This window comes from Streptomyces hydrogenans (genome assembly GCF_014656075.1).
In the GTDB taxonomy this organism is placed as follows: domain Bacteria; phylum Actinomycetota; class Actinomycetes; order Streptomycetales; family Streptomycetaceae; genus Streptomyces; species Streptomyces hydrogenans.
The window spans coordinates 1-54,172 of the sequence record NZ_BNBS01000040.1; the positions used below are offsets into that span (position 1 = coordinate 1).

Here is a 54,172-nt window from a genome sequence, read left to right on the forward strand (position 1 = left end):
CGCCGATGGTACTGCAGGGGGGACCCTGTGGGAGAGTAGGACGCCGCCGAACAATCATTGTGGGAAAGCCCCGCACCATCTGGTGCGGGGCTTTTCTGCGTTCCCGGGGCATTCCGCAGCCCCAGGGCATTCCGTGGAGGGCCGGCGGCACCCGGTGCCGGGAGGGGGTCGGGGCGAGAGGTAAGGTCAGGGGTCAACGTCAGTACCGTTCCCAGCAGGAGGCCCCCGGGTGGAGGTCCAGGAGACCGAGGTCCAGACAGACCGGGTCCTCACCATCCCCAACATTCTCAGCATGGCGCGTCTTCTCGGCGTGCCGCTGTTCCTGTGGCTCATCCTCCGGCCGGAGTTCGGCGGGCCCAACAGTGACGTCTGGGCACTGGTCGTCCTGATGCTCAGCGGCGTCAGCGATTACCTCGACGGCAAGCTCGCGCGGAAGTGGAACCAGATCAGCAGCCTCGGCCGGCTGCTGGATCCCGCGGCCGACCGGCTGTACATCCTGTCCACGCTCGTCGGACTCACCTGGCGCGAGATCCTGCCACTGTGGCTGACCGCCGTTCTGCTGGCGCGCGAACTCATGCTGCTGGTCATGGTGGGAATCCTCCGCCGGCACGGTTACCCGCCGCCGCAGGTGAACTTCCTCGGGAAAGCTGCGACATTCAACCTGATGTACGCCTTCCCCTTGCTGCTTCTCAGTGACGGAACCGGCTGGCTGGCGTCACTCGCTGAAGTTTTCGGATGGGCTTTCGCCGGATGGGGTACAACTCTGTATTGGTGGGCAGGGATCCTCTACGTGGTCCAGGTCCGCCGACTCGTGAAGGCGGATACCGCGGCCGATTGAGCCCTTCCGTCCCGCGCCGTGCAGCGTCGCCGGCAGGAACGAGGACGTCCGAAGGTCAGTGACCGGACAGGGTCGGTCGGCAGGACCGTCGTCTCTTCAAGGAGGACGCTTCCGACATGAAGGCCGTCGTGATGGCCGGTGGCGAAGGAACCCGACTTCGCCCCATGACCTCGAGCATGCCCAAGCCTCTGCTGCCGGTGGTGAACCGGCCGATCATGGAGCACGTCTTGCGACTGCTCAAGAGGCACGGTCTCAACGAGACCGTCGTGACCGTACAGTTTCTCGCCTCACTCGTCAGGAACTACTTCGGCGACGGCGAGGAGCTCGGGATGGAGCTCACGTATGCCAATGAGGAGAAGCCTCTCGGCACAGCGGGCAGTGTGAAGAACGCCGAGGAAGCGTTGAAGGACGACGCCTTCCTCGTGATCTCGGGGGATGCCCTCACCGATTTCGACCTCACCGACCTGATCCGTTTCCACAAGGAGAAGGGCGCCCTCGTCACGGTCTGTCTGACGCGTGTGCCGAATCCCCTGGAATTCGGCATCACCATCGTCGACGAAGAGGGGAAGGTCGAGCGGTTCCTGGAGAAGCCGACCTGGGGACAGGTCTTCTCCGACACCGTGAACACGGGCATCTACGTGATGGAGCCCGAGGTGTTCGACTACGTCGCGGCCGACGTTTCGGTCGACTGGTCCGGTGACGTCTTCCCTCAGCTCATGAAGGAGGGCAAGCCGATCTACGGCTATGTCGCCGAGGGCTACTGGGAGGACGTCGGCACCCACGAGAGCTACGTCAAGGCACAGGCCGACGTGCTCGAGGGCAAGGTCCAGGTCGACGTCGACGGATTCGAGATCTCGCCCGGCGTCTGGGTCGCCGAAGGAGCGGAGGTCCACCCCGACGCGGTGCTGCGCGGGCCGCTGTACATCGGGGACTACGCCAAGGTCGAGGCCGGCGCCGAGATCCGCGAGCACACCGTCATCGGCTCCAACGTGGTGGTCAAGTCCGGGGCCTTCCTGCACAAGGCGGTCGTCCACGACAACGTCTACATCGGACAGCACAGCAACCTCCGCGGCTGTGTCATCGGCAAGAACACCGACGTCATGCGGGCGGCCCGGATCGAGGACGGGGCCGTCATCGGCGACGAGTGCATGATCGGCGAGGAGTCGATCGTGCAGGGCAACGTCCGGGTCTACCCCTTCAAGACCATCGAGGCCGGCGCCTTCGTCAACACCTCGGTCATCTGGGAGTCCCGCGGACAGGCCCACCTCTTCGGAGCACGCGGAGTGTCCGGGATCCTCAACGTCGAGATCACGCCCGAGCTGGCCGTGCGGCTCGCCGGCGCGTACGCGACGACGCTGAAGAAGGGCGCCACCGTCACCACCGCCCGTGACCACTCGCGTGGTGCGCGGGCGCTCAAGCGGGCCGTGATCTCCGCGCTCCAGGCCAGCGCCATCGACGTGAGGGACCTGGAGAACGTGCCCCTGCCGGTCGCCCGGCAGCAGACCGCGCGGGGGAGCGCCGGCGGGATCATGGTGCGTACCTCCCCCGGCGTGCCGGACTCGGTCGACATCATGTTCTTCGACGAGCGGGGCGCCGACCTGTCGCAGGCCCGGCAGCGGAAGCTGGACCGGGTCTACGCGCGGCAGGAGTACCGGCGGGCCTTCCCCGGGGAGATCGGGGACCTGTCCTTCCCGGCGAGCGTCTTCGACTCGTACACCGGCTCGCTGCTGCGGAACGTCGACACCACCGGGATCGCGGAGGCCGGGCTCAAGGTCGTCGTCGACGCGTCCAACGGAAGCGCGGGGCTCGTCCTGCCCAGCCTGCTGGGCCGGCTCCAGGTGGACTCGCTGACCATCAACCCGGGGCTCGACGAGTCGCGGCCGACGGAGTCCGCCGAGCGCAGGCGGGCCGGGCTGGTGCGGCTCGGGGAGATCGTGGCGTCGGCGCGGGCCGCGTTCGGAGTGCGGTTCGACCCGGTGGGCGAGCGGCTGTCGCTCGTCGACGAGCGGGGCCGGATCATCGAGGACGACCGGGCGCTGCTGGTGATGCTCGACCTGGTGGCGGCCGAGCGCCGGTCCGGGCGGGTCGCGCTGCCGGTCACCACGACCCGTATCGCCGAGCAGGTGGCGGCGTACCACGGCACCCAGGTCGAGTGGACGACCACGTCGCCCGACGACCTCACCCGGGTCGGCCGGCAGGAGTCGACGATCTTCGGTGGGGACGGGCGCGGCGGGTTCATCGTGCCCGAGTTCAGCAGCGTCTTCGACGGGGCCGCGGCCTTCGTGCGGCTGATCGGTCTGGTGGCGCGGACGCAGCTCACGCTGAGCCAGATCGACGCCCGGATCCCGCGGGCGCACGTGATCAAGCGGGACATCCCGACGCCGTGGGCGGTGAAGGGGCTCGTGATGCGGCGGGTGGTGGAGGCGGCCGGCAGCAGGTCGGTGGACACCACCGACGGCGTGCGGGTCGTGGAGGCCGACGGCCGGTGGGTGATGGTGCTGCCGGACCCCGCCGAGGCCGTCACCCATCTGTGGGCCGAGGGGCCCGACGACACCTCGGCGCAGGCGCTGCTCGACGAGTGGGCGCAGGTGGTCGAGAGCGCAGGTCGCTGACCGGATGAGGAGCGGAGGCCGGGCGGCGGCGGGACGGAGCCGCCCGGCCTTTCGTGGGGCCATTCGGCGGTAGGGCGCGCGACGTGCGACGATGTGCGGCATGTCGCAGCAGCCCCCCGTTCGGAGCACCGGTTCTCCGCCCCCGCGCCCGGACGCGTCGATGTCGCTGCTGAACAACGTCATCGACCACGCGCTGGACGACGGGTACGCGGAGGCGACCGCCCGGCGCGCGGCCGAGGGCGGTGCGCTGCCGAAGCCGCTGCGCGCCAAGCTCGGCCTGGCGGCCGGTCTCGTGCTGGCCGCGGCCGTGGTGACGGTGGGCGCGGCCGAGGCCCGGGTCTCGGCCCCCGTCGTCGCCAAGGAGCGGCAGGAGCTGATCGACCGGATCGAGGGCGAGAACACGACGGCCGACGAGCTGGAGCGGGACGTCGAGCGGATCCGCACCGAGGTCGGCGAGCGGCAGCGGGTCGCGCTGGAGGAGCACGGCGGCGACCAGACGGAGCTGGTCGCGCTGCTGTCGGGTGCCACACCCGTGCGCGGGCCCGGCGTGAAGCTCGTGGTCGACGACGCCAAGGACTCCGAGAGCGGGGGAGGCGGGCCGCGTGAGAGCGCCGGCTTCTCCGACACCGGGCGGGTGCGCGACCGCGACATGCAGCGGGTGGTCAACGGGCTGTGGGAGTCGGGCGCGGAGGCCGTGTCGATCAACGGGCAGCGGCTGACGTCGCTCTCCGCGATCCGGGCCGCCGGTGACGCCATACTCGTCGACAACCGGCCGCTCGTGCCGCCGTACACCGTGCTGGCGGTGGGGGACGGGCAGCGGCTGAGCACCGCCTTCCAGGACAGCGCCGACGGGCAGTACCTGCACGCGCTGGTGGAGAACTTCGGGATCCGCAGCGGCATCTCGGTCGAGGGCGAGCTGAGCCTGCCGGCCGCGCCGAGCCTGATCGTACGTACAGCTGAGCCGAGGGGGGCCGGGGCGGCGACGCCGTCCGGCCGGGCCACGGCCGACAAGGGGAAGGCAACACCGTGATCGCCGTACTGGGCCTGATCGTCGGAGTCGTGGCGGGACTGCTGGTCCGGCCCGAGATCCCGGCGGTCGTCGAGCCCTATCTCCCCATCGCCGTGGTCGCCGCCCTCGACGCGGTCTTCGGCGGCCTGCGGGCCATGCTCGACGGGATCTTCGTCGACAAGGTCTTCGTCGTGTCCTTCCTGTCGAACGTGGTCGTGGCCGCGCTGATCGTCTTCCTCGGCGACAAGCTCGGCGTGGGCGCGCAGCTGTCCACCGGTGTCGTCGTCGTGCTCGGCATCCGGATCTTCTCCAACGCGGCCGCGATCCGCCGCCATGTCTTCCGGGCGTGAGGCCGATGAGTGTGAATCCGAACGAGAAGCCCGAGCCGGGCGACGAGCGGGCGGAGCGTCCGGAGCCGGCGGGGAAGCCGGTGGCCGGAACGGCGCCCGGGGTGCCGGAGGCTTCCAAGGCGTCCGAGGCGTCCGAGGCGTCCGAGGCGCGGCCGGCGGCCGGTCCCGCGGAGCCGGAGGCGCGTCCCTCGGAGGGCGCTGAGAGCGCTCCCGAGGGCGCTGTGCCGTCCCCGGGAGCCGGGGCGGGCGCGGGGGCCGCGCCGGACGGGCGGCGGCGCCTCGCGGACGCCCTGTGGCCGCCGCGGGTGACGCGGGCGCAGCTCATCGTGGCGCTGCTGCTGGCCTGCCTGGGCTTCGGTCTCGCCATCCAGGTCTCCTCGACGAGCGAGGGCAGCGCGCTGCGCGGGGCCCGGCAGGAGGATCTCGTACGGATCCTGGACGAGCTCGACGACCGGACCCAGCGGCTGGAGGACGAGAAGACGCGGCTGGAGAAGCAGCGGACGGAGCTGGAGTCCAGCTCCGACCAGGCGGAGGAGGCCCGTCGGCAGACGGCGGAGAAGGAGCGGCAGCTCGGGATCCTGGCGGGCACGGTGGCCGCCGAGGGGCCGGGCATCACGCTGACCGTCTCGGACCCGGTCGGCGCGGTCGAGTCCGACATGCTCCTCGACGCCATCCAGGAGCTGCGGGCTGCCGGTGCCGAGGCGATCCAGGTCGACGGGGTGCGGGTGGTCGCGAACAGTTATTTCACAGGTGGCGGTGATGACATGCGGATCGATGGAACGCAGGTGACCGCTCCGTACGTCTTCAAGGTCATCGGCAAGCCCGAGGATCTCGAGCCCGCGCTCAACATCCCCGGTGGAGTCGTCCAGACCCTCGAGAAGGAGCAGGCCACGGCCACGGTGGAGCGGTCGGCGAAGATCGTCGTCGATGCCTTGCGACCCGCGAAGCGGCCTGACTACGCTCGGTCGTCCTCCCCGTGAGAGAGGGGGCGAGGGGTCCCGCGACATGGGCTGGAGCGTTGCGGGGGGTCGGCGCACCACAACGGTGGTGCGTGGTGGAAACTGTCCGGAGGATACGGACGTTGTGAAGGTGTCCGGGTCGGCAGGTGTGATGGATCTCGGTTCGTCCTGCCCCACGGGCGGGTCTGTTTCGGTCAAGGGGAATCGCCCGTGAAGTTGTTTGCGAAGTTGTTCGGCAAGAGCGCACGCGAGGACGGCGGCAACGCCAGGCACCGCGCGCCGCGCCACGCCCAGAGCGAGGAGCAGGGCGGCGAGCGTCCGCTCTTCCGCGACGAGGTCGGCGGCCAGGGTGGTGACATTCCGGGCGGACAGGGCGCGTCGTCTGTTGACCCCGCCGGGGCCGCGCGCATAGGTTTCGGTGAACCATCAACCTCAGGTACGGGTGGAGGGTTTACCCCCGATCCGTACGCGACCCAGACCTCCGCGGGGCAGCCGCGGCAGGAGGACGCGTCCATGCCGGTGTGCACGAGGTGCGGTCACCGCAATACGCCGGACAGCCGGTTCTGTTCCCACTGCGGCACGCCGCTGCGGGGCGGGGTCGCCGCCGAGCGTCCCTCCGAGACGACGTCGACGATCTCGATCTCGGGCCTGGAGGCGTACGACGCGGAGACCACCGGCCAGATCGCGATGCCGGCGCTGTCCCCCGAGGCCCTCGCGGCCGTCGAGGCGCTGCCGCCGGGTTCCGCGCTCCTGGTGGTGCGCCGCGGTCCGAACTCGGGCAGCCGCTTCCTCCTGGACGGCGAGCTGACGACGGCCGGCCGGCATCCGCAGAGCGACATCTTCCTGGACGACTTCACGGTCTCCCGGAGGCACGTCGAGTTCCGCAGGCGTCAGGACGGCAGCTTCACGGTCGCCGACGTGGGCAGCCTCAACGGCACCTACCTCAACCGTGAGCCGATCGATTCGGACATCGTGCTGAACAACGGCGACGAGGTGCAGATCGGCAAGTACCGGCTGGTCTTCTACGCGAGCCAGCGAGGCGTCTGACACGCCTGGCGGAGATCCTTCAGGAAAGGTCCATGGTGCGAACACCGACGGGCGGTGCCGGATCCGGCACCGCCACCGCGGGCGACCGGCTGGTGAGTATCGGCACCGTGCTGAACCAGCTGCGGGACGAGTTTCCCGAAGTGACGATCTCCAAGATCCGCTTCCTGGAGGCCGAGGGGCTCGTCGAGCCCCGGCGTACGGCCTCCGGGTACCGGAAGTTCAGCCCGGAGGACGTGGAGCGGCTCGCCGCGGTCCTGCGGATGCAGCGGGACCACTATCTTCCGCTGAAGGTCATCCGGGAGCACCTCGACGCCCTCGCCCGCGGCGAGCAGGTGAAGCTCCCGGCGCCCGGCCGGCGGCGTGATCTGCTGGACGGGCTGCTCGACGGCCCGGCGGACGACGAGGGCGACGAGCGGCCGACCGCCGCGCGGCTGGGCCGTGCCGAGCTGGTGGCCGCGGCCGGGGTGACCGAGGCCGAGCTGGTGGAGTGGGAGTCGTACGGCCTGATCTGCGAGAGCGAGGGCGGCGGCTACGACGCGGAGAGCGTCAACGTGGCGCGGATCGTGGCCGATCTCGGGCGGTTCGGGCTGGAGCCCCGGCACCTGCGGGCCGTGAAGGCGTCGGCGGACCGGGAGGCCGGTCTGATCGAGCAGGTCGTCGCGCCGCTGAGGCGGCACCGCAACCCGCAGACCAGGGCGCATGCCGAGGAGACGGCCGCCGATCTGGCGCAGCTGTCGGTGCGGCTGCACGCCGCGCTGGTGCAGACGGCGCTCGGCGTACGGCTCCAGTGACCGGTGCGGAGGGCTTCGGGCGCGGGGTCGCGGAGGCGCTGAGCGGGGGCCCGACTATCCAAACCGGTCGGGCACGTCCTAGGGTTGCTGTGTGAACGAGCTCGACGTTGTGGGTGTCCGGGTGGAAATGCCCTCCAACCAGCCGATCGTGCTCCTGCGCGAAGTGGGAGGCGACCGGTACCTTCCCATCTGGATCGGACCCGGCGAGGCGACCGCGATCGCCTTCGCCCAGCAGGGCATGGCGCCGCCCAGGCCGCTGACGCACGACCTGTTCAAGGACGTGCTGGAGGCGGTGGGGCAGGAGCTGACCCAGGTGCGCATCACCGACCTGCGGGACGGGGTCTTCTACGCCGAGCTGGTCTTCGCCAGCGGCGTGGAGGTGAGTGCGCGGCCGTCCGACGCGATAGCCCTGGCGCTGCGGACCGGTTCGCCGATCTTCGGCAGCGACGGCGTCCTCGACGACGCCGGGATCGCGATCCCCGACGAGCAGGAGGACGAGGTGGAGAAGTTCCGCGAGTTCCTCGATCAGATCTCGCCGGAGGACTTCGGGAGTCAGTGACGGGAGGGCTCCCGCGTGCCGCCGCGGCGGTGCGTGCGAGGGGCGACCGAGGAGCGCTGTCGGCGCATTCGAGTAGCCTTTCCCCGGAGTGGGATACGTGAAACCACTCTCTGGGTGATTATCACTCGGCGTGCCGAGTGTGGCGATCGTTGACGCACCCCTAGCGACTGCCTACCTTCGAGTGGGCAGGTCAAGGACGGAGGGTCGGCGTGATGAGCAGCGCGGACGGTACGGCAGGGAGCTCGCTCGGACGTCCGTCCGGGGAGAGCGCCGCGTATCCGCTTCACGGCAGTGTGGGCGACTTCGGCGCGGAGCGGGACGCCGGGGTGGCGGACGAGGCGATCGGGTACCGCGGTCCCACGGCCTGCGCGGCCGCCGGCATCACCTACCGCCAACTGGACTACTGGGCGCGCACCGGGCTCGTCGAGCCGAGCGTGCGGCCCGCGTACGGCTCCGGGACGCAGCGGCTGTACAGCTTCCGTGACGTCGTCGTCCTGAAGATCGTGAAGCGGTTCCTCGACACGGGGGTCGCGCTGCAGAACATCCGGGCCGCCGTGCAGCACCTGCGCGCCCGGGGTTTCCGCGATCTGGAGCGGATGACGCTGATGAGCGACGGGGCGACCGTCTACGAGTGCTCCTCGCCGGACGAGGTGGTCTCGCTGCTCCAGGGTGGGCAGGGGGTCTTCGGCATCGCGGTGGGCGTCGTCTGGCGGGACGTCGAGGCGGCGCTCTCGCAGCTGCACGGGGAGCGTGTGGACACCGGCGAGACGCTGGTGGGGCACAACCCGCAGGACGAGCTGGCGCGGCGCCGGCGCGACCGGGCCGTCTGAGGTTCTTCCGGGAGCCGGTGCGGGCGGGGCCCGTACCGGCGATTGTCAGTGGCGTGAGGCAGCATCGGAGACGTGAGAGCCGCCCCCACGATCCTGCATCTGGACATGGATGCCTTCTTCGCCGCCGCCGAGCAGGCGTCGAAGCCGAGTCTGCGCGGCAAGCCGGTGGTCGTGGGCGGTCTCGGGCCGCGTGGTGTGGTGGCGACGGCGTCGTACGAGGCGCGGCGCTTCGGGGTGCATTCGGCGATGCCGATGGGGCAGGCGCGGCGGCTCGCGCCCAACGCCGCGTATCTGGTGCCGCGCTTCGCGTTCTACCGGGCGATCAGCGGGCAGGTGATGGAGCTCCTCGGGCGGTTGTCGCCGCTGGTGGAGCCGCTGAGCCTGGACGAGGCGTTCGTGGATCTGGAGGCCGGGGGGCTGGCGGACGACAGCGCGGGCGCGCGGGCGGTGGGGGAGCGGCTGCGGGCGGAGATCCTGGCGACGACCGGGCTGACCGGGTCGGTGGGGCTCGCGGGGTCCAAGATGCTGGCGAAGATCGCGTCGGAGGAGGCGAAGCCGGACGGACTGGTGCTGATCGAGCCGGGGACGGAGCGGGCACTGCTGGCGCCCCGTTCGGTGCGGATCATCCCGGGGGTGGGGCCGGCCACCGGTGACCATCTGCGGCGGGCCGGGATCACGACGGTCGCCGAGGTGGTGGAGGCGGGCGAGGACGAGCTCGTACGGATCCTGGGGCGGTCGCACGGGGCCTCGCTGTACCGGATGGCGCGGGGGCACGACGACCGGCCCGTGGTGGCCGAGCGGGACGCGAAGTCGGTCTCGGTGGAGGACACCTTCGACATCGACCTGCACGACCGGCTGCGGATCCGGCTGGAGGTCGAGCGGCTGGCGGAGCGGTGCGTGACGAGGCTGCGGGGCTCGGGGCACTCGGGGCGGACGATCGTGCTGAAGGTGCGGCGGTACGACTTCTCGACGCTGACGCGGTCGGAGACGCTGCGGGGGCCCACGGACGATCCGCTGGTGGTGCGGGAGGCGGCGGAGCGGCTGCTGGAGCTGGTGGACACGACGGGCGGGGTGCGGCTGCTGGGCGTCGGAGTGAGCGGGCTGGCCGATTACACGCAGGAGGACCTGTTCGCGCAGGCCGGGGCGGAGGCGGGGACGTCGGCGGGTGGGGAGGCGGCGGAGGCCGTCGTCGCCGAGGAGCCGGCCGAGCGTCCGGCCGTGGCTCCGGCCGCGGTGCCGCCGGCGGCCGGGACCGCGTCGCGGCGGTGGGCCCCGGGGCACGACGTGCGGCACGCGGTGCTCGGGGCGGGCTGGGTGCAGGGCAGCGGGCTCGGCCGGGTCACCGTCCGTTTCGAGGAGCCGGGGAGTACGGCTCCGGGGCGGGTGCGGACCTTCACGGTGGACGATCCGGAGCTGGAGCCGGCCGATCCGCTGCCGCTGGTGCCGGGCGGGGTGACGGGGGCGGAGGGGGCCGCCCCGGTCGTCCGCGCGGGTGAGTGAGCCCGTTCCGGGCGGGCCGGACGGGCTCCGTACGGGATCCTCGGGGCCGCGTCCGCTACGCGGCGTCGTCCTGGCCGGCGAGCCGTCCGAAATCGGGGATCCGGTCCGGCGGGGGCGGCAGCGTCAGCTCGTAATGGCGGTAGAGCTGGAGCTCCTGCTCGGGGGAGAGGTGGCGGCCCACGCCGAAGTCCGGCGCGTCCTTGATCAGGGAGCGCTCGAAGGGGATGTGGAGGCCGTCGTCGGCCAGCTCGCTCGGCTCCAGCGGGACGAAGGCGTCCCTGCTGAACAGGCCGGTGCGGACGGCCGCCCACTCGGGGATGCCGGTCGCGTCGTCCAGGTACACCTCGTCCACGGTTCCGATCTTGTGTCCGTTCCGGTCGAACGCCTTGCGGCCGATCAGGCTGCGCGGATCGATGTCGGTCTGCACGGTCCCTCCAACTGGTCGCAACTGCTCTACACCCCTACGAAAGTGCACAACTGGGATGTCGGCCACTTGAGCGATGAGGGCGACAACGGCGCTGGTAGGCTGGCTGTGGCTGTCGACACCGTGCGGGAGAGTCCATCGGAGAAGGTTTCCGGTGGCGCCGAAGGAGCAAATCCTCCCCGGAATCTCTCAGGCACCCGGTACCGCGCGGGCGAGGTCACTCTGGAAAGCAGGGCGGGAGTCCGACGGCATCCGCTCTCACCGACGGTGAAAGCCGGCGTGCCCACGGGCATGCCGGTGAAGCTCTCAGGTTGAGATGACAGAGGGGGAGGCCGTCCGGGCACCCGCGCCGTGGTGCCCCTCGCAGGTCGTGACGACCAGGAGGCCCCCGCATCATGACCGCCAACCGCACCCCGCTCTCCGAGCTCGAGCAGGGCATCCCCTTCGAGCAGCGGCACATCGGACCCGACGCCGAGGCGCGGGCCAAGATGCTCGCCCAGGTCGGCTACGGCTCCCTCGACGAGCTGACGGCCGCCGCGGTGCCGGACGTCATCAAGAACGCCGAGGCGCTGGACCTGCCCGGCGCCCGCACCGAGGCCCAGGTCCTCGCCGAGCTGCGCACCCTCGCCGGCCGCAACGAGGTCCTCGCCCCGATGATCGGCCTGGGCTACTACGGCACCTTCACGCCGCCGGTCATCCTCCGCAACGTCATGGAGAACCCGGCCTGGTACACGGCGTACACGCCCTACCAGCCGGAGATCTCGCAGGGCCGCCTGGAGGCGCTGCTCAACTTCCAGACGATGGTCGCGGACCTCACCGGTCTGCCGACCTCCGGCGCCTCCCTGCTCGACGAGGGCACCGCCGCCGCCGAGGCCATGTCGCTCGCGCGCCGCGTCGGCAAGGTGAAGAACGGCGTCTTCCTCGTCGACGCCGACGCCCTGCCGCAGACCATCGCCGTCATCGAGACCCGCGCCGAGCCGACGGGCGTCGAGGTCGTCGTCGCCGACCTCTCCGAGGGCATCCCGGCCGAGATCGCCGAGCGCGGCGTCTTCGGCGTGCTGATCCAGTACCCCGGTGCCTCCGGTGGCGTCCGCGACATCAAGCCGCTGATCGACGCCGCCCACGAGCTCGGCGCGATCGTGACCGTCGCCGCCGACCTGCTCGCGCTCACCCTGCTCGTCTCGCCCGGCTCGCTCGGCGCCGACATCGCCGTCGGCACCACCCAGCGCTTCGGCGTCCCGATGGGCTTCGGCGGCCCGCACGCCGGCTACATGGCCGTCCAGGACAAGCACGCCCGCTCGCTGCCCGGCCGCCTCGTCGGCGTCTCCGTCGACGCCGACGGCAACAAGGCGTACCGCCTCGCCCTGCAGACCCGCGAGCAGCACATCCGCCGCGAGAAGGCCACCAGCAACATCTGCACCGCGCAGGTGCTCCTCGCCGTCATGGCCGGCATGTACGCCGTCTACCACGGCCCGGACGGCCTGAAGCAGATCGCGCAGCGCACCCACCGGTACGCGGCGGTCCTGGCCGCCGGTCTGACCGCCGGGGGCGTCGAGCTCACCCAGGGCGCCTTCTTCGACACGCTCACCGCCCGGGTGCCGGGCCGTGCCGACGCCGTCGTCGCCGCCGCCCGCGAGGCCGGCGTCAACGTGTACCGCGTCGACGCCGACCAGGTCTCGATCTCCTGCGACGAGACCACCGGCCGCGAGCAGCTCGCCGCCGTCTGGGCCGCCTTCGGCGTGACCGGCGACGTCGAGGCGCTGGACGCCGCCACCGAGGACGGCATCCCGGCCGGCCTGCTGCGCTCCGACGCGTACCTGACCCACCCGGTCTTCCACGCGCACCGCTCCGAGACCGCGATGCTGCGCTACCTGCGCCGCCTCTCCGACCGCGACTACGCGCTCGACCGCGGCATGATCCCGCTCGGCTCCTGCACCATGAAGCTGAACGCGACCACCGAGATGGAGCCGGTGACCTGGCCCGAGTTCGGCCAGATCCACCCCTTCGCGCCGATCGACCAGGCCCAGGGCTACGTCACGCTCATCACCGAGCTGGAGGAGCGCCTGGCCGAGGTCACCGGCTACGACAAGGTCTCGATCCAGCCGAACGCCGGTTCGCAGGGCGAGCTGGCCGGTCTCCTCGCGGTCCGCGCCTACCACCGCGCCAACGGCGACGAGCAGCGCACCATCTGTCTCATCCCGTCCTCCGCGCACGGCACCAACGCCGCCTCCGCGGTGATGGCCGGCATGAAGGTCGTCGTCGTGAAGACCGCCGAGGACGGCGAGGTCGACGTCGAGGACCTGCGCGCCAAGATCGCGCAGTACCGCGACGAGCTCTCCGTGCTGATGATCACCTACCCGTCGACGCACGGCGTCTTCGAGGAGCACGTCGCCGACATCTGCGCCGAGGTCCACGAGGCCGGCGGCCAGGTGTACGTCGACGGCGCCAACCTCAACGCCCTGGTCGGCCTCGCCAAGCCGGGCCACTTCGGCGGCGACGTCTCGCACCTCAACCTGCACAAGACCTTCTGCATCCCGCACGGCGGCGGCGGCCCCGGCGTCGGCCCGGTCGGCGTCCGCGCCCACCTCGCGCCGTACCTGCCGAACCACCCGCTCCAGCCCACCGCGGGCCCGGAGACCGGTGTCGGCCCGATCTCGGCCGCCCCGTGGGGCTCGGCCGGCATCCTGCCGATCTCGTGGACGTACGTCCGCCTGATGGGCGGCGAGGGCCTCAAGCGCGCCACCCAGGTCGCCGTCCTCGCGGCGAACTACATCGCCAAGCGCCTGGAGCCGCACTACCCGGTGCTGTACACGGGCCCCGCCGGGCTCGTCGCCCACGAGTGCATCGTCGACCTGCGGCCGCTGACCAAGGCGACCGGCGTCACCGTCGACGACATCGCCAAGCGCCTGATCGACTACGGCTTCCACGCGCCGACCATGTCCTTCCCGGTCGCCGGCACGCTGATGATCGAGCCGACCGAGTCCGAGGACCTGGCCGAGCTGGACCGCTTCTGCGACACGATGATCGCGATCCGCGCCGAGATCGAGAAGGTCGGCTCCGGCGAGTGGCCCGCCGAGGACAACCCGCTGCGCAACGCCCCGCACACCGCGGCCGCGCTCGGCGGCGAGTGGGCGCACGCCTACGACCGTGACGTGGCGGTCTTCCCGGCCGGCGTCTCGGCCGCCGACAAGTACTGGCCGCCGGTCCGCCGCATCGACGGCGCCTTCGGCGACCGGAACCTGGTCTGCTCCTGCCCGCCGCTGGACGAGTACGACCACTGACCGCCGGCGTGACAGAGGGCCGGTCCGGAGTCTCCTCCGGGCCGGCCCTCGGCGCTGCCCGCGCCGTGCCTCAGGCGGCCGTCGTCACCCGGCCCGTCGTGAGCGGCCGGTGCGGCGCGATGATCTGCCCGTCCGGCAGCAGTTCGCCGGTGTCCTCGAAGAGCAGGACACCGTTGCACAGCAGGCTCCACCCCTGCTCCGGGTGGCACGCCACCGGGGCGGCGGCCTCACGGTCGGCGGAGTCGGCGGTGGGACAGGCAGGCTGGTGCTGGCACATGGGTGGGTTCTTTCGCTGCGTCGTGGTGGATGTCCTGCGGCTGTTCGCGCTCATGGCCGCCCCCGTCGGTCGGTTCGGTTCCGGTCCCAGTCTTGCCGCACGGACGGCCTTCCGTAGGGATTTCGCGTCAGCTCGTCCTCTCCCGGGAAGACGCATCACCCGCAGGGGCGGTTCAGGTCAACGCCCCCGTCCTTTCGGGTGGTTCGGGGTGGCCCGAGCGGGCTAGTCCGTCCGGGAGGGGTGTTCGGGGTGGGTGTTCGGACGGTGGGTCCGGGCGTGCGAGGGATGGGGGAGCACCTGTTCCGGACAGGGGTGCGCCCCGTGACCCGGGTGGGTCACGGGGCGCGGGGCGCGGGCCGGATCAGGCGGACGCCGCGGATCCGAGGAGCGGCGGCGGTGCGAGGCGGGTGCTGAGCACGGGCAGCAGATCGGCCACCCGGTAGGGGCGGTTGGCGGCGATGCCGGGCGGCGCGGGGGCGAGCGGCACCAGCACGTCGGCGGACTCCGCGCCCGGCTCCGTACCGTCCGGGTCCTGCTCCGCGTGCAGCCACAGCGTGAGCATGTACAGCTCCGGCACCGAGAGCAGCCGCGGCTGGTACGTGCCCGGCAGCGCCTCGGCCTGGACCAGTGCCCGCTCCGTGGCGGCCACGTACGGTCCCTCGAAGAAGTGCGAGAAGGACCAGCCGTCCGGTGTGAGCATGGTGTCCGCGGCGGCGACGGCCCGGTCCCCGCTCCGGATCAGGAACCGCCAGCCGACGAGCCGGGTGCCCGGCTCGTGCCCGGGGGCCTCGGAGATCCTCAGCACGTGGACGGGCAGCGGGAGTTCGGGACACAGCGGTCCGGAAGCGGCCCGCAGGGCCGGGGTGCGGGCCTCTCGGACGGCCGTGGGCGAGCCGAGTGCCGCGAGGACACTGCGGAGGGCCGGCGCGGGGGCCGGGGAGGGTCGGAGCATCGTGTGGGTCGCCTCTCGCTCAGGAGACACGGGGATACGGGTACAGGTGCGGGTCCTGGTAAGGGCCTTGGTACGGGTCCTGGTAAGGGTCTTCTTGCGGGTCCTGGTACGGGGACGCGGCTGCGGCCGGGTACGACGGCGCTGTCGGCGGCGGGGGCGGAGCGGGGGGCCACGGGTCGTGGCCGGTCGCCGGCGCTCTGCCTCGTCCGCGGAGTTTATACGACACGTGTTCAGTGATTGTTTCCGCTAGACCGCGCCGATATTCCTGACAAGGTGTCATCCGGTCGTATCCGGCCGGTCGTCGGGCGCAATCGGAGCGAGGACAGGATCTCCGTCCTCACATTCCCCGGCAAGCCGGACGTAGGAATTCCGAAAGCCGCGCCGCCCGTACCGGGGAGGCAATATGACATTGGTATATGTCGACGACCCGTTCCGGAGGTGAGGGTTCGCGCGCGCGGCGACAGGTTCGTACCAGACTATCCGTGGAGCGGCCGGAAACGCAGGCGTTGTCGATCAGTGGCGTGGGCATCATCGTCCGTACGCGCGGCCCCGCCCGGTGGCCGCCCACGCGGGAGGGACGCCTCGATGGGGGAGAAGGTCGTGACGGACGGGTTCGGCCCGGCCGACCGGCAGCGCTACCGGCGCAAGCTCCAGCAGTGTCTGGCGGGGCTGGCCCGGCTCCTCGCGGAGCAGCGGTTCGACCGCCCGCGCAACCTCATGGGCGTCGAGATCGAACTCAATCTCGCGGGCTCCGACGGACTCCCCCGGATGCTGAACGGCGCCGTCCTCGAAAAGATCGCCAGCACCGATTTCCAGACCGAACTCGGAATGTTCAACCTGGAAGTGAACATCGCCCCGCGCCGGCTCGGCGGCCACGTTTTCGACCGGCTCGCGGAAGAGCTGAGAACCGGACTGGGATATGCCGACCGGCAGGCCGCCGAACTCGACGCCGGCATCCTCATGATCGGCATACTCCCGACCCTCTCCCAGCGCGATCTGGTCTTCGAGAACCTTTCCTCCGCGGACCGCTACGCGCTGCTCAACGACCAGATCCTCGTCGCCCGCGGAGAACGGATCACGCTCGACATCCAGGGCGTCGAAACGCTCCGGCACACCTCCGAGTCGATCATCGCGGAGGCCGCCTGCACCTCGGTGCAGCTCCACCTCCAGGTCACGCCGGCCCGCTTCTCCTCCGTCTGGAACGCCGCCCAGGCCGTCGCCGGGGTGCAGATAGCCCTCGGCGCCAACTCGCCGTTCGTCTTCGGCCGCGAGGTGTGGCGCGAGTCCCGCCCGCCGCTCTTCACCCAGGCCACCGACACCCGTCCGCCCGAACTCCAGTCCCAGGGCGTCCGGCCGCGCACCTGGTTCGGGGAGCGGTGGGTGGACTCGGTCTACGACCTCTTCGAGGAGAACGTGCGGTACTTCCCCTCCCTGCTGCCGCTGTGCGACGAGGAGGACCCGCTGCGGGTGCTCGACGACGGCGGGGTGCCGCAGCTCAAGGAGCTCGTCCTGCACAACGGCACGGTGTACCGCTGGAACCGGCCGGTCTACGGCTGGGTCGACGGCGTCCCGCACCTGAGGGTGGAGAACCGCGTCCTGCCCGCCGGGCCCACGGTCACCGACGTCCTCGCCAACGCCGCCTTCTACTACGGGCTCGTCCGCTCCCTCGCCGACGACCCGCGCCCGCTGTGGAAGCGGATGGCCTTCGAGGACGCGGAGGCCAACTTCGACGCGGCCTGCCGGCACGGCATCGAGGCGGAGCTGCGCTGGCCCCGGGCCGGACGCGCGGGCGGGACGGCGACCCAGCCCGCCGTGCGCCTCGTCCTCGACGAGCTGCTGCCGCTGGCCGCGGCGGGGCTCGACGCCTGGCACATCGACCCGGCGGACCGCGACTTCTACCTGGGCGTCATCGAGCAGCGGTGCCGCCGCCGGGTGAACGGCGCGTCCTGGCAGGCCGACACCTTCCACCAGGCCCTGGACTCCGGCCTCGACCGCGAGGCGGCACTGGCCGCGACCACCCGGCGGTACCGCGAGCTGATGCTGGAGGGCGAACCGGTGCACACGTGGAAGGTGGGGATCGCGGGGGGCTGAGCGGGCGGGGGCCGGGCCGCGTTGGCGTCGGGCGAGTCGGCGGGGTGGACGGAGGCGCTGTCCTGGGGCGGGGGCCGGTGCCGGACGCGTTCTCGGGCGGGACGGCGCTTCGGATGTCTTCCGGGCGTGGACGCGCGCCCGGGGCGTGCCTCTCGGCCGGATGGGGTCCCGGGTGCGTTCCGGGCCCTGGATGGCGTTCCGGGGGTGCCGTCGCGCATGATCGTCGTGAGGGGGGCCGCGGGCCGGTCCCCGCCGGTGGTCGTGCGGGACGGGAACGGGAGACGGTGTGGTGTCGGAACAACGGGTCGTGGACGCCGGCCCGCCGCCGGGCGGTCTGTCGCGGCGGGTGCTGCGCTCCGAGACCCTCATCGTGCTGGCGCTCTCGCTCGGCGCGAGCGCGGTCTCCTCGCTCATCAGCTTCATCGGCTCGCTGACCAGGCCCGGCGCGCTCAAGGAACAGGCGGCCACCCTCAACGGCTCGTACGCCCCCGGGCGTCCCTGGCTCGACCTCACCTGGCAGCTCTTCGGCATCGCCACGGCCCTCGTGCCGGTCGTCCTCGTCGCCCACCTGCTGATGCGGGAGGGGTCCGGGATGCGGGCCATCGGCTTCGACCGGACCCGGCCCTGGCCCGACCTCGGGCGCGGGACGCTCGTGGCCGCCGGCATCGGCAGCGCGGGCCTCGCCTTCTACCTCGCGGCGCGCGCCTCCGGCTTCAACCTCACGGTGGTTCCCGAGTCGCTGCCCGACGTGTGGTGGAAGTACCCCGTCCTGATCCTCTCGGCGATCCAGAACTCCGTCCTGGAGGAGGTCATCGTCGTCGGCTACCTGCTGCGGCGGCTGGACCAGCTGGGATGGTCGCCGAAGGGCGCGCTGGTCGCGAGCGCGGTGCTGCGCGGCTCGTACCACCTCTACCAGGGCATCGGCGGCTTCATCGGCAACATGGTCATGGGCGTCGTCTTCGTGCTGCTCTACCGGCGCTGGGGCCGGGTGGGCCCGCTGGTGGTCGCCCACGCGCTGCTCGACATCGTGGCCTTCGTCGGCTACGGGCTGCTGGCGGGGAAGGTGGACTGGCTGCCCACCGTGTGAGCGGGACGAGGCCGGAGCGGCGGAGGGCCGGTCCCGGAGGTCGCGGGGCGGAGGCCGGAGGTCGGAGTGCGGAGGGGCGTGCGGCGGTGGAGCCGTACGCCCCTCCGGTGCGTCCGGGACCGGGTCAGGCGTGCAGCTCGCCGTCGATGACCGTCACGGCGCGGCCGGTGAGCAGGGTGCGGTCGCCGCGCAGGCGGGTGCGGACCAGGCCCGTGCGGGCGCCGCCCTGGAAGCCGGTGAGGTCGTCGCGGCCGAGGCGGGCCGACCAGTACGGGGCGAGCGCGGTGTGGGCGCTGCCGGTGACGGGGTCCTCGTCGATGCCGACGGACGGGAAGAAGCCGCGCGAGACGAAGTCGTAGCCGGCCCGCGGGTCGGCGGCGCGCGCGGTGGTGATCACGCCGCGTGCCGAGTGGGCCCTGAGCGCCGCGTGGTCGGGGGTCAGGCCGCGGACGGCGGCCTCGTCGCGCAGCTCGACCACGAGGTCGCCGACGTGCGCGGCCGTGTCGTGGACGGCGACGACCTCCGCCCCGAGCGCCTCCGCCAGGCCCGCCGGGACCGGCGCGGGGGCGAGCGAGGAGGTCGGGAAGTCCAGGGTGATGTCGCCGTCCGCCCCGGTGACGGCGCCGAGGACGCCCGAGCGGGTCGCGAAGCGGACCGGGCCGGACGCCACGCCGGTGGTGTGCAGGACGTGGGCGGTGGCGAGGGTGGCGTGCCCGCACATGTCGACCTCGGTGGTCGGGGTGAACCAGCGCAGCGCCCAGTCGGCCTCGCCGCCCGCGGGCAGCGGGTGCGCGAAGGCGGTCTCGGAGAGGTTGACCTCGGCGGCCACCTTCTGGAGCCAGGAGTCGTCCGGGAAGGCGGCGGGGGAGCCGGACGAACCGGGGGAGTCGGAGGTGTCGAGGAGGACGACTCCGGCGGGGTTGCCGGAGAAGGGCCGGTCGGTGAAGGCGTCGACGATTCGGATGCGCATGGTGCGGACGGTACCGGGGGGCCGGAGGAGCGGGCCAAGGCCAATCCGGGGTGTCTGGCCTCGATGGGCCGGTTTCGGGTGGTGGGTTGTTCGGTTGCTTGCTCGCCGAACAGTTCCGATATATCGTTGAGGCATCGCGACAGTTCAACGATGACTCTCACGGAAGGAGCGTTGCGATGCGTTCACATGGACACGACCACGGACACGAATTCGGTCACGGCCACGGTGCCGGGCGCGGGAACTGCGGGCCCGGACCGCGGGGTGACTTCGAGGGACGGCGTGCCGCCTTCGGGCCCTTCGGCCCCGGCTTCGGAGGCGGGCCCGGTTTCGGCGGCGGCCCCTTCGGGCGCGGCCGGGGCGGCGGACGGGGGCGGGCGCGGCGCGGTGACGTGCGCGCCTCGATCCTGGCGCTGCTCAAGGACCGGCCGATGCACGGCTACGAGATGATCCAGGAGATCGGCGAGCGCAGTGGCGGGGCCTGGAAGCCCAGCCCCGGATCGGTCTATCCGACCCTCCAGATGCTGGAGGACGAGGGGCTGATCGTCAGCGCGAGCGAGGGCGGCAAGAAGCTCTTCTCGCTCACCGACGCCGGGCGCGAGGAGGCCGAGGCCGCGCCGGACGCCCCCTGGGAGGAGGCCGGCCGCGGGGTCGACTGGGAGGCCGTCAACGAGATCCGGCAGGCCGGCTTCGGTCTGATGGAGGCGTTCGGCCAGGTCTGGAAGACCGGCAGCACCGAGCAGCGGCAGAAGGCCGTCGAGGTCATCAACGAGGCCCGGAAGAAGCTGTACCTGATCCTCGCCGACGAGCACTGAGGCGGGATCCGTTCGAGGAAGGCCCCCGTGCGGCGTGTGCCGCGCGGGGGCCTTTCGTGTGCCCGTTGCCCGTTGCCCGTTGCCCGTTGCCCGTTGCCCGTTGCCTGTGCCTGTGCCTGTGCCTGTGCCTGTGCCTGTGCCTGTGCCTGTGGCTGTGTGTCCGGGTGCTCAGACGACCAGGCCCGAGAGCTTGCGCAGTGACTCGTTCAGGGCCGCGGACGCCGAGTCCTTCAGCTTGCCGGCCATCAGGGAGACCGCCGCGCCGGTGAACTCGCCGTCGATGCGGACGGTCGTGGCGTCGCCCTCGTCCGCGAGCGAGTAGCGGGTGCCGACGATCACGCCCATCGGACCCTTGCCCCGGATGGCGAGGACCCGGCCGTCCTCCAGCTCCTCGACGGTCCACAGCACCTCGGCCGGGAAGCCCATGAGCTTCATGTTCTCGGTGAAGGTGGAGCCGGCCGCCAGGGTCTCCGGGCCGCCGTTCGGGAAGTTGGTGTGGGTGGCGTTCCACTCACCGTACGAGCCGAAGTCGGTGAGGCGTTCCCACACCTTCCCGGCCGGTGCCTCGATCCGTGCCTCCGCGGTGACTTCGGCCATGACGACCACCCCTTCACGCGTGCCCGCTGGGTTCTGGTGTCGCGGAACGTAGCCGGAGGGGCGCGAACATTCAATACTGATGAACCGTCAGTTCTGCGGCGGCCGGACCCGTACCGCCGATCCACCAGATCTCGGCCGCGTCGAAGCGGTCCGAGACGCGCGGACCGCCGTCCTCCTCGTGGTGGTGGAACGCGGCCCAGAACAGATCGCCCGGCAGCGCGTCCCGGGGGGCGTACACCCGGTACACGTACTGCCGGCCGTCGCGCGCGGGCAGACCGACCATCCAGAACACACAAGAAGGACGCTCGGCGACGGCTCATGGTTGCGGTGCGGGCGTGAGGCAAGGCGGCGCGCGCCCCGTAGGGGAAATCGACCGGATCTCCTCCCGCAGGAGGAGGGGCCGCGCGGGCGTGCACGACTCCGGTGGGACGCGGACATGGTTCTCCCGTGTGATGACCCGCGCGGGCGCGGCTGGTGAGGTGGGAGGGTGCACCCTCCCGTCCCGTCGCGCCCCACCGTGCCCCCGGCCGCCGCCGGGCCCGCGCCGCTCCTCGCCACCGTGGTCGCCGCCGCCCGCCGGCGGGCCCTGAGGGACGGCGACCGTCAGGTCGACACCGCCCACCTCCTGCACGCCCTCGTCGAGTCCGACCCGGAGGCCCGCGCCGCCTTCGACGGCGAGGAGCGGGTCGCTCGGGTCCTCGGCTACCTCGTCCAGCGGTCGATCGGATACGGGCTCCGCTGGCAGCGGTCCGCCGAGGGCGCCGAGGTCCCGCGCCCGCTGCCCGCCGTGCGGGCCGGGGAGGGGGCGCGCCGCCGTACCTCCCGTTGGTCGCCGGCGGCCGCGGCCGCCCTGGAGGAGGCCCTGCGGCGCGCCGCCGCGCGAGGCGAGGAACAGCCCCACGGGCTCGACCTCCTCGCCGGTCTCGCCGCCGACCCCGACAGCCGGGCCGGCGAGGTGCTGCGGCACGCGGGGGTCGACCCGCCCGTGCTCGGCGCCCGCGCGGTGGCCCTCGCCTCCGTCATCGCCCCGCGCGGGGCCGGGGCTCTGGCGGGGGAAACGGAGGTTTGAACTCCGGGCCGGGGAGGGTCGTCGGGGGTCCCCGTCTCAACAGGTGCGACGGGGGTTACACGCCTGACCGGGTCCTGTCATGATGGCCCGATGCACGCGTCTCAGGGGAGAAGCGCCGGCCTGGGACTCGCCCTGGCCTCGGCCTTCGCATTCGGTGGTTCGGGAGTGGCGGCCAAGCCGCTGATCGAGGCGGGACTCGATCCGCTCCATGTGGTCTGGCTCCGGGTCGCCGGTGCCGCCCTCGTCATGCTGCCCGTGGCCTGGCGCCACCGGGACCTGCTGCGCCGCAAGCCCGGCCTCCTCGTCGGCTTCGGTCTGCTCGCCGTCGCCGGCGTCCAGGCGTTCTACTTCGCCTCCCTCTCCCGGATCCCCGTCGGCGTCGCCCTCCTCATCGAGTACCTCGCCCCGGCGCTGGTCCTCGGCTGGGTCCGCTTCGTCCAGCGCAGGCCCGTCACCCGCGCCGCCGCCCTCGGCGTGGTCCTCGCCGTCGGCGGTCTCGCCTGCGTCGTCCAGATCTGGTCCGGGCTGAGCTTCGACCTCCTCGGACTGCTCCTCGCGCTCGCCGCGGCCTGCTGCCAGGTCGGCTACTTCGTCCTCTCCGACCAGGGTGCCGACGAGGCCGAACCGGCCGACCCGCTCGGCGTGATCGCGTACGGGCTGCTCATCGGCGCCCTGGTGCTCACCGTCGTCGCCCGCCCCTGGGGCATGGACACGTCCGTGCTGGCCGGGCGCGCCGACCTCGGCGGAACCTCCGTGCCGGCCTGGCTGCTGCTCGGCTGGATCATCCTGATCGCCACCGTCCTCGCGTACGTCACCGGTGTCGTCTCGGTGCGCCGGCTCTCGCCGCAGGTCGCCGGTGTCGTCGCCTGCCTGGAGGCGGTCATCGCGACCGTCCTGGCCTGGGTGCTGCTCGGCGAGCACCTGGAGACCCCGCAGCTCCTCGGCGGCGCGCTCGTCCTCGTCGGTGCCTTCATCGCCCAGTCCACCGCGCCGAAGGCGCCGTCCGAGGGGCCGGTCGCCGGCTCCGATGGCGAGCACGGTGAGGGCGGCGAACGCGGCGAACGCGGGCCCGTGGCGGGCGTCCAGGCCGCGGAACGGGGGGCCGCGGCGGGCGCCGAGGGGGAGTTGTCGGGCGGCCGGACCAGCCCGTAGGGTGCCGGGCATGCACGCGACCGTACTTCCGCCGCCCGCCGCCTAGCGCGCGCGGCCTCTTCTCCCGAAGACGACCGACCGGACTCGGGCGGGCGATCACGCCCCCGAGCGGTCCCTCGCTGCCCGCGCGCGGAGCCGGCGACCATCCTTCATCCCGGTCCGTCCGCACGGACGACCGTCTTCACGGAGAAACCACGTGTCGAACCCGCAGTCCCTCTCTGCCGCGCACCCCGTCCTGCCCGTCGGGCGGAGCCTGCTCTACCTCGTCGTCGCCGGTGTCGCCTGGGGCACCGCCGGCGCCGCCGGATCCCTCGTGTTCCGGAACAGCGACATGGGCCCCCTGGCCCTCTCGTTCTGGCGCTGCGCCGGCGGCCTGCTGCTCCTCCTGGCCGTCCCGGCGCTGCGGCTGCTGCGCCCCGGGCGGGCCCGGCCGGCCTCCACCTCCTCCGGCGCGCCCGCTGCCGCGTCCGTCGTCGAGAGCCGCCGGACCCGGCTGATCCGGATCGGTGGCACCGGGCTCGGTCTCGCGGTCTTCCAGACCGCCTACTTCGCCGCCGTAGAGTCCACCGGACTCGCCGTGGGCACCGTCGTCACGCTCGGCGCGGGACCCGTCCTCATCGCGGTCGGCGCCCGGGTCACCATGGGCGAACGCCTCGGCCTCGGCGGCCTCGCGGCCGTCGTCGGCGCGCTCGCCGGGCTCGCCGTCCTGGTCCTGGGCGGCGGGGGAGCCGAGGTCCGGCTCGCCGGCGTCGGTTACGCCGTGCTCTCCGCCGCCGGCTTCGCCGCCCTCACCCTGCTCACCCGCTGGCTCGGCCGCAGCGGCGCCGGCGCCGCCGGTTCCCTCGCGAGCACCGCGTGGACCTTCGGCGTCTCGGCGCTCGTCGTGCTGCCCCTCGCGGCCGTCGAGGGACTGCTGCCGCACACCGAGGACGTCGTCCGGCTGCTGCTCCTGCTCCTGTACGTGGCGGCCATCCCCACGGCCCTCGCCTACGCGCTGTACTTCGCCGGGGCCGCGGTCGTCCGGGCCGCCACCGTCTCCGTGATCATGCTCCTGGAGCCGGTCAGCGCCGCACTGCTCGCCGTCACCCTCCTCGACGAGGAGCTCACGGCGACGACCGTGCTGGGCACGGTGCTGCTGCTCGCGGCCGTCACCGGGCTCGCCCTCGCGGAGGCGCGGACGGCGGCGGAACGGCGCAGGGCGGTCGAGCCCGCGGCGGTGTAGCCGGGCGGCCGGGCGGCCGGGGAGTCACGCGGCCGGGCGGCCGGGGGAGTCGAGCGGCCGCGTGTTCGGGCGTGGTGCGTGGTCGGGGTGCGCTACGTGGTCGGGGTGCGGTGGCGTCAGCCGTCCTCGGGCAGGCGGCGGAGCCGGTGGACGAGGCCGGCGAGGACGCCCGGGCCGGCCCGCTCGGCCAGCCGGGCCCGGACCCGGCGCTGCACGCCGGCCGGCTTGTTGCCCGCGTACTTGAACTTCGCGCGCACCTCCGTCACGTCCAGGACCAGTCCCCGGATGCCGGGCAGCAGGCGGCCGAACGGGGCTTCGCCGGGGGCGACCCGCGCGGTCCCCCCGTCCGGCTGGAAGTGGGCGACCTGGCGGTTCAGCAGCTCGGCCTTCTCCGCCGGGTCGTCCACCACGCGCGCCACGCAGCGCAGTTGCACAGCCGCGTAGTACGAGGTCGGGGTCCCGTGCTCGGTGGGCTCGCCCTCGGGGGCCGTCCAGTGGCCGGGGACGTACACGTAGTCGTCGACGACGCTCAGCAGCACCTGTGCATCTGCCTCGAGGGCCCGCCACAGCGGGTTGGGCCGGGCGAGGTGGGTGAGCACCCTGCCGTACGGGCCCGGCTCCGCCTCGTACCGGAAGTGCGCCGGCTGCACCCAGGGCGGTTCGCCGGGCAGGCCGTTGACGGCGAGCTGGCCGAAGTCGTGGCGGCCGAGCCACTCCCGCCACTCGGTCTCGTCGGTGGTGGCGTCCCAGGGGTGGATGAGCATGCCGTGTTCCTCAGCGCGCGGTCAGGTAGGAGGGCAGGGCGATCGCCGGGTCCAGGTCCGCCGAGGCGACCGGGGTGCCGGTGCGCGGGGCGACCGGGACCACGCCGGCCCAGTGCGGCAGGGGCAGGTCCTCGGCGTCGTCGTTGGGGCCGCCGGTGCGGACCTTGGCCGAGACCTCCTCCAGGTCGAGCCGGATCACCGCGGTGGCGGCCAGCTCCTTGGCGTTCGCCGGACGCGAGTCGGCGGCGCGGCCCGGCACGACCTGGTCGACGAGCGCGTCGAGCGCGGAGCGCAGTTCGTCCGGGTCGGTGACCTGGTGTGCGGTGCCGTGGACCACGACGGAGCGGTAGTTGAGCGAGTGGTGGAAGGCGGAGCGGGCCAGGACCAGGCCGTCGACGTGGGTGACGGTGAGGCAGACCGGCAGGCCGGGGGCTTCGGCGGGTTCCTTCGAGCCGGCCATGCGCAGCGGGCGGGAGCCGGTGGAGCCGTGGACGTACAGCCGCTCGCCGATCCGGCCGTAGAGGGTCGGGAGGACGACGGGCGCGCCGTCGCGTATGAAGCCGAGGTGGCAGACGTACCCCTCGTCGAGGATCGCGTGGACGACGTCCTTGTCGTACGAGGCGCGCTGCCGGGACCGCGTGGGCACGGTCCGGTCGGTGGGCGGGTAGCTCGGGCCGCCCCCGGTGGTCGCGCCCGTCGCGGCTGTCGCGGTGGTCGTGGTGCTCATGGCGGGTCCCCTTGCCCCTCGTATTGCACTAGTGCATAATCTGCTTTGTGCTAGGAGAGTATCGGATCGAAGGCCGTCGCGCATCGGAGATCGCCGCCAGCGTGGAGCGGGGGGTGGGGTCGGGGGCGCTGGAGCCCGGGCAGAACCTGCCGCCCATGCGGGAGCTGGCGGCCGAGCTGGGCGTGAACCCGAACACCGTCGCCGCCGCGTACCGGACCCTGCGGGAGCGCGGGGTCATCGAGACCGACGGACGGCGCGGCAGCCGGGTGCGGCCGCGGCCCGCCACCACCGCGCGCGGCTCGCTGCGCGTCGAGGCGCCACCGGGCGTCCGGGACATCAGCGGCGGCAATCCCGACCCGGCCCTGCTCCCGCCGCTCGACGGGGCCCTCGCCGAGGCGGCGCGGCGGTACGCCGTGCGGCCCGGGCTGTACGGGGAGGCGCCCGTCGACCCGGACTTCGCGCGGCTCGCCCGCGCCGCGTTCGACGCCGACGGCGTCCCCGACGGGCCGGTCGGCGTCGCCTCCGGCTCCCTCGACGCCATCGAACGGGTCCTCGCCGCACACCTGCGGCCCGGCGACGCGGTCGCCGTCGAGGACCCCGGCTGGGGCAGCCTCCTCGATCTCGTCCCCGCGCTGGGGCTGCGTCCCGTGCCCGTCGCCGTCGACGACGACGGGCCGGTCGCGGCCGAGGTCGAGCGGGCGATCAGGCACGAGGGCGTCCGCGCGGTGATCGTCACCGACCGCGCCCAGAACCCCACCGGCGCCTGCGTGGGCCCCGCCCGCGCGGCCCAGCTGCGCCGCGTCCTCGCCGACCACCCCGGCGTGCTGCTCATCGAGGACGACCACGGCCACGGCATCGTCGCCCGGCGCCTGCGTCCGCTCGCCGGCGTCACCGACCGCTGGGCACTCGTCCGCTCGGTCGCCAAGGCGTACGGGCCGGACCTGCGCATCGCCGCCTTCACCGGCGACCCCGAGACCGTCGACCGGGTCCTCGGCAGGCAGCGCCTCGGCCCCGGCTGGGTCAGCCGTCTCCTCCAGCAGGCCGTCGCCCACCTCTGGGCCACCGGCGCGGTCGACCCCGAGACCGTCGCCGACGCGTACGGCGAACGGCGCGACGCCCTCGTCCGGGCGCTCGCCCGGCGGGGCGTCGAGGCGCACGGGCGCAGCGGCATGAACGTCTGGGTGCCCGTCGCCGACGAGACGGGCGCCGTCGCGCGGCTGCTCGCCGCGGGGTGGGCGGTCGCCCCCGGTGCCCGCTTCCGGATCGCCGCCGGTCCCGGGGTCCGCCTCACGGTCTCGCCGCTCACCCGCGAGGACGTCGAACCCCTGGCCGACGCGGTGGCCCTGGCCACGGGCCCGGCCCCCGCCCGGAGTTACGGCTGACGGACGCCCCTCCGCCGGGAGGCGGGGTGACTGTCGGACCCGTGTGCGAGAGTCGGCGGCATGACGGATCAGGAGCGGCGGGACGACGCGCGACGGGCGATCGAGGGCTGGGACACCTGGGCGGCGTTCGTCGTGCGGACCGACTTCGGCGACGAGGCGGCCTGGCGGGAGGTGCTCGCGGAGCTCGACGGCCCGGACGGGGACGTCGAGACCGGCGTCCGGGTGCTCGACGCTCCGTGCTGGTCGGGGGCGAGCGTGGAGGAGGTGCTGGCCGCCGTGGACGACGACGAGGGGCCGGCCGCCGTCTTCCTCGCCGACCGGCACACGCGGGAGTCGCCGGTACGGGCCCTGCTCGCGGTCGACACGCTGTGGGAGGACGAGAGCGGGCTCGACCCGGAGTACTACCAGGAGCTCGTCGACGCGCCGGCGCCCCGGGAGTTCCGGCTCGTCCCGGCCGCCGTCCACGGGGTCCACGCGAACCTGGAGCTCGGCAACCTCGGGTTCGAGGAGTTCGCCGCGTCGGCGGCGGCGGGGCCCGACGGGGTGCTGCGGCCCGCCTGAGGCCCCGCGCGCCGGGTCAGGCCCGGGTCGGGGTCTTCCGGGAGGGGTCCGCGACGGACGCGGTCGCGCGGGAGGGCGCCGGGGTGCGGGAGGAGGCGCGCGTCTGGGTGAGGGCGGCGCCGAGGAGGACGATCGCGGCGCCCACCGGGGTGTTCCAGGCGAGGTGTTCGCCGAGGAAGGCCACGCCCGCCGCCGTCGCGATCACCGGGATGAAGTACGTGACCATCGACGCCGTCGTCGGGCCGACCTCCGCGACCACGCCGTACTGGAGCAGCATCGCGTAGCCGGTGCCGAGCGCGCCGAGCGCGATCACCGCCAGCAGCGGAAGGATCTCGACCGACTCCGGCAGCGTGGTGAAGAACGGGGTGACGAGGGCGAGCTGCAGGGTGGCCATGCCGACCTGGCCGGTCGCCAGGGAGAGGTGCGAGGCGCCGGTGCCGCTCAGGGTGCGGCGGACGTAGATCCAGCCGACGGCGTAGCTGAACGAGGCCAGCAGGGCCAGCGCGGTGCCCGTCACGTCGAGGCCCGAGAAGCCCTGCCACGCGCCGAGGACGGTCAGCACGCCGATGAAGCCGATGCCGAGGCCCGCCGCGCGCACCCGGGTCGGACGGTCCTCCGAGAGCGCCACGAGCGAGAGGACCATGCCCCACAGGGGTGTCGTCGCGTTGCAGATTCCCGCCAGCGTCGACGGGATCGTCAGCTCCGCGTACGCGAAGAGCGAGAACGGCAGCGCGTTGAGCAGGAACGCCGCCACCGCCAGGTGGCCCCAGGTGCGCGCCCCCCGCGGCAGCCGGTCCCGCTTCACCAGCAGCGCCGCGGCGAGCACCGCCGTGCCGAACAGCAGCCGTCCGAAGGTCACCTGGAAGGGCGCGAAACCGTCCGTGCCGACCTTGATGAAGAGGAAGCTGAAGCCCCAGATCAGGGCCAGCACGCCGAAGCGGACCCGCCAGTCGAGGAGACGGGCGCGGAAGGACGGGGAGAGGGGTGACGGGGTGGGGGCGGAGGCGGTCGCGTGGCTCATGTACTCAGAGTGAACGGCCCAACCTCGTAGAACAAGCGAGATTATGTCGACCCAATCCCTTAGCATTGCTTACATGTTGAACCTGGAGCGCCTGCGCACCCTCGACGCCGTCGCCCGCCACGGCTCCGTCAGCGGCGCCGCGGACGGACTGCACGTGACGACCTCCGCCGTCTCCCAGCAGCTGTCCAAGCTGGAGCGGGAGGTGGGTCAGCAGCTCCTCGCCAAGAACGGGCGCGGGGTGCGGCTCACCGACGCCGGCCTCCTCCTCGCCGAGCACGCCGCCCGGATCCTCTCCCACGTCCAGCTCGCCCAGGCCGACATCGAGGCCCAGCGCGGCGAGGTCGTCGGCGAGGTCCGGCTCGTCGGCTTCCCGACCGCCGCGCGGGGCCTCTTTCCCGCAGCCCTCGCCGCCCTGCGCGCCCGCCACCCCGAGCTGCGCGTCCGCACCGCCGAGTACGAGCCCGAGCAGGGGGTGCGGGCGGTGCTGCGCGGCGACGCCGACCTCGCCATCGTCCTGGACTGGAGCAACCGCCGGTCCCCGGTCCCCGGCGAGCTGGAGCGGGCCCACCTGCTCGACGACTCCGCCGACGTCGCCCTGCCCGCGGGGCACCGGCTCGCCGGGCGGGAGTCGGTGGACCTGGAGGACTTCGCCGACGAGGACTGGGTGTCCTGGCCGGAGGGCGAGTTCTGCCACGACTGGCTGATGTTCACCCTCCGCTCCCAGGGCATCGAGCCGCGCATCGCCCATTTCGCGGGCGAGCACCACACCCAGCTCGCGCTCGTCGCCGCCGGACTCGGCGTGTGCGTCACGCCCCGGCTCGGCCGGCCGCACCCGGAAGGGGTCGTCTGCGTGCCCGTGCGCCAGCAGATGCGCCGGCACATCCACGCCACCTGGCGCACCGACGCCGGCCGCCGCCCCTCGCTGCGCGCCGTCGTCGAGGCCCTGCGGGAGGCGGGACGGCCGCACACGCGCTGAGCGGGACGGACCGGGGCGGCGCGGACCGGTCGGGCGGGGCGGGGGCGCGTACGGGGTGAGCGGCGCAGGAGCGCGTACGGGCTGTGCGACGCCGCGATGCGTACGAGCTGTGCGGCGCCAGGTCGCGTACGGGCTGTGCGGCGTCGGGTGCGTACGGGCTACAGCGAGGCGAGCTTGCGGAAGTCCCAGGAGGCGATCGCGTCCGGGGTCAGCCGGAGCCAGGCGTGCCGGCCGTCGTGCGGCATGAGGTCCAGGCCGAAGTTCTTCGCGGCGAAGAGGCGCTCGACCGCGTCGAGCTCGGGGCAGGGCTCGCCCGTGCGCGGCGCCTCGCCGACGAAGACGGCCGTCCCCGAGAGCTCCGCCCCGCGCAGCTCGCCGTAGTCCTCGCCGTCGTCCACCAGGACCGAGACCCTGGGGTCCGCCCGCAGTTCGGCCCAGCGGCGGCTGCGGGTCAGCGAGTAGAGCCAGAGCGAGGTGCCGTCCCACGCGTACCAGAGCGCGCTCAGGTGGGGGCGGCCGTCGGCGGAGACGGTCGCGACCCGGCAGGTGCGCTGCTCGGCGAGGAAGGAGTCGAGCTCCTCCGGGGTCATCATGATCCGGCGGCCATGGCGCTGTGCGACGGTCATCGTCCGCACCCTTCTGGATTTCTGATGAGACGTCAGAAATCATGGGGGCGCGCCCGCGCCGGTGCAAGAGGTGGAGGCGGGTGACCGTGGCGTCGGGTGGATGCGAGGGGGAGCGATGGGTCGCAAGGAAGAACTCGACGAGCGGCTGAGGCCGGACAGTGCGGTGCTCCTGACCGTCGAGTGCCAACAGGGGGTCGTCGGCGCGGACAGCGCCCTGCCGGAACTCGCGGCCGTCGCCCGGAAGTCGGGTGCGCTGGCCAATGTGGCCCGGTTGGTCGACGCCGCCCACGAGGCCGGCGTGCAGGTCGTGCACGCCGTCGCCGAGCGGCGTCCCGACGGTCGCGGCTCCAACAGCAACGCGCGCCTCTTCCGGGCCGCGGCACGCCTTCCTGTGCAACAGCACAGCGGCTCCACGGCGGTGCGCGTCGCGGAGCCCATCCAGGTGGCCGACGAGGACCTCGTGGTGCGGCGGCTGCACGGCCTGTCCCCGCTGGCCGGCACGGACGTCGACGCGCTGCTGCGCAACCTCGGCTGCCGGACGCTGATCGTCACCGGCGTCTCCGCCAATGTGGCCGTGCCCAATGCGGTCTTCGACGCGGTGAACCTCGGCTACAGCGTGGTGGTGCCCCAGGACGCCATCGCGGGGGTGCCGGCCGACTACACCCCCGCGATGATCCGCAACACCCTCGCCCTCGTCGCCACCATCGCGACCACCGACGACCTCCTCGCGGCCTGGAAGGCGCCGAGGCGTCCCGCCGTCGGACGGGGGCAGGCCGGCTGAGCCGGCCTGCCCCCGTCCGACGGGGCGGGGCCGGGTGCGAGGGCCGCCCAGGGGGCCAGGTGTCTGGGTGCCCAGGTGGCCGTGCTCGGGTGGCCGGTCAGCCGAAGGAGATCTCCTCGCCCTTCACCTCGATCGGCTCCGGCGGCAGCGGCGACGTCGCCGGGCCGGACTTCACGCTGCCGTCCGAGATGTCGAACCGGCTCTGATGGCACGGGCAGACGATCGTGCCGTCCTTCACCTCGCTCACCGCACACCCCGCGTGGGTGCACTTCGAGGAGAACGCCTTGTACTCCCCGGCCTTGGGCTGGGTGATGACGACTCCCTTGCTGGCCAGCACCTTGCCGCCGCCCACCGGGATGTCCCCGGTCTTCGCCAGCGGTCCCTCCGGCACGCCGTCCGCTCCTCCGGTGCCGGTGTCCCCCTCCGCGTTCGAGCCGCCGCAGGCGGCCAGTGCCGCCGCCGCGAGCCCCGCCCCGCCGGCCGCCACCACGGTCCGCCGTGCCACTCCGCTCATGCCTGCCCCTCTCGATGCGCCTCTGGCGTGTTCCGGGAGCGACGGTAGACGGAGTTCCTGTGACGTACGCCCTGTTCGGCACAGACTCCCTCCAACCGCCTTACAGTTCGCATTAGAGTGTCCGAACCTGGACATCCGGCAGGTGAAGTGTCAAGCGCGCGGGGGTGGCGGGGATGCGGACGGGGTCGGTCAGCGCCCATCACGTACGGGCCGTGGTGCTGGGCGCCCAGCGCCGTGGGGTCGCCGTGGGACCGCTGCTCGCACGCGCCGGACTGCCGTCCGAACTCCTCACCGGCGTCATGTCACCCACTGGCGTCACACCATCCACCGGCGCCGCAGGACTCACCCCTTCCGGGGCGAGCGGCCCGGAGCGGGTGCCCTCCGCGCGGTTCGGGAGGCTCGTCCGGATGCTCTGGGCGGCCCTCGACGACGAGCTGATCGGCTTCGGTGGAGCGCCCACCAAGGTCGGAACCTTCGCGATGATGGGCCATCTCGTCGTCCACGGCAGCCGCGACCTGCGCGAGGCCCTGCACCGCGCCCGGACCTTCTACTCCCTCTTCCCCGGCGGCCCGAGCTTCCGGCTCGTCGAACCGGCCGCGCCCGCCGGGGAGCGCGAGGGCCCCGACGAGGCCCGGTTGGAGTTCGACGTCTCGGGATACGACGACCCCCTGCACTTCGGGGTCGAGGCCACCCTCCTCGTCGCCCACCGCTTCGCCGGCTGGCTCGTCCGCCGCCGGATCGGGCTGCGCCGGGTCGAGTTCGCCCACCCCGAGCCCCCGCACGCCGCCGAGTACGCCCTGCTGTTCGGCGCGCCCTGCGTCTTCGGCGCCGGGCGCACCGCCGCCGTCTTCGACCGCGCCGACCTCGACGAGCCCGTCCTGCGGGACGCGGACGCCCTCAAGGGCTTCCTCCGTCGCGCCCCCGACGACGTCCTCGTCTGTGCGGAGTGGGGGAGCACCGCCACCGGCCGGGTGCGCCACCTCATCGGGCGGGCGCTGCCCGCCGGGCCCGTGCCCACGCCGGAGGAGCTGGCCGAGCGGCTCTCGGTCAGCCCGCAGACCCTCCGCCGGCAACTGGCCGCCGAGGGCACCACGTACCAGCGGCTGCGCGACCAGGTGCGGCGGGACCACGCCATCGCGGAGCTGACCGCGGGCCGGGTCTCGATCGAGCGCCTCTCCCGGCGGCTCGGCTTCTCCGAACCCAGCGCCTTCCACCGCGCGTTCCGCCGCTGGACCGGCGAGACCCCGCGCGCCTACCAGGTCCGCGACCGGGACGCCGCACGCGCACCCGGAGCGGCGGGCGAGGCCGGGGCCGGGCCCGTACCCCTGCGCGTACCCGGAGCGGCGCCCTTGTTGACGCGCGGTCAACAAGGCTGAGCGGTACGGTCACAGTCGCCGTCCGCCCCCCGGCCTACCGTCCCGCCATGACCGAATTCGACCGGTCCGGGGCCGTACCGCACCCCGGCCGCAGGAGCCGCCGAAGGGGCCGCCGATGAGGGCGGGCCGAGTCCTCGGCGCCGTCCTGGGGACCGGTGTCCTGCTCGTCCTGCTCGCGGGAGTGGCCGTCACCGCCCTGGGCGTCCGGGTCGACGGGTCCAGCATGGACCCGACCCTGCGCCCGGGCGACCGGATCCTCGTCTCGCCGGGCTCGGAGGGGCGGGTGCACCGCTTCGACGTCGTCCTGCTGCGCGGCGGCCGGCAGGACTCCCTCATGGTGAAACGCGTGATCGGAGTGCCGGGCGACCGGGTGGCGATCGTGTCGACCGCCGAGGAGCCCTTCCGGGTCCTGCTCCAGGAGGGCGGCACGGGACCCGTCCGGCAGGTGGTCGCGTCCCAGTGGACCGGGCGGGCCCTGCGCGCGGGCGCGTGCTGCTCGGCGGAGGGCACCCGCTCGGGGAGCGCGGAACTGCGGACCGTGCCTGAGGGCGGCTTCTTCTACCTGGGCGACAACCCCGACCTGTCCGACGACTCCCGGCAGTACGGCTGGGGCGCGATCGACCGGGTCGAGGGGCGGGTCGGGCTGCGGGCCTACCCCGTCTCCACCGCGCCGGGACTCGGCAACCGGCCCGTACTGGAGGAGTACGCGGGGCCCCGGCCGCCGTAGGAGGCGCGGCCCGCCGTCCACGGCCCCGCGGGGGCGGGGCCCGGTCAGGCGCGGGCCGCGGCGGCCGGGAGCCGTTCGTGGCCGGTGCTCAGGGCGACGCGTACCGCAGTGTCGGCGATGCGGCGGGCCGACTCCTCCGGCGACGCGGTGGCCTGGACGACGTGACTCGCCGTCAGGCGGACCGCCGTGTCCACCGCGAGTTCGCGGGCGACCGGGTCGATCGAGGGCCAGGTCTCCGCCACGTACGTCCCGGCCATCGTCGTCGCCAGGTCGAAGGCGGCGGCCGACCGGGTCGTCAGATAGGGGAGGAGGCCGCCCTCGCCGGTGCTCGTCAGCATCGCCCTGATCAGGGGATTGCGGCCGGCCAGCGTCAGCGTGAAACCGACGGCCGCCTCCACGGCGGCGCGGAGGTCGTCCGGATGTGCGTCCAGCCCCTGCTGGATGCCGACCAGGCAGCGCTCCAGCTCGCGCCGGAACAGCGCCTCGCCGACCGCCTCCTTGGAGGAGAACTCGGAGTACAGCGTCTGCCGGCTGACGCCCACGTCGCCGGCCAGGTGCGCCATGCGCAGCTTGTCGAATCCGTGCCGCGCGACGCGCTCGAAGGCGGCGTCCAGCAGGCGTTCGCGCAGCAGTGTCCGGACCGTCTCCCTGAAGCGTGCCATCGCGCCAGCGTAGAGCAGCGCCCGTGACCCCTCGGCGCCGTGACAAATCCACAGAGCCTGTCCGCACTATTGACACAACTTCTCATAGTGTCCAATTCTCGAACAGGCAGCCGCTGAGTGTCCGTCGTCCTCGGCCTCCGGCCCCGGACGTACGGCTGTCCCTCATCCCCACCCCGCGCCACCCGCGCGGACCGACGGTTGGAGAACCCTCATGCAGAACGAGCCCAGAGGCGTCACCCGCTGGCGCAGATCGGCCTTCCTCGCGGTCCCCGCCGGTGCGGCGGTCGCGGCCATGGCCACCGCGATGGTCCAGGGCGCCCTCGCGGCGAACCTGTCCCTGACCAGCGTGCCGTTCACCCTCAGCTCCAAGACGGTGGCGGCCCCGCAGGGCATCGGCGCGGTCATGCACACCATCGACGCCGGCGGGGCCAAGGGCGCCGCGCAGGTCGGCATCGCCAAGGCCGGCCTCGACGGGATCTGCGTCCACGCCACCCAGTCGGTCAACCTCCCGGTGGTCGGCAGCCTCGGGACCTGGTCGCTCAACATCTCCTCGCCCGCGGCCCAGACCCCGCTCACCAGCGACCAGCTGGTCGCCGGCGCCGGGCTCCAGGCCAACAAGCTCATCCTCGACGCGCAGGCGCTCAAGGCGGCGACCGCCACCCTGAACGCCAGCGACGCCACCCCGAACGTCATCGGCGCCGCGGCCGACGGCGACGGCATCAAGGCCACCGGCATCAAGGACGGTGCCGCGGGCCAGTTCGGCCTCGACGCCACCGGTGGCCGCACCGACATCAGCAACCTGAACGCCGACGCGAACGGTGCCACGATCGCCGGAGCCATCACGCTGCCGGACCTCGCGATCGCCATCAAGCACGGCGACTCGGGCTGCTGACACCCCCTCCGCACCACATGAGCACCAGGCACCACCGCACCACCGCACGACCCGGACCGGGACGGCGCGCCACCGCGGGGCGCGCCGCCCCGGGACCGACCGTCCGTCCCACCCCCTCCCCGACGCCGCTGCGAGGCCCCCGTGACGACCACCGACCCGCCCGTGCCCGACCCCGAGACGACCGGTATCGAGACGACCGGTATCGATGCTCGCGGCGTCGAGGCGACCGGCGCTGATGCTCGCGGCATCGAAACGACCCGAATCGACGCGCCGCCACTCTCCGCCCTGGCCCGTGGCCGCCGTTCCTTCCGCCGCTGGCGGCGCACCCGGCCGTTCTGGGCCGCGCTGTGGATCGCCCTCGGCGGCTTCGTGATCTTCTTCCTGCCGATGGCCCCGCTGGGCAAGATCCTCCAGGTCGGCGTCGGCGGCATCGCCGGCATGGCGGGCGGCGTCGTCATCATGGCGATGGCCCTGCTCGTCCTCGCCCTGCCCAGCCAGCGGCACACCGCCGGAACGATCGCCGTCATCGCCGGCGTGGCCTCCTTCCCCCTCTCCAACCTCGGCGGCCTCTTCGTCGGCATGGCCCTCTCGGTCCTGGGCGGCGCCATGGCCTTCGGCTGGCTGCCCGAGAAGCCCGCCAAGCGGCGCGGCGGCCTCCTGCGCCGCGGCCGCGCCACCGACGGGACCCCCGTGTCCCCCGCATCCGTTGGGAGCGGCTCCGCATGAACCCCCTCCTCGCAGGTCCCCGCAAGGCGGGCGGCTCGCTCGCCCGCCTCGGGGCCGACGGCGCCCGCGCCGCGGCCGGCTGGAACGCCCGGATGCTCGCCGAGGCCGCCGACGGGACCCGACGCGGCACCCGCTGGGGTCGCGGCGCCCTCGCCCTCGTTCCCTCCTGTCTTGCCGTCGGCGCGCTCGGCGCGGCACTTGCACAAGGTGCCCTCGCGGCCAACTTCAGCGTCACCGGGCAGCCGTTCACCCTCACCTCCAACGGCGTCTCCGGTTCCGGCTTCGGCGCCATCGTCAACACCCCGGCCGTGGGCCGCTCCGACGGCACCACGACCACCAACACCGCGATGGCGCGGGTCGGCTTCGCCAGCGCAGGCCTCGCCGGACTCTGCGGGATCGTCCACCAGTCGATCGCGGGCGTGCCGTACTCGCTCCTGCTCACCGGCGGTCAGACGGTGACCGCGACGCCGCCCGCGAGCTTCACCACCGACATCGACGCCTCGAACCTCTACATCCAGGCCACCGAGCTCCAGGCGTACGGCCCGACCACCCTCCAGAACGCGGTCCTCGGCCAGTCCGCCGACCAGGTCACCGTCGCCGGCAAGCCGCTCACCGGTGCGCTCCCCGGCGGCTTCGGCCTCGGCTCGGCGGGCGGCGAGGGCGGCAGCTCCATCAAGCTGCACGGCCTCAACGCCACCGCGTACGACGCCGAGATGGCCGGGGCCCTGGTGCTGCCGAACCTGAAGCTGAGGGTCGTCGCAGGAACGGCCACGGCGTGCTGAGCCGGGGCCGGCGGAGCCGGGAGAGCGGACGAGAGGAGAGGGGCTCGGAGGAGAACGGCAGGCAGGACGGCGGGCCGAGGGGCGCGTACGCCCGGCTGCGGAGCGCGTACGTCTGGTTCCGGGCCTTCCGCCGCACCCGTCCCTTCTGGGGCGGGGTGTGGATGGTGGCCGGCGGCTGGACCGTGCTCAAGTTCTCCCTGAGCTCGGTGCAGCTCATCGTCAGCACCGGTTTCGGCGGCGTCGCCGGGTACCTCGTCGGCGGCGGGATGATCCTCTGCGGGCTCATCCCGATCGCCGCCCCACGCCAGCGCTACACCTTCGGCCTGATCGGCTGCGTCCTCGCCGTGGTCTCCCTCGTCGTCTCCAACCTCGGCGGCTTCCTGCTCGGCATGGTCCTCGGCGTGCTCGGCGGTTCGATGCTGGTCGGCTGGGGCGCCAAACGACCCCGCGCCGCCGCCGGGACCGGAGCCGTACCCGAGGCGGTGGAGGCGTGACGCGCGTGGAGGCACGGGAGGCGGACGACAGGGCGCACGGGTACGGCGTGGCGCGGGCGGCGGATTGGGCAGGTGCACAAGGAACGGCTCGGGTACGGGGGCGGAGGAAGGCGGTCGCGGTCGTGGCCGCACTGCTGCTCGCCGTCGCCACGGCCCTCGTCTCCGGGCAGCCGAGCAGCGCCGCCGGACGTCCGGCCGCGGCCGTGGTCCCGCTCGGCGTACCGTTCCTGCCCGCGCCCTATCCGCTCCGCGTGACCATCGACAGCATGGTCGCCGTCTCCCTGACCGTCGACAAGGACGTGACGATCCGGCTCTCCGACGGCACCACCCGGGTCACCAACAAGTACACCTTCACCAAGCTGCAGATCCGCTCGCACATGAACGTGACGCAGCGGGCCGACGGCCACACCGTCGTCATCGACGTGCCGAACGAGGGTTCCCTCGGCGGCTACGACAGCGCGGGCAAGCCCGAGACCACGACGATGTGGGGCACCATCACCAACGTCTGCGTCCGGGTCCTGTTCAAGATCTGCGGGGTCCAGGGACTGCTCGACTTCTTCGGCTCGCTCATCCCGCTGACGGCCGGCGCGGAGGATTTCTCGGGCGACATCTACGCCATCCGGACCGTCGACGACCACGCCGCCCTCAATTCGACCGACAACCCAGTCCACCTCCCCGGAACGATCACGGTGACCACGCCATGACCCGCCTGGACCCCCGCCCCGAGCCCCGCCGACACGGTCCCCGCCGCCTCGGTCCCCGCCGCCTCGGCCCCCTCCGGGACGGCGCCCGCCGGCAAGGCCCACTTCGACTAGGCCCACTTCGACTAGGCCCGCTTCGACTAGGCCCGCTCCGACTAGGCCCGCTCCGACACCACCCCCTCCGACACGACCCCCTCCGGTACGAGGGCCGCACCCACTGGCGCCGCAGCCTGCTCGTCGCCGTGCCCGCCCTGCTCGCGGCCGGTGGGCTCGGCTCGGCGATGGCCACCGGGGCGCTCGCCGTGGGCCTCCGCATCCAGGACCGGCCCGTCGACTTCACCACCAGCAGCCTGTACGGGACGCAGTACGGCGCCGCCGTCGTCGACCAGGAGGTCGTACGGCCCGACGGCACGGCCGGCAGTGTGCGGGTGCTGCGGATGGGCTTCGCCGACGGGGTCCTCAACGGCCTCTGCCTCAGCCAGCGCCAGCAGATCGCGGGAGCCACGTACACCCTGCTGCTCACCCTCGGCGACGACAACCCCGGCTCCTGGGAGATCCGCACCCAGAACACCGTCCTCGACCTCAGGAACGCCACCGGCGAACTCGACATGGACGGCATCGTCGACCTCAACGTCAACGGCGCCGACGTCCGTACGGTCAAGGACGCCGCCGGCGCCTACGTGCCCAACCCGCTGGGCGCCCCGCAGCACCGTTTCGGCATCCAGGCCCGCTACGCCAAGTTCGACCGGATCAGCGGCACCGCGCAGGACTTCCAGATCCCCGGGCTGCTGACCACGCCCCGGCTCAAGCTCTCGGTCAGACCCGGTACCGTCGCCTGCCCCGCGCCCGCCGCCCCGACCGGGACCCCCGGCACGCCCTGAGGCGCGCCGGTCTTGCCCGGGGGCGCACGGCTCCGGGATCCTGCCGGACATGACCGAGGCCCTCACCGACCACCCCACCGCGGCGGACCCCGAGGTCCGCACCCTGCTCGCCGTCCTCGGAGCCCAGCGCCGGCACGTCCTCGGCGCGCTGGAGGGACTTCCGGCCGAGGCCCTGCACAGGCCGGTGCTGCCCTCGGGCTGGTCGTGCGCCGGGCTGGTGCGGCACCTGGCGCTCGACGTCGAACGCTTCTGGTTCCAGGCCGTCCTGGCCGGCGACCGGACCGTCATCGACCTCCTCGACGAGGAGGAGGACGCCTGGCGGGTGGCGCCCGGGGCGGACCCGGGCGAGATCCTCGCCCGCTACCGGCAGGAGGCCGCCCGCGCCGACGCGCTCGCCGCCGCGGCCGGGCCGGACACGCCCCTCGCCTGGTGGCCGCACGAGCTCTTCGGCCCGCCGCACCTGCACGACCTGCGCGGGCTGCTGCTCCACGTCATCACCGAGACCGCCTGCCACGCCGGGCACCTGGACGCGGCGCGGGAACTCCTCGACGGGCGCCAGTGGCTGGTCCTCGACTGAGGGGTCGGAGGACTCCCGGGCGCCGGGCGGTCAGTTCAGCAGGCCGAGCAGCCAGCCGAAGAAGTCGCCCACCGCGCCGAAGGCCCACTGGACCGCGACGGCGAGCAGGACGCAGACGCCGAGGAAGAGGACCGTGCCCCAGCCGCAGCCGTGACCGCCCATGTCCGGCGCGTCGCCGTCGCGGCCGCCCGCCTCGAAGTCGAACAGATCCATGAACTCCCCCTGATCTCCGCGGAGCCCCCCGGCTCCGCCCCACGATCCCAGGACTCCGCGGGGGACCCGCCGGTTCCCGCCCCGGCCCGGGCGGACCCGGGCGGTTAGCCTGGCCCGATGCTTAATGAAGTGACGGCGACCCGCTACGTCACGCCCTTGCGCGAGGGCGGATCGCTCCCCGGGATCGTCGAGGCCGACGACCTCGGCACGTATGTCATGAAATTCACCGGCGCAGGACAGGGCCGCAAGACGCTGGTGGCCGAGGTGATCTGCGGGCAGCTCGCCCGACGGCTCGGGCTGCGCGTGCCGGAGCTGGTCACCATCCAGCTCGATCCGGTCATCGGGCTCTCCGAGCCCGACCAGGAGGTGCAGGAGCTGCTCAAGGCGAGCGGCGGGCTCAACCTGGGGATGGACTTCCTGCCCGGCTCGCTGGGCTTCGACCCGCTCGCGTACGAGGTCGACCCGGCGGAGGCCGGGAAGGTCGTCTGGTTCGACGCCGTGATCAACAACGTCGACCGGTCCTGGCGGAACCCGAACATGCTCGTCTGGCACGGCGACCTCTGGCTCATCGACCACGGCGCCACCATGATCTGGCACCACAACTGGCCGGGCGCCGCCGCCTCGGCCGCCAAGCCGTACGACGCCTCCGACCACGCCCTCGCCCCCTTCGGGCCGGACATCGCCTCGGCCGCCGCCGAACTCGCCCCGCTCGTCACCCGCGAGCTGCTCGACGAGGTGGCCGCCGACGTGCCCGACGAGTGGCTGGTGGACGAGCCCGGCTTCGACTCCACCGACGCCGTGCGCGCCGCGTACGTCGAGGCGCTGCTGCCGCGCGCCGCCACGATCCACGAGCGGATCACCCTCGGGCCGCGTACCGAGAGCCGCCCGCAGCAGCCGCCCGGCTGGCTCGCCGAGCGACTCGCCCCCCGGCCGCAGGCCACCGAGAACAGCAGCGACAAGGACAGCACCACGTGACCGACCGCGATGTCTTCGAGTACGCGCTGCTGCGCGTGGTGCCGCGCGTCGAGCGCGGCGAGTGCTTCAACGCGGGCGTGGTCGTCTACTGCCGCGCCCGGTCCTTCGTCGCCGCCCGCACCCACCTCGACGAGGCCAAGCTGGCCGCGCTCGACCCGGCGGCCGACGTCACCGGCGTCCGCGCGGCCCTGCGTGCCGTCGAGGGCGTCTGCCTGGGCGGGGACGCGGCCGGGCAGGCCGCGTCGGACGACGCGGGGCGGCGCTTCCGGTGGCTGATCGCGCCGCGCTCCACCGTGGTCCAGCCGGGCCCGGTGCACACGGGCCTCACCGGGGACCCCGAGGCCGAGGTGGAACGCCTCCTCGACCTCCTCGTGCGGTGACGCACCGCCTTGCGGGTGGTGACGTACAGCCTTCCGTGTCGTGACGTACCGGTGGCGTACGGCCTCCGGGGCGGCGGCGTACCGCCTCCCGGGCGTCGTGTGACGACGGAGTGACGGGGTGCACCCGGTGGGCCGTTGACACCGGGTGCCAGGGCTTCTAGCGTCTCGTCCAGCGGTCGATACTAAGCGGTCGCTCATGTCCCGGGGGAGAGCCCGGGAACCCCTGAGGGCGAGGAGAAGCAAGCATGTCCACCACCGAGCAGCGCGTAGCCGTCGTCACCGGTGCCGCACGGGGCATCGGCGCCGCCACCGCGATCCGTCTGGCGGCCGAGGGCCGCGCCGTCGCCGTCCTCGACCTCGACGAGGCGGCCTGCAAGGACACCGTCGAGAAGATCACCGCCGCGGGCGGCCGCGCCCTCGCGGTCGGCTGCGACGTCTCCGACGGCGCCCAGGTGGAGGCCGCGATCGCGCGCGTCGCCGAGGAGCTGGGCGCGCCGACGATCCTCGTCAACAACGCCGGCGTCCTCCGCGACAACCTGCTCTTCAAGATGTCCGAGGCCGACTGGGACCTCGTCATGAACGTGCACCTCAAGGGCGCGTTCCTGATGGCGAAGGCCTGTCAGAAGCACATGGTGGACGCGGGCTTCGGCCGGATCGTCTCGCTCTCCTCCTCCTCGGCGCTCGGCAACCGCGGCCAGGCCAACTACGCGGCCGTCAAGGCGGGCCTCCAGGGCTTCACCAAGACGCTGGCCAAGGAGCTGGGCAAGTTCGGCATCACCGCCAACGCGGTGGCCCCCGGCTTCATCGTCACCGAGATGACCGCCCAGACCGCCGAGCGCGTCGGCATGGGCTTCGAGGACTTCCAGGCCGCCGCCGCCTCCATGATCCCGGTCCAGCGCGTCGGCCGCCCCGAGGACGTCGCCAACGCGATCGCCTTCTTCGCGGGCGACGACGCCGGCTTCGTCTCCGGCCAGGTCATGTACGTGGCCGGCGGCCCGCTCAACTGACCCCGGCGCAGCGAGAGAAGGAGAGCGGAATGACCGCACAGCAGCCGCCGGAGCTCTCCGGCAGGGTCGCGCTCGTCACCGGCGCGAGCCGGGGCATCGGCTTCGGCATCGCGGAGGCGCTCGTCGCCCGCGGCGACCGGGTCGTCATCACGGGACGCGGCGAGGACGCCCTCAAGGAGGCCGTGGAGCGCCTGGGCGCCGACCGGGCCGTCGGTGTCGCGGGCAAGGCCCACGACACGGCGCACCAGGCCGCCGCCGTCGAGGCCGCGATGGACGCCTTCGGCCGCGTCGACCACCTGGTGAACAACGCCGGCACGAATCCGGTCTTCGGGCCCATCGCGGACCTGGACCTGGACGTGGCGCGAAAGGTCTTCGAGACGAATGTGGTCTCGGCGCTCGGATTCGCGCAGCGGACCTGGCACGCGTGGCAGAAGGAAAACGGCGGGACGATCGTGAACATCGCCTCCGTCGCCGGAATCTCCGCCTCTCCCTTCATCGGGGCGTACGGCGTGAGCAAGGCCGCCATGATCAATCTGACCCAGCAGCTGGCGCATGAATTCGCTCCGGTCGTCCGGGTCAATGCCATCGCCCCGGCGGTCGTGAAGACGAAATTCGCCCAGGCGCTCTACGAGGGCCGCGAGGCGGAGGCGGCCGCCGCCTACCCGATGGGCCGGCTCGGCGTGCCGGAGGACATCGGGGGCGCCGCGGCCTTCCTGACCTCGGACCAGTCGGGTTGGATCACCGGGCAGACGCTGGTCGTCGACGGCGGCATTTTCCTGAACGCCGGAGTCGGGTGACCGATAACCGGACACTCTCCGGATTTCCTGTCCGGATTGGCCCCGGTTGCCACTCGATCGTCTCAAGTGCCCCGTCGGGCTCGCCCATTGACCTGGCGGGGTACTGCGGTATCGTCGGCCGACCCCAGGCTGAACGAGGAGCGTGCACGTGTTCAACCGGACGAGTCTGCAGGCCGCTGCAGCCCTTGCGTCCATATCCCTGGTATCCGGATGCGGTGTTTTCTCGGATACCGAATCCGCCGGGGAGCAGAGGATCACCATCGGGACGACGAGTTCCCCCTCCACCCTCGATCCGGCGGCTTCCTGGGACAATTCCTGGGAGCTTTTCAGGAACGTCTACCAGACCCTGGTGAGCTTCCCGACCGGAACGACCACGCCGAAGCCCGACGCGGCCGAATGTAAATTCACGGACACGTCCAGCCGGGTCTTCGAGTGCACGCTCCTCGAAGGGCTGAAGTTCTCCAACGGCCACAAGCTCGACGCCAAGGCCGTGCAGCACTCGATCGAGCGCATCCGCACGATCGACGCCGAGGGCGGCCCCAACGGCATGCTGGGCTCGCTGGACTCCATCGAGACGGTCGGCGACCGTCAGATCGTCTTCAAGCTCAACAAGGCCGACGCGACCTTCCCCTTCGTCCTCGCCACCCCCGCGATGTCGATCGTCGACCCGGCCGAGTACCCCGCGGACAAGCTCCGCAAGGACGGCAAGATCGCCGGCTCCGGCCCGTACGTCCTGGACGGGTACGAGGAGCGCAAGCAGGCCGAGCTGACCCGCAACCCGAACTACAAGGGCTTCGCCGACCGCAAGAACGGCGGCGTGACCATCAAGTACTTCGACGACTCGGAGGCGATGGTCAAGGCGCTGCGCGCCGAGGAGATCGACGCCACCTACCGCGGTCTGACCGCGGAGGAGGTGACCTCCCTGGAGGAGGACAAGGACGAGAACAAGGGCCTCCAGCTCGTCGAGTCCACCGGCGCCGACATCCGCTACCTGGTCTTCAACACGGAGGACGAGTCCGTCGCCGACCCGGCCGTCCGCCGGGCCATCGCGCAGCTCGTCGACCGCGACGAGCTGGTCAGCAAGGTCTACCGCGGCACCGCCGAGCCGCTCTACTCGATGGTGCCCAAGGGAATCGCCGCCCACACCACCAAGTTCTTCGACACCTACGGCCACCCCGACAAGGCCAAGGCGAAGCAGATCCTGCGCAAGGCGGGCATCAAGGACAAGGTCGAGCTGAACTTCTGGTACACGACCGACCGGTACGGCTCCTCGACGGCCGCCGAGTTCACCGAGCTGAAGCGCCAGCTGGAGGAGTCCGGCCTCTTCAAGGTCACCGTCCAGGGCAAGCCGTGGACCGAGTACCAGGCCGCCTACCAGCAGGGCGAGTACCCCGTCTTCGGCCGTGGCTGGTTCCCCGACTTCCCGGACCCGGACAACTTCATCGCCCCCTTCCTGGGCAAGAAGAACGTGCTCGGCACCCCCTACCTGAGCCCGCGCATCACCGACGAGCTGCTGCCCAAGTCCCGCCGCGAGAGCGACCGCGGGGCCGTCACGGACGAGTTCGAGGAAGCGCAGTCGATCATGGTCGACGACGTCCGGCTGCTGCCGCTGTGGCAGGGCAAGCTGTACATCGCGGCCCGTGACGACATCGGCGGCGGCGAGCGCGCGCTCGACCCGCAGACCGTCATGCAGCTGTGGGAGCTGCACCGCCGGGCCAGCTGGTAGACGGCGGTACGGAGGGCTGCCGGGGCCCGTTGTCAGTGGGCCCCGGTAGGTTCCGTATCCGGAACTGCCGAACCACCGGAGGTTGTGGACCGTGACCGACATCAACATGCTGCCCGAGTCCTGGCGGGGCGTCCTCGGCGAGGAGCTGGACAAGCCGTACTTTGCGCAGCTCGCCGAGTTCGTCGAGCAGGAGCGGGCCGCCGGGCCGGTCTACCCGCCGAAGGACGAGGTCTTCGCGGCCCTCTCCGCCACCCCGTACGACAAGGTGAAGGTCCTGGTCCTCGGTCAGGACCCGTACCACGGCGAGGGGCAGGGCCACGGCCTCTGCTTCTCCGTCCGGCCCGGCGTGAAGACCCCGCCGTCGCTGCGGAACATCTACAAGGAGATGCAGGCCGAGCTGGGCCACCCGATTCCGGACAACGGCTATCTGATGCCGTGGGCCGAGCAGGGCGTCCTGCTGCTCAACGCGGTCCTGACCGTCCGCGCCGGCGAGGCGAACTCGCACAAGGGCAAGGGCTGGGAGAAGTTCACCGACGCCGTCATCACCGCCGTCGCCTCCCGGCCGGACCCCGCCGTCTTCGTCCTGTGGGGCAACTACGCGCAGAAGAAGCTGCCCCTGATCGACGAGGAGCGGCACATCGTGGTGAAGGGCGCGCACCCCTCGCCGCTGTCGGCGAAGAAGTTCTTCGGCTCGCAGCCGTTCACCCAGATCGACGCGGCCGTCGCCGCCCAGGGCCACGAGCCGATCGACTGGCGCATCCCCGACCTCGGCTGAGCCTCGGCGTGATCGGGGCCGCGGCCGGTTAGCGTCGGACCTCCACGCAGTGCGAGCGCCGGGAGGCCGCGGTGACCGAGCAGCAGCGGACATCGGACGAGGGGGTCCTGACCAGGATCGGGCAGGCCAGGATGCTGCTCCACGGCGGTGACCGGGAGGAGGCGCGCAACCGCCTCGGCGTCCTGTGGCAGCAGCTCGGCCCCGACGGGGACCCCCTGCACCGCTGCACCCTCGCCCACTACCTGGCGGACACCCAGGACGACCCGGACACCGAGCTGGCCTGGGACCTGCGCGCCCTGAGCGCCGCCGAGGGCCTGGAGGACGGGCGGCTCGTCGGCCACGACTCGGCCGCCGCCCTGCGGGCCCTCTACCCCAAGCTCCACCTCGACCTCGCCGCCGACTACGCCAAGCTGAGCCGCCCGGACGCGGCCCGGGCCCACCTGGAGCGGGCCCGGGCCGCCTCCGACGCGCTCGACGACGACCGGTACGGGATGGGGGTCAGGGCCGCGATCGAGCGGCTGGACCGGCGGCTGCGCGAAGGCTGACCGTCGCGCTCAGCGCGCGTACGCCCCCCGGCACAGCTCGGCCTGCACGCTCGCGGGGTCCCAGCCGCCGTACCGCTCGCCCAGGTCGCACACGTCCTTCCCGGTGACCGGCGGCGCCTGCCGCAGCTGCTCCGCCAGCCGCTCCAGCTCCTGGACGTCCGGCGCGGGAGGGGGCGACACCCGGGCCGCGGGCGGGGCGGGGGGCCGCGCGGTGGCGGGGGAGGAGGCTCGCGGCGCGGCGGTACGGGACGGGGCGGCGTGCCCGGTGGCGCGGCGGGCCTCGGCGCGCGGTGGGGCGGGGGTGGCGGAGGGCGACGGGAGGGCCGCTTCGAGCGCCTCCCGCGCCGGGCCCTGGAGGACGATCTGCGGTGCCACGTCGTGGGCGGGTCGTACGGGATCGGCGGCGGGCGCGGGGGACGTCGCGGGCGCCGGGGGCGGCCCGTCGACGGCCACGCACCCCGTCAGGGCGGCGGCGACGGCCGCTCCGACCAGGAGCTGCGCGGGGGTTCGGGTTCCATGCACCCGCGCCACTCTGCTGGTCCTGTGCCCGCCTTCGAACCCCTACCGGCGGGGAATGCCCCGCACGGGTGAGCGCCCGGTCACCCTCCTTGACCCGGCGGGCCGGTTCGGGGCCGCCCGGGAGGGCGCCCGGACGGCGTCGAGCCGGGAGGGCGGACGGGCGCGGGCGTCAGAGGCCGGCGCTGCCGTCGATGCGCTCGCGGAGGAGGTCGGCGTGGCCGTTGTGCCGGGCGTACTCCTCGATCATGTGGAGGTAGATCCAGCGCAGGTTGATGAGGTCGCCGGTGCGGTGGTGGGTGCCCGCGCCGAGGTCGTCGAGGGAGTGCTCCGCGGCCAGCTCGCGGGCGTGGGCGATCTCGGCCTGCCAGGTGGCGTACGCCTCCGCGTAGGTGTCGCCCTCGGTGGTGTGGATGTCCCGGTCGTGGTCCTCGTCGTCGGCGTAGAGCCACGTGGTCTCCTCGCCCGCGAGGACCTTGCGGAACCAGCCGCGCTCGACCTCGGCCATGTGGCGGACCAGGCCGAGCAGATTGAGCTCGGAGGGCGGGGCGGCGAGGGTGCGGAGCTGCTCGTCGGAGAGGCCCGCGCACTTCATCGCGAGGGTGACGCGATGGAACTCCAGCCACTGCTCCAGGGCCTGGCGCTCGCCCGTGGTGGTGGCCGGGTACACGCGCTCGGGTGCTTCGATGTGGTCGGTGGTCATATGGGGCATCGTGGCGGACGGCCGGGGACGGGCGCCAGCGGTTTAGCGTGACGCTCCGGTGAGCATTCCGCGCAGCAACTCGTCGAATCCGGTCCGCAGTTCCGCCCGGCTGGGCACGGCCGCGTGGAAGGAGCCGGCGGCGCAGGAGAACATCAGCCCCTCGCACCAGGCGATGACCGAGAGGGCGTGCCGCTCGGGCGCGGGCGAACCGGCGCCGCGCATCATCGCGGTCACCGGGTCGTGGAAGGCCGAGCCCGCCCGGTCGAAGAAGCCGCGCAGCTCGGGGCGGCGGGTCGCCTCCAGGGCCAGCTCGTAGCGGGAGACGAGGAGCGACCGGTGGTCGGTCAGATAGCGGTGCAGCGCGAGCGCGAGCGCGTCCGCGAGGACGCCGGGAGCCGCGCCGGGAGGCGGCAGCTCGTGCGGCGCGAGGACGCGGGCCTCGCGCTCGGCCTGGCGCCGGACCGCCGTCTCCAGGAGGGCCTGGCGGGTCCGCGCGTGGTTGGAGGTCGAGCCCTGCGGGAGTCCGGCGCGCTCGTCCACCGCGCGGTGGGTCAGCCCGCGCATCCCGCGTTCCACCAGCAGGTCGAGGGCCGCGTCGCCGATCCGCTCGGCGCGGGTCGGTGCGGGTTCCGGGGCCTGGGCGGGGGTGCGCGCGGTCATGGGGACAACCTACCTATCGCACCGAACTACACCTGTAGTACGGTCGTGAGGTCACCGGACTACAGCTGTAGTGCGGTGGCGGTGTCACGAGGACCGCGTCCGCGGTACGCGCGTGGCGTCCGCCGACCGCCGCCGGGGTGCCGAGACGAGGTCCGCCGCGTCACGGCACCGGTGCCGGTGGTCGCCGACGCCGTCCCCGACCGAGGGAGCAGTCATGTCACAGCACCGAGCCGTCGTCCTGGGAGCCGGCATCGGCGGCCTCACCGCCGCCGTCGCCCTCCACCGGCGCGGCTGGAGCGTCACCGTCCTCGAACGCGCCGCCGACCTCGCCCCCGTCGGCGCCGGCATCGGCCTCGCCCCCAACGCGCTGCGCGCCCTCGACACCCTCGGCCTCGGCGACCGCGTCCGGGAACTCGCCGCCTGGCAGGGCGACGGAGGGATGCGCTCCCCGGACGGGCGCTGGCTCGCCCGCACCGACGCCCGCGCCGCCGCCGCGCGCTTCGGCGACCCGCTGGTCCTCCTCCACCGCGCCACCCTCGTCGAGATCCTCACCTCCGCGCTCCCCGCGGACACGGTCCGCACCGGCGCGCCCGCCACGCTCACCGACCCCGGCGACGCGCGGACCCCCGCCCGCGTCACCACCCCCGACGGCACGCTGGAGGCCGAACTCGCCGTCGCCGCCGACGGGATCCGCTCCACCGCCCGCGCGGTGCTCTTCCCCGCCCACCCGGGCCCCCGCTACTCCGGCTGCACCACCTGGCGGCTCGTCGTCCCCGCCCCCGAGCGGCCCTTCGCCCCGCACGAGACCTGGGGCGCGGGCCGCATCTGGGGCACCCAGCCCCTCAAGGACGGGCGGATCTACGCGTACGCCATGGCCGCCGCGCCCGCCGGTGCCCACGCCCCCGACGACGAGCGCGCCGAACTCCTCCGGCTCTTCGGCGACTGGCACCGGCCGATCCCCGAGATCCTCGCCGCCGCCGACCCCGACCGGGTGCTGCGGCACGACGTCCACCACCTCACCGACCCGCTGCCCGCCCACCACCGGGGCCGTACGGCGCTGATCGGCGACGCGGCGCACGCGATGATGCCCACCCTCGGGCAGGGCGGGAACCAGGCCGTCGAGGACGCCGTCGTCCTGGCCCACCACGCCCGCGTCCCCGCCGCGTTCGACCCGGGCCCGGCCCTCGCCGCGTACACCGCCGACCGGCTGCCCCGCACCACCGCCCTGGTCCGCAAGGCGGCCCGCACCGGCTCCCTCACCCTGCTGTCGGCGCGCCCCGCCGTCGCCCTGCGCGACACGCTCGTGCGGACCGTCTCGCGCTTCGGGCCCGGCTTCGTCCTGCGCGGTTTCGACGGCATCGCCGACTGGCGCCCGCCGGTCGCCCCCGATCCGACACGCGTAAGCTGACCGGCGCGAACGGCCCCCGGACCACGGGCCGTCGGACCACCGCAGAGGGAGAGACCCCGTGAAGATCGGCTGCATCGGACTCGGCGACATCGCCCAGAAGGCGTACCTGCCCGTCCTCGCCACCCTCCCCGGGGTCGAACTCCACCTCCAGACCCGCACCCCCGCCACCCTGGACCGGGTCGCCGACACCTTCCACCTGCCCGCGACGCGCCGCCACCGGGACCTCGACTCCCTGCTCGGCGCCGGGCTCGACGCGGCCTTCGTCCATGCCTCCACCGCCGCGCACGCGGAGATCGCCGGCCGTCTCCTCGACGCCGGCGTGCCCACCTACGTCGACAAGCCGCTCGCCTACGAGTACGCCGACTCCGAGCGGATCGTCGAACTCGCCGAGAAGAGGGGCGTCTCGCTCGCCGTCGGCTTCAACCGGCGGCTCGCCCCCGGCTACGCCCAGTGCCTCGACCACCCGCGCGACCTGATCGTGCTCCAGAAGAACCGCATCGGCCTCCCCGAGGACCCGCGCACCTTCGTCCTCGACGACTTCATCCACGTCGTCGACACCCTCCGCTTCCTCCTCCCCGGCGAGGCCGACCACGTCGACGTCCGCGCGCGGGTCCGCGACGGCCTCATGCACCACGTGGTGCTCCAGCTCTCCGGCGACGGCTTCACCGCCCTCGGGATCATGAACCGCATGAACGGTTCCACCGAGGAGGTCCTGGAGGTGTCCGGCCAGGACACCAAGCGGCAGGTCGTCAACCTCTCCGAGATCATCGACCACAAGGGCCAGCCCAGCGTCCGCCGGCGCGGCGACTGGGTCCCGGTGGCCCGCCAGCGCGGCATCGAACAGGCCGTGCTCGCCTTCCTCGACGCCGTCCGGGACGGCACCGTCCTCAGCGCCCGGGACGCCCTGCTCACCCACGCCCTGTGCGAGCGCGTCGTCCGCGACGCCCTGGAGCAGGCCGCCTGAGCACGCCCGCGCCGGCGGCGGCGCACACCGCGCCGACCACGACGAACGCGCCGTACAGCGGCCAGTCGCCCCAGCGGGCGTAGACCGTCGTCGTCCCCGAGAGCGGCAGCTCCCGGACGACGGCCGTGCTCGCGTCCGTTGCGACGGGCGCTCCCACGCGCCGGCCGTCCGGGCCGTACGCGGCGCTGATCCCGGTCAGCGTCACGTGCGCGACCGGGCGCCCGGTCTCCGCGGCCCGCAGCGCCGCCAGCGAGGCATGTTGTGCGGGTGCCCAACCGTGCTGGAACGTGCTGGTCGCGGACTGGACCACGACCAGGTCCGCCCCGTCCCTGACCAGGCGCCGGCTCATGTCGGGGAAGGCGGACTCGAAGCAGACCAGCGGCCCGACCGTCAGCCCCGCTCCATTGGGCAGACGTATCACCACCGGCGCTGTGCCCCGGCGCCGGTCCTCCTCGGCGGCCTTGCCCACGGACGTCGCCCAGCCGAGCAGGCCCCGGGCCGGCACGTACTCGCCGAAGGGCACCAGCCGCATCTTGTCGTACCGGTCACCGGTCGGTCCGTCCGGCGTGAACAGCAGCGCGCTCTTGTAGATGCCGGGGCGGTCCGCCCGGCGCGCGTCCACGTTCACCAGGAGCGGCGCGTCGACCGTCCGCGCCAGCGCCGTCAGCCGCGCGGTGAGCGCGGGGTCGCCGGCCGGATCCCGGCCCACCCCGCTCTCGCCCCACACCACCAGGTCCAGCCGCTGCCCCGCGAGGCCCCGCGTCAGCTCCGCCGCCCTGTCGAGCCGCCGCGCGGCGCCCTCCGGCCCGTCGTACACCCCGGACTGCACCATCGCCACCCGCACCGAGCCCGCCGGGCGCGGCGCCCCGACGCCCCACGCGGCCGTCGCCGCCACCAGCGCGCAGGCGGCCAGCCCCGCGACCCCGACCGACCGCAGCCCCCGGGCGGCGAGCAGCAGAGCGACCGCCGTGTTCACCGCCACCACCAGCAGGCTCACCAGCCACACCCCGCCCACCGACGCGAGCCGCAGCGCCACCGGCACGTCCCACTGGCTCGCGCCCAACAGCCCCCACGGCCCGCCCAGCCCCTCCCACGACCGGACCAGCTCGATCAGCAGCCACCCCGACGGCACCGCGACCAGCGCGGTCGCCGCCCTCCGCGGACTCGGCGCCCCACCCAGCAGCGCCCGTACGAGCACGCCCCACGGCAGCCAGAGCAGCCCCAGCAGCACCGCCATCACCAGCAGGAAGACATGGACGCTCGGCAGCAGCCAGTGGTGCACCGCCAGCAGGAAACCGACGCCCCCGCACCAGCCGTCCAGCGCGGCCCGGCGCGCGCCCGGGGCCGTACGCACCAGCAGCAGCCAGGGCACGAGGCACACGTACGCCCACCACCACAGCCCGGGCGCGGGGAACGCGAGCGCGGGCAGCGCGCCGCACACGACCGCGAGCGGCGACCGCGCCCAGCCCGGCATCCGGCGCGGTGCCGGGGCCGCGTCCCGCACCGGTGCCCGCGCGGGGTCCGCGCACGAGGGGTTCCGCATGGCCTGCCTCCCGCCCGTCGCCTCCAGTCTGCGCCCGCCACGCGCGGCGGGGCCCGGTCAGGGGAGCCGGCGCCAGCGTTCCTCCACGACGACCGAGCGCAGCCGCCAGCCGTCGGTGGTGCGGCGCGCGGTGAAGGCGTACCGGCCGCCGCAGACGAAGTCGTCGCCGGAGGTCATCCGCATCGGGTTGACGTAGTCGGCGCGGACGTCGGCCGCGTCACCGGTCTCGGCGTAGCCGCCGGGACGGTGCAGGGTCACCCGGCGGTTGACGATCAGGTGCTGGCGTACGGGGAAGAGGCCCATCGTCCGCTCCAGCCAGTCGGCGACCTCGGGGGCCGGCCCCTCGATGCCGCCGGAACCGGAGTAGTCTGCCCGGCCGTCGGGGGTGAACAGGGCCCGGTAGGAGGTCCAGTCGGCGTCGTCCACGGCCGCCGCGTAACCGGTGACCAGGTCGTCGATGGCGAGCCGGTCCATCACGTTCGCGAGGTCCACGCGCTGCGTCATCGCCTCAGTGTCGGGCAGCGGGCGCGCGGCGCCAAGAGGCGTGCGCCCCCTGTCGCGTCCGCCCGGTCGCGCGGGGGGCCGCATACTGTCCGGATGCGCATCGACGTCGACCCCGCCCTGACCGACCCCACCGCCGTCTACCGGCTGCTGACGGCGACCGTCGTCCCCCGGCCGATCGCCTGGGTGTCCACGCGCTCCGCCGACGGCACGGACAACCTCGCCCCGCACTCCTTCTTCACCATCGCCTCGGTGGCCCCGCCGGTCGTGCAGTTCACCTCGGTCGGGCGGAAGGACTCGCTGCGCAACGTGGAGGAGACCGGCGAGTTCGTGGTGAACCTCGCCCCCGAGGGGCTCTTCGAGCAGATCAACGCGACGGCGACGAACTTCCCGCGCGGGACCAGCGAGTTCGACGCGTGCGGCGTGGAGCGCGAGCCGGGCCACCGGGTGAAGGTGCCGCGGGTGGCCGCGTCGCCGGTGGCCCTGGAGTGCGAGCTGCACAGCACGCTGCGGATCGGTGACTCGACCGTGGTCTTCGGCCGGGTCGTGCACGTCGCCGTGGACGAGGCCTACCTGACGGACGGGCACCCCGAGATCACCCGGATGCGCCCGCTGACCCGGCTGGGCAAGAACGAGTGGGGCACCCTCGGTGACGTACGGGAACTCGCCCGCGTTCCCTACCGGGGCTGAGAACGCCTCGGGGGCAGGTCCCGCGGGTGCGGGACCTGCCCCCGAGGGGTGCGCGGGCGGGGCCGTCAGCCGGCCGACTCGCCCGCGTGGGGGCTGAGGGTGTCCGTGCCGACCAGGATGAAGAGCAGGACGCCCAGCGCGATGCGGTAGTAGACGAACGGCATGAAGGACTTCGTGGTGATGAACTTCATGAACCAGGCGATCACCGCGTAGCCGACGCCGAAGGCGACGATCGTCGCGAAGATCGTCGGACCCCAGGAGACGTGACCGCCCTCGCCCGCGTCCTTCAGCTCGAAGACACCGGAGGCGAGGACGGCGGGGATCGCCAGGAGGAAGGAGTACCGGGCGGCGGACTCGCGGGTGTACCCCATGAGCAGACCGCCGGAGATGGTGGCGCCGGAGCGGGAGACGCCCGGGATGAGGGCCATCGCCTGGCAGAAGCCGTAGATCAGGCCGTCGCGGACGCCGAGGTCCTTGAGCGTCTTGCGCTCGCGGATGGCCCGGTGCCGGCCGCCGATCTCGTCGCGGGCGGCGAGCCGGTCGGCGACGCCGAGGACGATGCCCATCACGATGAGCGTGGTGGCGATCAGCCGCAGATCGCGGAAGGGGCCCTCGATCTGGTCCTTGAGCGTGACGCCGAGGACGCCGATCGGGATCGAGCCGACGATCACCAGCCAGCCCATCTGGGCGTCGTGGTCCGCGCGCATCGACTTGTCCGTCAGCGAGCGGAACCACGCCGTGACGATCCTCGCGATGTCCTTGCGGAAGTAGATCAGGACGGCGGTCTCGGTGCCGATCTGCGTGATCGCCGTGAAGGCCGCGCCCGGGTCCTCCCAGCCGGCGAAGGCCGCGGTGAGCCGGAGGTGCGCGCTGGAGGAGATGGGAAGGAACTCCGTCAGCCCCTGGACGAGTCCGAGGATGAACGATTCGAACCAACTCATGGGGCTTGGGCCGTCCCGGTATGTACGTGTGCGGTCAGAAGGTCGAGCGCAGCGTACCCCCCCAAGGTGACGTGTTCGTGATCAGGTCGCGTCGTCGGCGGGGCCCGCAGGAGGCGGGTCTCCGGGGCGGGCGGAGGCCGGGCGACCGGCGCGGGGCGGGTGGGGGCGGCGGCCGGTCCGGGGCGCGTCGGGGCGGTGGCCGGATCGAGCCGAGGGGCGGCCGGATCGT

The 54,172-nt window shown here is 73.2% G+C and carries 59 protein-coding genes and 2 riboswitches; of the genes, 40 read left to right on the forward strand and 19 right to left on the reverse strand.

Annotated elements, in window-relative coordinates; translation table 11 throughout:
- Window positions 1-229 precede the first annotated feature (229 nt).
- The 10 genes from clsA (at window position 230) to IE321_RS18530 (ending at window position 10,495) form a co-directional block, all read left to right on the forward strand.
- Window positions 230-838, forward strand: a complete 609-nt coding sequence (gene clsA / locus IE321_RS18485; protein ID WP_043229461.1) for a cardiolipin synthase ClsA — start codon at window positions 230-232, stop codon at window positions 836-838.
- A gap of 116 nt (window positions 839-954) precedes the next feature.
- The gene (locus IE321_RS18490; RefSeq protein WP_043229460.1) at window positions 955-3,450 is read left to right on the forward strand and encodes a mannose-1-phosphate guanyltransferase; all 2,496 of its coding nucleotides are present in this window, start codon (window positions 955-957) and stop codon (window positions 3,448-3,450) included.
- Between the two features lie 100 nt (window positions 3,451-3,550).
- Window positions 3,551-4,480, forward strand: coding sequence for a DUF881 domain-containing protein (locus tag IE321_RS18495; RefSeq protein ID WP_229916445.1), 930 nt, complete (start codon window positions 3,551-3,553; stop codon window positions 4,478-4,480).
- Complete coding sequence (locus IE321_RS18500) at window positions 4,477-4,809, forward strand: small basic family protein (protein WP_030492461.1); 333 nt, start codon at window positions 4,477-4,479, stop codon at window positions 4,807-4,809. The genes IE321_RS18495 and IE321_RS18500 overlap by 4 nt, the downstream gene beginning before the upstream one ends.
- Before the next feature lie 5 nt (window positions 4,810-4,814).
- Window positions 4,815-5,789, forward strand: a complete 975-nt coding sequence (locus IE321_RS18505) for a DUF881 domain-containing protein (RefSeq protein WP_190223744.1) — start codon at window positions 4,815-4,817, stop codon at window positions 5,787-5,789.
- Window positions 5,790-5,870: 81 nt separating this feature from the next.
- Window positions 5,871-6,815, forward strand: coding sequence for an FHA domain-containing protein (locus tag IE321_RS18510; RefSeq protein ID WP_079022385.1), 945 nt, complete (start codon window positions 5,871-5,873; stop codon window positions 6,813-6,815).
- A gap of 32 nt (window positions 6,816-6,847) precedes the next feature.
- Window positions 6,848-7,606 carry a transcriptional regulator FtsR gene (gene ftsR, locus IE321_RS18515; RefSeq protein WP_190223745.1) on the forward strand — a complete coding sequence of 253 codons (759 nt, stop codon included), beginning with the start codon at window positions 6,848-6,850 and terminating at the stop codon, window positions 7,604-7,606.
- Window positions 7,607-7,697: 91 nt separating this feature from the next.
- Window positions 7,698-8,165 (forward strand): bifunctional nuclease family protein, encoded by a 468-nt coding sequence (locus IE321_RS18520; protein ID WP_030492457.1) that lies wholly within the window; start codon window positions 7,698-7,700, stop codon window positions 8,163-8,165.
- Between the two features lie 212 nt (window positions 8,166-8,377).
- Window positions 8,378-8,995, forward strand: a complete 618-nt coding sequence (locus IE321_RS18525) for a MerR family transcriptional regulator (RefSeq protein WP_190223746.1) — start codon at window positions 8,378-8,380, stop codon at window positions 8,993-8,995.
- A 72-nt stretch (window positions 8,996-9,067) separates the two neighbouring features.
- Window positions 9,068-10,495, forward strand: coding sequence for a DNA polymerase IV (locus tag IE321_RS18530; protein ID WP_190223747.1), 1,428 nt, complete (start codon window positions 9,068-9,070; stop codon window positions 10,493-10,495).
- 55 nt (window positions 10,496-10,550) lie between these two features.
- Here IE321_RS18530 and IE321_RS18535 read toward each other — a convergent pair whose 3' ends face one another.
- Window positions 10,551-10,922 carry a PRC-barrel domain-containing protein gene (locus IE321_RS18535; protein ID WP_043229451.1) on the reverse strand — a complete coding sequence of 124 codons (372 nt, stop codon included), beginning with the start codon at window positions 10,920-10,922 and terminating at the stop codon, window positions 10,551-10,553.
- A gap of 113 nt (window positions 10,923-11,035) precedes the next feature.
- Window positions 11,036-11,135, forward strand: a riboswitch (glycine riboswitch).
- Window positions 11,136-11,252: riboswitch (glycine riboswitch) on the forward strand.
- A 62-nt stretch (window positions 11,253-11,314) separates the two neighbouring features.
- Here IE321_RS18535 and gcvP point away from each other — a divergent pair.
- A complete protein-coding gene (gene gcvP / locus IE321_RS18540; RefSeq protein ID WP_190223748.1) occupies window positions 11,315-14,200 on the forward strand; it encodes an aminomethyl-transferring glycine dehydrogenase in 2,886 nt (961 codons plus the stop codon).
- A 70-nt stretch (window positions 14,201-14,270) separates the two neighbouring features.
- Here the strand turns inward: gcvP and IE321_RS18545 are convergent, their stop codons facing one another.
- Both IE321_RS18545 and IE321_RS18550 read right to left on the reverse strand, forming a co-directional pair.
- A complete protein-coding gene (locus tag IE321_RS18545; RefSeq protein WP_043229447.1) occupies window positions 14,271-14,477 on the reverse strand; it encodes a DUF5999 family protein in 207 nt (68 codons plus the stop codon).
- Between the two features lie 361 nt (window positions 14,478-14,838).
- Window positions 14,839-15,429: a hypothetical protein gene (locus tag IE321_RS18550; protein ID WP_043229445.1), complete on the reverse strand. Its 591-nt coding sequence runs from the start codon at window positions 15,427-15,429 to the stop codon at window positions 14,839-14,841.
- A 585-nt stretch (window positions 15,430-16,014) separates the two neighbouring features.
- Between IE321_RS18550 and IE321_RS18555 the strand changes: the two genes are divergently transcribed.
- Both IE321_RS18555 and IE321_RS18560 read left to right on the forward strand, forming a co-directional pair.
- Window positions 16,015-17,520 carry a glutamate-cysteine ligase family protein gene (locus IE321_RS18555; protein WP_043229444.1) on the forward strand — a complete coding sequence of 502 codons (1,506 nt, stop codon included), beginning with the start codon at window positions 16,015-16,017 and terminating at the stop codon, window positions 17,518-17,520.
- A gap of 289 nt (window positions 17,521-17,809) precedes the next feature.
- Complete coding sequence (locus IE321_RS18560) at window positions 17,810-18,607, forward strand: CPBP family intramembrane glutamic endopeptidase (protein WP_226651793.1); 798 nt, start codon at window positions 17,810-17,812, stop codon at window positions 18,605-18,607.
- Window positions 18,608-18,731: 124 nt separating this feature from the next.
- Here the strand turns inward: IE321_RS18560 and IE321_RS18565 are convergent, their stop codons facing one another.
- Window positions 18,732-19,577 (reverse strand): PhzF family phenazine biosynthesis protein, encoded by an 846-nt coding sequence (locus IE321_RS18565; RefSeq protein WP_190223749.1) that lies wholly within the window; start codon window positions 19,575-19,577, stop codon window positions 18,732-18,734.
- 176 nt (window positions 19,578-19,753) lie between these two features.
- Here IE321_RS18565 and IE321_RS18570 point away from each other — a divergent pair, with 176 nt between their 5' ends.
- Entirely contained in the window at window positions 19,754-20,389 is a 636-nt protein-coding gene (locus tag IE321_RS18570) for a PadR family transcriptional regulator (RefSeq protein ID WP_190223750.1), read from the forward strand.
- Window positions 20,390-20,557: 168 nt separating this feature from the next.
- Here the strand turns inward: IE321_RS18570 and IE321_RS18575 are convergent, their stop codons facing one another.
- Window positions 20,558-20,986: a type II toxin-antitoxin system Rv0910 family toxin gene (locus IE321_RS18575; RefSeq protein ID WP_043229440.1), complete on the reverse strand. Its 429-nt coding sequence runs from the start codon at window positions 20,984-20,986 to the stop codon at window positions 20,558-20,560.
- A gap of 70 nt (window positions 20,987-21,056) precedes the next feature.
- Complete coding sequence (locus tag IE321_RS18580) at window positions 21,057-21,278, reverse strand: hypothetical protein (protein ID WP_043229439.1); 222 nt, start codon at window positions 21,276-21,278, stop codon at window positions 21,057-21,059.
- A 195-nt stretch (window positions 21,279-21,473) separates the two neighbouring features.
- Between IE321_RS18580 and IE321_RS18585 the strand changes: the two genes are divergently transcribed.
- The 3 genes from IE321_RS18585 (at window position 21,474) to IE321_RS18595 (ending at window position 24,429) form a co-directional block, all read left to right on the forward strand.
- Entirely contained in the window at window positions 21,474-22,055 is a 582-nt protein-coding gene (locus tag IE321_RS18585) for a Clp protease N-terminal domain-containing protein (protein ID WP_107063352.1), read from the forward strand.
- 90 nt (window positions 22,056-22,145) lie between these two features.
- Window positions 22,146-23,207, forward strand: coding sequence for an EamA family transporter (locus tag IE321_RS18590; protein WP_190223751.1), 1,062 nt, complete (start codon window positions 22,146-22,148; stop codon window positions 23,205-23,207).
- Window positions 23,208-23,403: 196 nt separating this feature from the next.
- Window positions 23,404-24,429 carry a DMT family transporter gene (locus IE321_RS18595; protein ID WP_226651794.1) on the forward strand — a complete coding sequence of 342 codons (1,026 nt, stop codon included), beginning with the start codon at window positions 23,404-23,406 and terminating at the stop codon, window positions 24,427-24,429.
- Window positions 24,430-24,545: 116 nt separating this feature from the next.
- Here the strand turns inward: IE321_RS18595 and IE321_RS18600 are convergent, their stop codons facing one another.
- Together IE321_RS18600 and IE321_RS18605 are read right to left on the reverse strand one after the other, a co-directional pair.
- The gene (locus IE321_RS18600; RefSeq protein ID WP_190223752.1) at window positions 24,546-25,193 is read right to left on the reverse strand and encodes an FMN-binding negative transcriptional regulator; all 648 of its coding nucleotides are present in this window, start codon (window positions 25,191-25,193) and stop codon (window positions 24,546-24,548) included.
- Window positions 25,194-25,203: 10 nt separating this feature from the next.
- Window positions 25,204-25,920, reverse strand: a complete 717-nt coding sequence (locus IE321_RS18605) for a pyridoxamine 5'-phosphate oxidase family protein (RefSeq protein WP_190223753.1) — start codon at window positions 25,918-25,920, stop codon at window positions 25,204-25,206.
- 47 nt (window positions 25,921-25,967) lie between these two features.
- Between IE321_RS18605 and IE321_RS18610 the strand changes: the two genes are divergently transcribed.
- Entirely contained in the window at window positions 25,968-27,302 is a 1,335-nt protein-coding gene (locus IE321_RS18610; protein WP_190223754.1) for an aminotransferase class I/II-fold pyridoxal phosphate-dependent enzyme, read from the forward strand.
- 60 nt (window positions 27,303-27,362) lie between these two features.
- Window positions 27,363-27,863, forward strand: a complete 501-nt coding sequence (locus IE321_RS18615) for a DUF6924 domain-containing protein (protein ID WP_190223755.1) — start codon at window positions 27,363-27,365, stop codon at window positions 27,861-27,863.
- 16 nt (window positions 27,864-27,879) lie between these two features.
- Here the strand turns inward: IE321_RS18615 and IE321_RS18620 are convergent, their stop codons facing one another.
- A complete protein-coding gene (locus tag IE321_RS18620; RefSeq protein ID WP_190223756.1) occupies window positions 27,880-28,884 on the reverse strand; it encodes a DMT family transporter in 1,005 nt (334 codons plus the stop codon).
- 73 nt (window positions 28,885-28,957) lie between these two features.
- Here IE321_RS18620 and IE321_RS18625 point away from each other — a divergent pair, with 73 nt between their 5' ends.
- Window positions 28,958-29,860, forward strand: a complete 903-nt coding sequence (locus IE321_RS18625; protein ID WP_043229429.1) for a LysR family transcriptional regulator — start codon at window positions 28,958-28,960, stop codon at window positions 29,858-29,860.
- A gap of 158 nt (window positions 29,861-30,018) precedes the next feature.
- Here IE321_RS18625 and IE321_RS18630 read toward each other — a convergent pair whose 3' ends face one another.
- Entirely contained in the window at window positions 30,019-30,486 is a 468-nt protein-coding gene (locus IE321_RS18630; protein ID WP_043229427.1) for a pyridoxamine 5'-phosphate oxidase family protein, read from the reverse strand.
- Window positions 30,487-30,601: 115 nt separating this feature from the next.
- Between IE321_RS18630 and IE321_RS18635 the strand changes: the two genes are divergently transcribed.
- A complete protein-coding gene (locus IE321_RS18635; RefSeq protein WP_190223757.1) occupies window positions 30,602-31,267 on the forward strand; it encodes a cysteine hydrolase family protein in 666 nt (221 codons plus the stop codon).
- Between the two features lie 97 nt (window positions 31,268-31,364).
- Here IE321_RS18635 and IE321_RS18640 read toward each other — a convergent pair whose 3' ends face one another.
- Window positions 31,365-31,781: a Rieske (2Fe-2S) protein gene (locus IE321_RS18640; RefSeq protein WP_190223758.1), complete on the reverse strand. Its 417-nt coding sequence runs from the start codon at window positions 31,779-31,781 to the stop codon at window positions 31,365-31,367.
- 173 nt (window positions 31,782-31,954) lie between these two features.
- Here IE321_RS18640 and IE321_RS18645 point away from each other — a divergent pair, with 173 nt between their 5' ends.
- Both IE321_RS18645 and lepB read left to right on the forward strand, forming a co-directional pair.
- Window positions 31,955-33,157, forward strand: coding sequence for an AraC family transcriptional regulator (locus tag IE321_RS18645; RefSeq protein WP_190223759.1), 1,203 nt, complete (start codon window positions 31,955-31,957; stop codon window positions 33,155-33,157).
- 115 nt (window positions 33,158-33,272) lie between these two features.
- The gene (gene lepB / locus IE321_RS18650) at window positions 33,273-33,884 is read left to right on the forward strand and encodes a signal peptidase I (protein ID WP_190223760.1); all 612 of its coding nucleotides are present in this window, start codon (window positions 33,273-33,275) and stop codon (window positions 33,882-33,884) included.
- A 44-nt stretch (window positions 33,885-33,928) separates the two neighbouring features.
- On the opposite strand, the gene IE321_RS18655 is transcribed toward lepB, so the two are convergent.
- A complete protein-coding gene (locus tag IE321_RS18655; RefSeq protein ID WP_190223761.1) occupies window positions 33,929-34,546 on the reverse strand; it encodes a TetR family transcriptional regulator in 618 nt (205 codons plus the stop codon).
- Between the two features lie 211 nt (window positions 34,547-34,757).
- Between IE321_RS18655 and IE321_RS18660 the strand changes: the two genes are divergently transcribed.
- The 7 genes from IE321_RS18660 (at window position 34,758) to IE321_RS18690 (ending at window position 39,599) form a co-directional block, all read left to right on the forward strand.
- The gene (locus IE321_RS18660) at window positions 34,758-35,438 is read left to right on the forward strand and encodes a DUF6230 family protein (protein WP_043229421.1); all 681 of its coding nucleotides are present in this window, start codon (window positions 34,758-34,760) and stop codon (window positions 35,436-35,438) included.
- Window positions 35,439-35,579: 141 nt separating this feature from the next.
- The gene (locus tag IE321_RS18665; protein ID WP_226651797.1) at window positions 35,580-36,164 is read left to right on the forward strand and encodes a DUF6114 domain-containing protein; all 585 of its coding nucleotides are present in this window, start codon (window positions 35,580-35,582) and stop codon (window positions 36,162-36,164) included.
- A complete protein-coding gene (locus IE321_RS18670) occupies window positions 36,161-36,946 on the forward strand; it encodes a DUF6230 family protein (protein ID WP_190223762.1) in 786 nt (261 codons plus the stop codon). The genes IE321_RS18665 and IE321_RS18670 overlap by 4 nt, the downstream gene beginning before the upstream one ends.
- 95 nt (window positions 36,947-37,041) lie before the next feature.
- Entirely contained in the window at window positions 37,042-37,440 is a 399-nt protein-coding gene (locus IE321_RS18675; protein ID WP_190223782.1) for a DUF6114 domain-containing protein, read from the forward strand.
- 122 nt (window positions 37,441-37,562) lie between these two features.
- The gene (locus IE321_RS18680; protein ID WP_190223763.1) at window positions 37,563-38,144 is read left to right on the forward strand and encodes a hypothetical protein; all 582 of its coding nucleotides are present in this window, start codon (window positions 37,563-37,565) and stop codon (window positions 38,142-38,144) included.
- 239 nt (window positions 38,145-38,383) lie between these two features.
- Window positions 38,384-39,022: a DUF6230 family protein gene (locus IE321_RS18685; RefSeq protein WP_226651800.1), complete on the forward strand. Its 639-nt coding sequence runs from the start codon at window positions 38,384-38,386 to the stop codon at window positions 39,020-39,022.
- Between the two features lie 49 nt (window positions 39,023-39,071).
- Window positions 39,072-39,599, forward strand: coding sequence for a mycothiol transferase (locus tag IE321_RS18690; protein ID WP_190223764.1), 528 nt, complete (start codon window positions 39,072-39,074; stop codon window positions 39,597-39,599).
- A 30-nt stretch (window positions 39,600-39,629) separates the two neighbouring features.
- On the opposite strand, the gene IE321_RS18695 is transcribed toward IE321_RS18690, so the two are convergent.
- Window positions 39,630-39,812 (reverse strand): hypothetical protein, encoded by a 183-nt coding sequence (locus tag IE321_RS18695; RefSeq protein ID WP_043229415.1) that lies wholly within the window; start codon window positions 39,810-39,812, stop codon window positions 39,630-39,632.
- Between the two features lie 117 nt (window positions 39,813-39,929).
- Between IE321_RS18695 and IE321_RS18700 the strand changes: the two genes are divergently transcribed.
- The 7 genes from IE321_RS18700 to IE321_RS18730 all read left to right on the forward strand — a co-directional run bounded on the left by IE321_RS18700 (window position 39,930) and on the right by IE321_RS18730 (window position 46,017).
- Window positions 39,930-40,787, forward strand: coding sequence for a HipA family kinase (locus IE321_RS18700; protein WP_051842641.1), 858 nt, complete (start codon window positions 39,930-39,932; stop codon window positions 40,785-40,787).
- Window positions 40,784-41,167, forward strand: coding sequence for a DUF3037 domain-containing protein (locus IE321_RS18705; protein ID WP_043229412.1), 384 nt, complete (start codon window positions 40,784-40,786; stop codon window positions 41,165-41,167). The genes IE321_RS18700 and IE321_RS18705 overlap by 4 nt, the downstream gene beginning before the upstream one ends.
- Window positions 41,168-41,412: 245 nt before the next feature.
- On the forward strand, window positions 41,413-42,174 hold the full coding sequence (gene fabG, locus IE321_RS18710; protein WP_043229411.1) for a 3-oxoacyl-ACP reductase FabG: 762 nt from the start codon (window positions 41,413-41,415) through the stop codon (window positions 42,172-42,174).
- A gap of 29 nt (window positions 42,175-42,203) precedes the next feature.
- On the forward strand, window positions 42,204-42,971 hold the full coding sequence (locus IE321_RS18715) for an SDR family oxidoreductase (protein WP_043229410.1): 768 nt from the start codon (window positions 42,204-42,206) through the stop codon (window positions 42,969-42,971).
- A gap of 148 nt (window positions 42,972-43,119) precedes the next feature.
- Window positions 43,120-44,697, forward strand: coding sequence for an ABC transporter substrate-binding protein (locus IE321_RS18720; protein ID WP_190223765.1), 1,578 nt, complete (start codon window positions 43,120-43,122; stop codon window positions 44,695-44,697).
- Window positions 44,698-44,788: 91 nt separating this feature from the next.
- On the forward strand, window positions 44,789-45,472 hold the full coding sequence (ung, locus tag IE321_RS18725; RefSeq protein ID WP_043229406.1) for a uracil-DNA glycosylase: 684 nt from the start codon (window positions 44,789-44,791) through the stop codon (window positions 45,470-45,472).
- A 71-nt stretch (window positions 45,473-45,543) separates the two neighbouring features.
- On the forward strand, window positions 45,544-46,017 hold the full coding sequence (locus IE321_RS18730; protein ID WP_190223766.1) for a hypothetical protein: 474 nt from the start codon (window positions 45,544-45,546) through the stop codon (window positions 46,015-46,017).
- 9 nt (window positions 46,018-46,026) lie between these two features.
- Here IE321_RS18730 and IE321_RS18735 read toward each other — a convergent pair whose 3' ends face one another.
- The 3 genes from IE321_RS18735 to IE321_RS18745 all read right to left on the reverse strand — a co-directional run bounded on the left by IE321_RS18735 (window position 46,027) and on the right by IE321_RS18745 (window position 47,896).
- Complete coding sequence (locus IE321_RS18735) at window positions 46,027-46,539, reverse strand: hypothetical protein (RefSeq protein ID WP_229916447.1); 513 nt, start codon at window positions 46,537-46,539, stop codon at window positions 46,027-46,029.
- Between the two features lie 166 nt (window positions 46,540-46,705).
- Window positions 46,706-47,245, reverse strand: coding sequence for a DinB family protein (locus IE321_RS18740; protein WP_107063194.1), 540 nt, complete (start codon window positions 47,243-47,245; stop codon window positions 46,706-46,708).
- A 33-nt stretch (window positions 47,246-47,278) separates the two neighbouring features.
- Window positions 47,279-47,896, reverse strand: coding sequence for a TetR/AcrR family transcriptional regulator (locus tag IE321_RS18745; RefSeq protein ID WP_190223768.1), 618 nt, complete (start codon window positions 47,894-47,896; stop codon window positions 47,279-47,281).
- Window positions 47,897-48,110: 214 nt separating this feature from the next.
- Here IE321_RS18745 and IE321_RS18750 point away from each other — a divergent pair, with 214 nt between their 5' ends.
- Both IE321_RS18750 and IE321_RS18755 read left to right on the forward strand, forming a co-directional pair.
- Window positions 48,111-49,304 (forward strand): FAD-dependent monooxygenase, encoded by a 1,194-nt coding sequence (locus IE321_RS18750; RefSeq protein ID WP_190223769.1) that lies wholly within the window; start codon window positions 48,111-48,113, stop codon window positions 49,302-49,304.
- Between the two features lie 58 nt (window positions 49,305-49,362).
- Window positions 49,363-50,268, forward strand: coding sequence for a Gfo/Idh/MocA family protein (locus tag IE321_RS18755; protein ID WP_043223312.1), 906 nt, complete (start codon window positions 49,363-49,365; stop codon window positions 50,266-50,268).
- Here IE321_RS18755 and lnt read toward each other — a convergent pair.
- Together lnt and IE321_RS18765 are read right to left on the reverse strand one after the other, a co-directional pair.
- Window positions 50,213-51,811, reverse strand: coding sequence for an apolipoprotein N-acyltransferase (lnt, locus tag IE321_RS18760; protein ID WP_190223770.1), 1,599 nt, complete (start codon window positions 51,809-51,811; stop codon window positions 50,213-50,215). The two genes, IE321_RS18755 and lnt, sit on opposite strands and share 56 nt — an antisense overlap.
- Window positions 51,812-51,868: 57 nt before the next feature.
- Window positions 51,869-52,315 (reverse strand): nuclear transport factor 2 family protein, encoded by a 447-nt coding sequence (locus IE321_RS18765; protein WP_190223771.1) that lies wholly within the window; start codon window positions 52,313-52,315, stop codon window positions 51,869-51,871.
- A 93-nt stretch (window positions 52,316-52,408) separates the two neighbouring features.
- Between IE321_RS18765 and IE321_RS18770 the strand changes: the two genes are divergently transcribed.
- Window positions 52,409-53,002: a flavin reductase family protein gene (locus IE321_RS18770; RefSeq protein WP_190223772.1), complete on the forward strand. Its 594-nt coding sequence runs from the start codon at window positions 52,409-52,411 to the stop codon at window positions 53,000-53,002.
- 65 nt (window positions 53,003-53,067) lie between these two features.
- Here IE321_RS18770 and IE321_RS18775 read toward each other — a convergent pair whose 3' ends face one another.
- Entirely contained in the window at window positions 53,068-53,943 is an 876-nt protein-coding gene (locus IE321_RS18775; RefSeq protein WP_043223323.1) for an undecaprenyl-diphosphate phosphatase, read from the reverse strand.
- Between the last annotated feature and the right edge of the window lie 229 nt (window positions 53,944-54,172).

What these genes read in the sequence shown, in the direction of transcription:
- IE321_RS18545 (WP_043229447.1), bottom strand. Translation starts at nt 14,477, where the DNA reads ATGTGCCAGCACCAGCCTGCCTGTCCCACCGCCGACTCCGCCGACCGT.
- gcvP (WP_190223748.1), top strand. Translation starts at nt 11,315, where the DNA reads ATGACCGCCAACCGCACCCCGCTCTCCGAGCTCGAGCAGGGCATCCCC.
- IE321_RS18715 (WP_043229410.1), top strand. Translation starts at nt 42,204, where the DNA reads ATGACCGCACAGCAGCCGCCGGAGCTCTCCGGCAGGGTCGCGCTCGTC.
- IE321_RS18565 (WP_190223749.1), bottom strand. Translation starts at nt 19,577, where the DNA reads ATGCGCATCCGAATCGTCGACGCCTTCACCGACCGGCCCTTCTCCGGC.
- IE321_RS18740 (WP_107063194.1), bottom strand. Translation starts at nt 47,245, where the DNA reads ATGCCCCATATGACCACCGACCACATCGAAGCACCCGAGCGCGTGTAC.
- IE321_RS18505 (WP_190223744.1), top strand. Translation starts at nt 4,815, where the DNA reads ATGAGTGTGAATCCGAACGAGAAGCCCGAGCCGGGCGACGAGCGGGCG.
- IE321_RS18745 (WP_190223768.1), bottom strand. Translation starts at nt 47,896, where the DNA reads ATGACCGCGCGCACCCCCGCCCAGGCCCCGGAACCCGCACCGACCCGC.
- IE321_RS18550 (WP_043229445.1), bottom strand. Translation starts at nt 15,429, where the DNA reads ATGCTCCGACCCTCCCCGGCCCCCGCGCCGGCCCTCCGCAGTGTCCTC.
- IE321_RS18700 (WP_051842641.1), top strand. Translation starts at nt 39,930, where the DNA reads ATGCTTAATGAAGTGACGGCGACCCGCTACGTCACGCCCTTGCGCGAG.
- IE321_RS18625 (WP_043229429.1), top strand. Translation starts at nt 28,958, where the DNA reads ATGTTGAACCTGGAGCGCCTGCGCACCCTCGACGCCGTCGCCCGCCAC.
- IE321_RS18765 (WP_190223771.1), bottom strand. Translation starts at nt 52,315, where the DNA reads ATGACGCAGCGCGTGGACCTCGCGAACGTGATGGACCGGCTCGCCATC.
- IE321_RS18590 (WP_190223751.1), top strand. Translation starts at nt 22,146, where the DNA reads ATGCACGCGTCTCAGGGGAGAAGCGCCGGCCTGGGACTCGCCCTGGCC.
- IE321_RS18635 (WP_190223757.1), top strand. Translation starts at nt 30,602, where the DNA reads ATGGGTCGCAAGGAAGAACTCGACGAGCGGCTGAGGCCGGACAGTGCG.
- IE321_RS18655 (WP_190223761.1), bottom strand. Translation starts at nt 34,546, where the DNA reads ATGGCACGCTTCAGGGAGACGGTCCGGACACTGCTGCGCGAACGCCTG.
- IE321_RS18670 (WP_190223762.1), top strand. Translation starts at nt 36,161, where the DNA reads ATGAACCCCCTCCTCGCAGGTCCCCGCAAGGCGGGCGGCTCGCTCGCC.
- IE321_RS18600 (WP_190223752.1), bottom strand. Translation starts at nt 25,193, where the DNA reads ATGCTCATCCACCCCTGGGACGCCACCACCGACGAGACCGAGTGGCGG.
- IE321_RS18770 (WP_190223772.1), top strand. Translation starts at nt 52,409, where the DNA reads ATGCGCATCGACGTCGACCCCGCCCTGACCGACCCCACCGCCGTCTAC.
- IE321_RS18630 (WP_043229427.1), bottom strand. Translation starts at nt 30,486, where the DNA reads ATGACCGTCGCACAGCGCCATGGCCGCCGGATCATGATGACCCCGGAG.
- fabG (WP_043229411.1), top strand. Translation starts at nt 41,413, where the DNA reads ATGTCCACCACCGAGCAGCGCGTAGCCGTCGTCACCGGTGCCGCACGG.
- IE321_RS18660 (WP_043229421.1), top strand. Translation starts at nt 34,758, where the DNA reads ATGCAGAACGAGCCCAGAGGCGTCACCCGCTGGCGCAGATCGGCCTTC.
- IE321_RS18525 (WP_190223746.1), top strand. Translation starts at nt 8,378, where the DNA reads ATGAGCAGCGCGGACGGTACGGCAGGGAGCTCGCTCGGACGTCCGTCC.
- IE321_RS18615 (WP_190223755.1), top strand. Translation starts at nt 27,363, where the DNA reads ATGACGGATCAGGAGCGGCGGGACGACGCGCGACGGGCGATCGAGGGC.
- lnt (WP_190223770.1), bottom strand. Translation starts at nt 51,811, where the DNA reads ATGCGGAACCCCTCGTGCGCGGACCCCGCGCGGGCACCGGTGCGGGAC.
- IE321_RS18645 (WP_190223759.1), top strand. Translation starts at nt 31,955, where the DNA reads ATGCGGACGGGGTCGGTCAGCGCCCATCACGTACGGGCCGTGGTGCTG.
- IE321_RS18640 (WP_190223758.1), bottom strand. Translation starts at nt 31,781, where the DNA reads ATGAGCGGAGTGGCACGGCGGACCGTGGTGGCGGCCGGCGGGGCGGGG.
- IE321_RS18490 (WP_043229460.1), top strand. Translation starts at nt 955, where the DNA reads ATGAAGGCCGTCGTGATGGCCGGTGGCGAAGGAACCCGACTTCGCCCC.
- IE321_RS18775 (WP_043223323.1), bottom strand. Translation starts at nt 53,943, where the DNA reads ATGAGTTGGTTCGAATCGTTCATCCTCGGACTCGTCCAGGGGCTGACG.
- ftsR (WP_190223745.1), top strand. Translation starts at nt 6,848, where the DNA reads ATGGTGCGAACACCGACGGGCGGTGCCGGATCCGGCACCGCCACCGCG.
- IE321_RS18605 (WP_190223753.1), bottom strand. Translation starts at nt 25,920, where the DNA reads ATGAGCACCACGACCACCGCGACAGCCGCGACGGGCGCGACCACCGGG.
- IE321_RS18575 (WP_043229440.1), bottom strand. Translation starts at nt 20,986, where the DNA reads ATGGCCGAAGTCACCGCGGAGGCACGGATCGAGGCACCGGCCGGGAAG.
- IE321_RS18620 (WP_190223756.1), bottom strand. Translation starts at nt 28,884, where the DNA reads ATGAGCCACGCGACCGCCTCCGCCCCCACCCCGTCACCCCTCTCCCCG.
- IE321_RS18690 (WP_190223764.1), top strand. Translation starts at nt 39,072, where the DNA reads ATGACCGAGGCCCTCACCGACCACCCCACCGCGGCGGACCCCGAGGTC.
- IE321_RS18750 (WP_190223769.1), top strand. Translation starts at nt 48,111, where the DNA reads ATGTCACAGCACCGAGCCGTCGTCCTGGGAGCCGGCATCGGCGGCCTC.
- IE321_RS18495 (WP_229916445.1), top strand. Translation starts at nt 3,551, where the DNA reads ATGTCGCAGCAGCCCCCCGTTCGGAGCACCGGTTCTCCGCCCCCGCGC.
- lepB (WP_190223760.1), top strand. Translation starts at nt 33,273, where the DNA reads ATGAGGGCGGGCCGAGTCCTCGGCGCCGTCCTGGGGACCGGTGTCCTG.
- IE321_RS18555 (WP_043229444.1), top strand. Translation starts at nt 16,015, where the DNA reads ATGGGGGAGAAGGTCGTGACGGACGGGTTCGGCCCGGCCGACCGGCAG.
- IE321_RS18695 (WP_043229415.1), bottom strand. Translation starts at nt 39,812, where the DNA reads ATGGATCTGTTCGACTTCGAGGCGGGCGGCCGCGACGGCGACGCGCCG.
- IE321_RS18570 (WP_190223750.1), top strand. Translation starts at nt 19,754, where the DNA reads ATGCGTTCACATGGACACGACCACGGACACGAATTCGGTCACGGCCAC.